This window comes from Photobacterium sp. 270122K (genome assembly GCF_059941365.1).
The window spans coordinates 115344-173014 of sequence record NZ_JBPOEN010000006.1; the positions used below are offsets into that span (position 1 = coordinate 115344).

50 protein-coding genes and 4 tRNA genes (2 of these 54 cut by a window edge) are annotated in these 57671 nt (G+C 48.7%); 14 read left to right on the forward strand and 40 right to left on the reverse strand.

All coding sequences use genetic code 11. From position 1 onward, the window contains the following. The 10 genes from ptsG to ACSF8W_RS12490 form a co-directional block, all read right to left on the reverse strand. Window positions 1–1010, reverse strand: partial view of a glucose-specific PTS transporter subunit IIBC gene (ptsG, locus tag ACSF8W_RS12445; protein ID WP_500847646.1) — the 5' portion only. The gene continues 457 nt to the left of window position 1, outside the view; only the first 1010 of its 1467 coding nucleotides appear in the window; the start codon lies at window positions 1008–1010; the stop codon falls past the left edge of the window. Window positions 1011–1065: 55 nt separating this feature from the next. Then, the gene (xylB, locus tag ACSF8W_RS12450; protein ID WP_500847647.1) at window positions 1066–2508 is read right to left on the reverse strand and encodes a xylulokinase; all 1443 of its coding nucleotides are present in this window, start codon (window positions 2506–2508) and stop codon (window positions 1066–1068) included. Between the two features lie 2 nt (window positions 2509–2510). Next, the gene (locus tag ACSF8W_RS12455) at window positions 2511–3023 is read right to left on the reverse strand and encodes a D-lyxose/D-mannose family sugar isomerase (protein WP_500847648.1); all 513 of its coding nucleotides are present in this window, start codon (window positions 3021–3023) and stop codon (window positions 2511–2513) included. After that, a complete protein-coding gene (locus tag ACSF8W_RS12460; RefSeq protein ID WP_500847649.1) occupies window positions 3017–4036 on the reverse strand; it encodes an aldose 1-epimerase family protein in 1020 nt (339 codons plus the stop codon). Before ACSF8W_RS12460 ends, ACSF8W_RS12455 begins: the two co-directional genes overlap by 7 nt. A gap of 6 nt (window positions 4037–4042) precedes the next feature. Next, window positions 4043–4894 (reverse strand): class II fructose-bisphosphate aldolase, encoded by an 852-nt coding sequence (locus ACSF8W_RS12465; protein ID WP_500847650.1) that lies wholly within the window; start codon window positions 4892–4894, stop codon window positions 4043–4045. Window positions 4895–5383: 489 nt separating this feature from the next. Further along, window positions 5384–5902 (reverse strand): DUF6985 domain-containing protein, encoded by a 519-nt coding sequence (locus ACSF8W_RS12470; protein WP_500847651.1) that lies wholly within the window; start codon window positions 5900–5902, stop codon window positions 5384–5386. A 212-nt stretch (window positions 5903–6114) separates the two neighbouring features. Then, entirely contained in the window at window positions 6115–6753 is a 639-nt protein-coding gene (locus ACSF8W_RS12475) for an imm11 family protein (RefSeq protein WP_500847652.1), read from the reverse strand. Window positions 6754–7098: 345 nt separating this feature from the next. Further along, complete coding sequence (locus tag ACSF8W_RS12480) at window positions 7099–8442, reverse strand: hypothetical protein (RefSeq protein WP_500847653.1); 1344 nt, start codon at window positions 8440–8442, stop codon at window positions 7099–7101. Between the two features lie 555 nt (window positions 8443–8997). Further along, window positions 8998–9074, reverse strand: a tRNA-Asp gene (locus tag ACSF8W_RS12485). A 40-nt stretch (window positions 9075–9114) separates the two neighbouring features. Then, window positions 9115–9205: transfer RNA gene (locus ACSF8W_RS12490), tRNA-Ser, on the reverse strand. A gap of 391 nt (window positions 9206–9596) precedes the next feature. On the opposite strand from ACSF8W_RS12490, the gene ACSF8W_RS12495 reads away from it, so the two are divergent. Next, entirely contained in the window at window positions 9597–10721 is a 1125-nt protein-coding gene (locus tag ACSF8W_RS12495) for a M14 family metallopeptidase (protein ID WP_500847654.1), read from the forward strand. 116 nt (window positions 10722–10837) lie between these two features. Here the strand turns inward: ACSF8W_RS12495 and ACSF8W_RS12500 are convergent, their stop codons facing one another. The 3 genes from ACSF8W_RS12500 to ACSF8W_RS12510 all read right to left on the reverse strand — a co-directional run bounded on the left by ACSF8W_RS12500 (window position 10838) and on the right by ACSF8W_RS12510 (window position 14515). After that, window positions 10838–11824 carry an HAD family hydrolase gene (locus ACSF8W_RS12500; RefSeq protein WP_500847655.1) on the reverse strand — a complete coding sequence of 329 codons (987 nt, stop codon included), beginning with the start codon at window positions 11822–11824 and terminating at the stop codon, window positions 10838–10840. 210 nt (window positions 11825–12034) lie between these two features. After that, complete coding sequence (locus ACSF8W_RS12505; protein ID WP_500847656.1) at window positions 12035–13072, reverse strand: FUSC family protein; 1038 nt, start codon at window positions 13070–13072, stop codon at window positions 12035–12037. A gap of 186 nt (window positions 13073–13258) precedes the next feature. Beyond that, the gene (locus ACSF8W_RS12510) at window positions 13259–14515 is read right to left on the reverse strand and encodes an adenylosuccinate synthase (RefSeq protein WP_500847657.1); all 1257 of its coding nucleotides are present in this window, start codon (window positions 14513–14515) and stop codon (window positions 13259–13261) included. A gap of 169 nt (window positions 14516–14684) precedes the next feature. Between ACSF8W_RS12510 and ACSF8W_RS12515 the strand changes: the two genes are divergently transcribed. Further along, the gene (locus ACSF8W_RS12515; RefSeq protein ID WP_500847658.1) at window positions 14685–15614 is read left to right on the forward strand and encodes a LysR family transcriptional regulator; all 930 of its coding nucleotides are present in this window, start codon (window positions 14685–14687) and stop codon (window positions 15612–15614) included. Between the two features lie 87 nt (window positions 15615–15701). Here the strand turns inward: ACSF8W_RS12515 and ACSF8W_RS12520 are convergent, their stop codons facing one another. Together ACSF8W_RS12520 and ACSF8W_RS12525 are read right to left on the reverse strand one after the other, a co-directional pair. Next, a complete protein-coding gene (locus ACSF8W_RS12520; RefSeq protein WP_500847659.1) occupies window positions 15702–16382 on the reverse strand; it encodes a DedA family protein in 681 nt (226 codons plus the stop codon). A gap of 57 nt (window positions 16383–16439) precedes the next feature. Further along, complete coding sequence (locus ACSF8W_RS12525) at window positions 16440–16862, reverse strand: hypothetical protein (protein ID WP_500847660.1); 423 nt, start codon at window positions 16860–16862, stop codon at window positions 16440–16442. Window positions 16863–17298: 436 nt separating this feature from the next. On the opposite strand from ACSF8W_RS12525, the gene ACSF8W_RS12530 reads away from it, so the two are divergent. Continuing rightward, window positions 17299–18309 (forward strand): manganese-dependent inorganic pyrophosphatase, encoded by a 1011-nt coding sequence (locus ACSF8W_RS12530; protein WP_500847661.1) that lies wholly within the window; start codon window positions 17299–17301, stop codon window positions 18307–18309. Between the two features lie 88 nt (window positions 18310–18397). Here ACSF8W_RS12530 and ACSF8W_RS12535 read toward each other — a convergent pair whose 3' ends face one another. The 4 genes from ACSF8W_RS12535 to ACSF8W_RS12550 form a co-directional block, all read right to left on the reverse strand. Then, window positions 18398–18931, reverse strand: coding sequence for a GNAT family N-acetyltransferase (locus ACSF8W_RS12535; RefSeq protein WP_500847662.1), 534 nt, complete (start codon window positions 18929–18931; stop codon window positions 18398–18400). 52 nt (window positions 18932–18983) lie between these two features. Further along, window positions 18984–19457 carry a hypothetical protein gene (locus tag ACSF8W_RS12540; RefSeq protein ID WP_500847663.1) on the reverse strand — a complete coding sequence of 158 codons (474 nt, stop codon included), beginning with the start codon at window positions 19455–19457 and terminating at the stop codon, window positions 18984–18986. A 188-nt stretch (window positions 19458–19645) separates the two neighbouring features. Further along, entirely contained in the window at window positions 19646–20155 is a 510-nt protein-coding gene (locus tag ACSF8W_RS12545; RefSeq protein ID WP_500847664.1) for a hypothetical protein, read from the reverse strand. A gap of 225 nt (window positions 20156–20380) precedes the next feature. Further along, on the reverse strand, window positions 20381–20836 hold the full coding sequence (locus tag ACSF8W_RS12550; protein ID WP_500847665.1) for a hypothetical protein: 456 nt from the start codon (window positions 20834–20836) through the stop codon (window positions 20381–20383). Between the two features lie 280 nt (window positions 20837–21116). On the opposite strand from ACSF8W_RS12550, the gene ACSF8W_RS12555 reads away from it, so the two are divergent. Beyond that, complete coding sequence (locus tag ACSF8W_RS12555; RefSeq protein WP_500847666.1) at window positions 21117–21458, forward strand: thiamine-binding protein; 342 nt, start codon at window positions 21117–21119, stop codon at window positions 21456–21458. A 56-nt stretch (window positions 21459–21514) separates the two neighbouring features. On the opposite strand, the gene ACSF8W_RS12560 is transcribed toward ACSF8W_RS12555, so the two are convergent. Then, complete coding sequence (locus ACSF8W_RS12560; protein ID WP_500847667.1) at window positions 21515–21856, reverse strand: hypothetical protein; 342 nt, start codon at window positions 21854–21856, stop codon at window positions 21515–21517. 76 nt (window positions 21857–21932) lie between these two features. Continuing rightward, window positions 21933–22304, reverse strand: a complete 372-nt coding sequence (locus ACSF8W_RS12565; protein WP_500847668.1) for a VOC family protein — start codon at window positions 22302–22304, stop codon at window positions 21933–21935. A 208-nt stretch (window positions 22305–22512) separates the two neighbouring features. On the opposite strand from ACSF8W_RS12565, the gene ACSF8W_RS12570 reads away from it, so the two are divergent. Then, on the forward strand, window positions 22513–23142 hold the full coding sequence (locus ACSF8W_RS12570) for a LysE family translocator (RefSeq protein WP_500847669.1): 630 nt from the start codon (window positions 22513–22515) through the stop codon (window positions 23140–23142). A 50-nt stretch (window positions 23143–23192) separates the two neighbouring features. Here the strand turns inward: ACSF8W_RS12570 and ACSF8W_RS12575 are convergent, their stop codons facing one another. The 8 genes from ACSF8W_RS12575 to ACSF8W_RS12610 form a co-directional block, all read right to left on the reverse strand. Beyond that, a complete protein-coding gene (locus ACSF8W_RS12575; protein ID WP_500847670.1) occupies window positions 23193–23570 on the reverse strand; it encodes a VOC family protein in 378 nt (125 codons plus the stop codon). Window positions 23571–23969: 399 nt separating this feature from the next. Next, a complete protein-coding gene (locus ACSF8W_RS12580; RefSeq protein WP_500847671.1) occupies window positions 23970–24146 on the reverse strand; it encodes a hypothetical protein in 177 nt (58 codons plus the stop codon). 203 nt (window positions 24147–24349) lie between these two features. Next, on the reverse strand, window positions 24350–25339 hold the full coding sequence (locus ACSF8W_RS12585; RefSeq protein WP_500847672.1) for a transposase: 990 nt from the start codon (window positions 25337–25339) through the stop codon (window positions 24350–24352). Between the two features lie 339 nt (window positions 25340–25678). After that, window positions 25679–25755: transfer RNA gene (locus ACSF8W_RS12590), tRNA-Asp, on the reverse strand. A gap of 39 nt (window positions 25756–25794) precedes the next feature. Next, window positions 25795–25885 (reverse strand) — tRNA-Ser (locus tag ACSF8W_RS12595). A 133-nt stretch (window positions 25886–26018) separates the two neighbouring features. After that, window positions 26019–26714 (reverse strand): DUF4336 domain-containing protein, encoded by a 696-nt coding sequence (locus tag ACSF8W_RS12600; RefSeq protein WP_500847673.1) that lies wholly within the window; start codon window positions 26712–26714, stop codon window positions 26019–26021. A gap of 96 nt (window positions 26715–26810) precedes the next feature. Then, window positions 26811–27281, reverse strand: coding sequence for a DM13 domain-containing protein (locus tag ACSF8W_RS12605; protein ID WP_500847674.1), 471 nt, complete (start codon window positions 27279–27281; stop codon window positions 26811–26813). A gap of 90 nt (window positions 27282–27371) precedes the next feature. Next, a complete protein-coding gene (locus tag ACSF8W_RS12610) occupies window positions 27372–28262 on the reverse strand; it encodes a LysR family transcriptional regulator (RefSeq protein ID WP_500847675.1) in 891 nt (296 codons plus the stop codon). A gap of 140 nt (window positions 28263–28402) precedes the next feature. Here ACSF8W_RS12610 and ACSF8W_RS12615 point away from each other — a divergent pair, with 140 nt between their 5' ends. Beyond that, on the forward strand, window positions 28403–28843 hold the full coding sequence (locus ACSF8W_RS12615) for a PACE efflux transporter (protein ID WP_500847676.1): 441 nt from the start codon (window positions 28403–28405) through the stop codon (window positions 28841–28843). Between the two features lie 56 nt (window positions 28844–28899). Continuing rightward, on the forward strand, window positions 28900–30087 hold the full coding sequence (gene tyrS / locus ACSF8W_RS12620) for a tyrosine--tRNA ligase (RefSeq protein ID WP_500847677.1): 1188 nt from the start codon (window positions 28900–28902) through the stop codon (window positions 30085–30087). A 194-nt stretch (window positions 30088–30281) separates the two neighbouring features. Here the strand turns inward: tyrS and ACSF8W_RS12625 are convergent, their stop codons facing one another. From ACSF8W_RS12625 to ACSF8W_RS12665, 9 genes are all read right to left on the reverse strand, one after another. After that, window positions 30282–31751: a DUF3943 domain-containing protein gene (locus ACSF8W_RS12625; RefSeq protein WP_500847678.1), complete on the reverse strand. Its 1470-nt coding sequence runs from the start codon at window positions 31749–31751 to the stop codon at window positions 30282–30284. A gap of 222 nt (window positions 31752–31973) precedes the next feature. Then, the gene (locus tag ACSF8W_RS12630; protein ID WP_500847679.1) at window positions 31974–33227 is read right to left on the reverse strand and encodes a diguanylate cyclase; all 1254 of its coding nucleotides are present in this window, start codon (window positions 33225–33227) and stop codon (window positions 31974–31976) included. 269 nt (window positions 33228–33496) lie between these two features. Further along, window positions 33497–33691, reverse strand: a complete 195-nt coding sequence (locus tag ACSF8W_RS12635) for a hypothetical protein (RefSeq protein ID WP_500847680.1) — start codon at window positions 33689–33691, stop codon at window positions 33497–33499. Between the two features lie 241 nt (window positions 33692–33932). Beyond that, window positions 33933–34820 carry a DnaJ C-terminal domain-containing protein gene (locus ACSF8W_RS12640; RefSeq protein WP_500847681.1) on the reverse strand — a complete coding sequence of 296 codons (888 nt, stop codon included), beginning with the start codon at window positions 34818–34820 and terminating at the stop codon, window positions 33933–33935. Window positions 34821–35126: 306 nt separating this feature from the next. Beyond that, entirely contained in the window at window positions 35127–35549 is a 423-nt protein-coding gene (locus ACSF8W_RS12645) for an Hsp20 family protein (RefSeq protein ID WP_500847682.1), read from the reverse strand. A gap of 404 nt (window positions 35550–35953) precedes the next feature. Next, window positions 35954–41128 carry a C39 family peptidase gene (locus ACSF8W_RS12650; protein WP_500847683.1) on the reverse strand — a complete coding sequence of 1725 codons (5175 nt, stop codon included), beginning with the start codon at window positions 41126–41128 and terminating at the stop codon, window positions 35954–35956. A 225-nt stretch (window positions 41129–41353) separates the two neighbouring features. Continuing rightward, window positions 41354–42157, reverse strand: a complete 804-nt coding sequence (locus ACSF8W_RS12655; RefSeq protein ID WP_500847684.1) for an SDR family NAD(P)-dependent oxidoreductase — start codon at window positions 42155–42157, stop codon at window positions 41354–41356. A gap of 145 nt (window positions 42158–42302) precedes the next feature. Beyond that, window positions 42303–43133 carry an arylamine N-acetyltransferase family protein gene (locus ACSF8W_RS12660; RefSeq protein WP_500847685.1) on the reverse strand — a complete coding sequence of 277 codons (831 nt, stop codon included), beginning with the start codon at window positions 43131–43133 and terminating at the stop codon, window positions 42303–42305. A 319-nt stretch (window positions 43134–43452) separates the two neighbouring features. Continuing rightward, complete coding sequence (locus ACSF8W_RS12665; RefSeq protein WP_500847686.1) at window positions 43453–44559, reverse strand: OmpA family protein; 1107 nt, start codon at window positions 44557–44559, stop codon at window positions 43453–43455. Window positions 44560–45159: 600 nt separating this feature from the next. On the opposite strand from ACSF8W_RS12665, the gene ACSF8W_RS12670 reads away from it, so the two are divergent. Further along, window positions 45160–45312 carry a hypothetical protein gene (locus ACSF8W_RS12670; protein WP_428478717.1) on the forward strand — a complete coding sequence of 51 codons (153 nt, stop codon included), beginning with the start codon at window positions 45160–45162 and terminating at the stop codon, window positions 45310–45312. Between the two features lie 233 nt (window positions 45313–45545). Then, the gene (locus tag ACSF8W_RS12675; protein ID WP_500847687.1) at window positions 45546–45797 is read left to right on the forward strand and encodes a hypothetical protein; all 252 of its coding nucleotides are present in this window, start codon (window positions 45546–45548) and stop codon (window positions 45795–45797) included. A gap of 117 nt (window positions 45798–45914) precedes the next feature. Here ACSF8W_RS12675 and pulA read toward each other — a convergent pair whose 3' ends face one another. Together pulA and ACSF8W_RS12685 are read right to left on the reverse strand one after the other, a co-directional pair. Continuing rightward, entirely contained in the window at window positions 45915–49247 is a 3333-nt protein-coding gene (gene pulA, locus ACSF8W_RS12680; RefSeq protein ID WP_500847688.1) for a pullulanase-type alpha-1,6-glucosidase, read from the reverse strand. A 280-nt stretch (window positions 49248–49527) separates the two neighbouring features. Further along, the gene (locus ACSF8W_RS12685) at window positions 49528–50448 is read right to left on the reverse strand and encodes an AraC family transcriptional regulator (protein ID WP_500847689.1); all 921 of its coding nucleotides are present in this window, start codon (window positions 50446–50448) and stop codon (window positions 49528–49530) included. A gap of 168 nt (window positions 50449–50616) precedes the next feature. Between ACSF8W_RS12685 and ACSF8W_RS12690 the strand changes: the two genes are divergently transcribed. The 5 genes from ACSF8W_RS12690 to ACSF8W_RS12710 form a co-directional block, all read left to right on the forward strand. Continuing rightward, window positions 50617–51831, forward strand: coding sequence for an MFS transporter (locus ACSF8W_RS12690; protein WP_500847690.1), 1215 nt, complete (start codon window positions 50617–50619; stop codon window positions 51829–51831). A 109-nt stretch (window positions 51832–51940) separates the two neighbouring features. Next, window positions 51941–52465 (forward strand): phosphoribosyltransferase, encoded by a 525-nt coding sequence (locus ACSF8W_RS12695; protein WP_428478722.1) that lies wholly within the window; start codon window positions 51941–51943, stop codon window positions 52463–52465. Between the two features lie 309 nt (window positions 52466–52774). After that, complete coding sequence (locus tag ACSF8W_RS12700; RefSeq protein ID WP_428478723.1) at window positions 52775–53374, forward strand: DUF1449 domain-containing protein; 600 nt, start codon at window positions 52775–52777, stop codon at window positions 53372–53374. 77 nt (window positions 53375–53451) lie between these two features. Next, the gene (locus ACSF8W_RS12705) at window positions 53452–55584 is read left to right on the forward strand and encodes a flotillin family protein (RefSeq protein ID WP_500847691.1); all 2133 of its coding nucleotides are present in this window, start codon (window positions 53452–53454) and stop codon (window positions 55582–55584) included. A gap of 76 nt (window positions 55585–55660) precedes the next feature. Next, window positions 55661–57671, forward strand: partial view of a DNA repair ATPase gene (locus ACSF8W_RS12710; RefSeq protein ID WP_500847692.1) — the 5' portion only. It continues 2963 nt past the right edge of the window; only the first 2011 of its 4974 coding nucleotides appear in the window; the start codon lies at window positions 55661–55663; the stop codon falls past the right edge of the window.

Below are 57671 nucleotides of genomic sequence, written 5' to 3' on the forward strand. Positions count from 1 at the left end.
TCCAACATCGCCATCAACCAGAAGCTCAGTGCACACATCACGACATGCATGGCATACAACACCGGAGCGATGAACAAGAACGCGAACTCCAACGGCTCTGTCACCCCGGTTAGTGCGCATGTAAAAGCGGCACCGAACATCAATCCACCCACATATTTCTTATTCTTTGGTTTCGCTTCATGGTAAATCGCTAATGCCGCCGCTGGTAACCCAAAGATCATAAAGGGGAAACGTCCTGCCATGAAAGTACCAGCGGTAATTTCCACCCCATCTTGCAACTGTGCAAGAAAGATAGGAATATCACCTTTAATCACTTCACCAGCTTGTGTCGTGTAAGTACCAAACTCCCAATAGAATGGAACATTCCATAAGTGGTGCAGGCCAAAAGGTACAAGCGCACGTTCAATCAACCCATACAAGAAAGCAGCCGCTTCAACGTTAGAGTGACTGGCCCACACCGACATCACCTCTAATCCCCCCTGAATCGGTAACCAAATGAACGGTAAAATAAGGCCTACGAGGAAACCAACGACCCCCGAAATAATAGGTACAAAGCGCCGCCCCCCAAAGAAAGCCAAGTATTGCGGCAACTCGATATCTTTAAATCGGTTACACATAACGGCCCCGATCACCCCCGCCACCAAACCACCAAACACACCCGTTTGCAAAGTAGGAATGCCCAACACCATGGCATAGGCGCCACCGGCTTTTGCCATTTCAGGCGTAATGCCAACCACGTTAGACATGGTAATACACATAACCAGCATAGCAATGGTCGCCGCTAACGAGGCAATGCCCTCATTTTTACTTAACCCCATTGAAACCCCGACCGCAAAGATCAAGGGCAGGTTAGTCAAAATGATGCCGCCAACATCACGCAAGGTCGCAACATCCAAGTGTGCGCCGATGGCCAGAAAGAGCCCCGCAGCAGGCAATATTGCCACGGGGGTCATCAGTGCTCGACCGATCATTTGCAGACGATCAAACGAGAGGTAATTTCGTTTTTTCATACCAAACTCCATGTTTAGTGTGTCCGTTGTGTAGGGTATTTAAGGACTCTGTGGATTAATCAAAAGTCGCTTTTATATGTTGTAATTTTTGATTGAATTGATCCGATCGTACTTGAAGCAATTCAATGTCTCTCGTGATAGGTGTAATAATCCTCCCTTGCGGGACATAGGTTTTAGTGGCCTCTTGGAAAGTTGAGAATTCCCCTGCGCCCACTGCTGCCGTGATCGCCGCGCCTAATGCAGGAGAACAAGATTCCGGCATCACTTCTATCTGTCGGTTTAAGACGGTAGCAAAAATTTCAGGGCAAATACTTCGCGTGATCGGACTGCCCGTCAGTTTTACCTTGTCCGGACTTCCCATCATTTGCCAAAGGCTCTTCATGCTAAAGCTCACGCCCTCAATCACGCCTCTCGTCAATTCCCCAACGGTCGTCGTCGCATCCAACCCACAAAATGCACCTTTTGCATTAGGGTTATAAAAAGGGTTCCTTTCCCCAGAAAGATACGGATAAAAAAGTGGCGTGGTAACAGGATTTGCCTTACTCAACTCAACATTGAGTTGCTCATAATTAAGACTAACGATACTTTTTATCCACTGGTAGCTTTTCGCTGCACTCAGCATGACCCCCATCTGGTGGTATTGACCGGTACCATCACAGAAAGTGTGCTGATAACCATCCCCAGGATTTGGATATTCACGCTTTGGCGCAAAGATCACGCCAGATGTTCCAATGGATGCCGTTGCCATCCCTTCTTCTACCACGCCACAAGCTATCGCCCCCATGGCATTGTCACCACCGCCAATAACCACTTTCGGCGAGCACCCAAGAGCAAGTTGCTTCGCCACAGAACGCGAGACTGTTCCAATAACAGTGCGACTCGAATAGGCATCGGGTAACACCGAACGATCAATCTCGAGCGTATCGAGTACATGCTCAGACCACTGCTTATCACGTACGTTAAACAACATCGTGCCTGATGCATCGGAAAAGTCCGTCGCAACCACACCTGTTAAGCGATAAGCGATATAGTCCTTTGGCATCATTAGTTTATGGATTTGTTTCGCTTTTTTGGGGTGGTGTTCCCTTAACCATAAAACTTTTGATGCGGTAAAACCGGCCATACTGACATTAGCAGTGTGTTGGATGATGCCGCTCTGCCCAACACGGTCATTGATATAATCAGACTGTTTAGCAGAGCGGCCATCACACCAGAGGATCGCGGGATATATTGGCTCTCCCATCACATTGATCATTACAGCAGTGTGCATTTGCCCTGTCAGGCCAATAGCATCAATCTGTCCATAATGGTTAGAGGCGATGCAACGAATGGCGTCAGAGGTTGTTTCCCACCAATCGCGGGGATACTGCTCATACCAACTATCACAAGGTGAGTGGGTCGCGTAGGCTCTCGATTCCGTGCAAAGCACTTTGCCATCTTCAATGAGCACCACTTTAACGGACGATGTGCCTACATCAATGCCAATATATTTCCCCATGATTACCTCGTAATTGCTGAATCAGTAAAGACGTCGTTTTCATCACTGGATGTAGACGAAAACTCTGAAACGATGGCGCCTTCCGGTCCCGCCTGAAACCAATGCTTGGTGTTATGCGGAATCGTGTATTGCTCACCAGGGTGTAAAACTATTTGGTGAAATACGGTGTAGGTCTGCTCTCGTCCTTTCGGCAACGTCGCTGCAATAACAGAGGTTGGCTCTCCTTCCACATACAGATAGACCAAACCCTTACGACAACGGAACGTTTCCATCTTGCCATCATGACCATTGATCGGCGGATGACGATGCTCTGGGCATGTTTGTCCAGCATCTAAATAAAGCTCTTTGGCACAGTAACGGTGATTGTTCTCATAGGTATAGAGATACAAACCGGTTGACTCAAATTCATCGAGACCAAAATCAGCAATCTCAATGTTTTTTGCTTCTGCCGGGGTAAGAAACAAACCACTATTACTTAGCATTTGATGCATGTGATCTTGTCTTTCACTTAGCATGCTAGTTCCTCAACCTTAAACTTTAATTTGAGTGTTTTTGACTCAAACGGTGCCAACACCAAGATTGGATACGCTGGGATTGGATCCGTTTCCCCTGCCGGGAAAGCGGTACCACATTCCAGTCCCAACACGTAGTCGCCTGCACCAAATTGATTCCATTGCGTAATACACGGCAAACTGTCGTCTTCATACTGATAGGTAAACTTCAGCCCTAAGTCTGGGTTAACGACCCCCATTTCCACCAACGGCCCATCATCCGCACGATGGAAATACACCTGCTCTTGATAACCACCTTCCGGCAGGGTCACTTGCCCAGAAAACGCGGCGTTTTGCTGAGCGACCTCATCTCGCGGTACCGCCAGAGTTTTAGGCATGATCATTTCACTGCATGTATCCAGTAACGGAAAACCGAAGTTAATGTGGTACAACAGCTGTATTTCCTGCGGATGGAAAGCAAGATTGGTAACCTCATCTTCCACCTCGATCCAATCCGCCAAATGATTCAGCGAAATAGTCCGTTTCAATTCGATATTTTCACCAAACATGGACGCTTGCTTGATTGTCCCTGAAACAGTCATTGTGAAAAGATCACCTTGCCACCCTTGCTCAACCGACACATTTTTTGCCCGTGTATTAGAAGCAAAGCCGTGCAACCCCCTGTCTGCCTTCGGTGGGCCCACATGGTCCAAACCACAGGTCGTCAACAGACCGCAATAGAAATTGCGTAACCAGTTAAAACCTTGTGAATCATAAGATTCTGGGTTTTTCAGACCAGTTTTGGAGATAGGTGAAAGAGGTACTCCTTTAAAGGAAATATCAAAAATATCCATACAACGGTCAGGTAACACCGTAAAGCGTAGCCCGCTCGCCGTTTTCACATCACAGATCCTTACTCCATACCCTTCACCATCATGAATCGTACTCTGAGTAATACCCGCAACCTGGCTAATGTCGCCAATGCGCGCCATCAGCTCTTTACGTGTTAAACGATCAAAATCAAAACTGGTCATCATGGTTTCCTACATCTTATTGTTTGAGCCACACATGTTGATGGCATTCACGATAGCTTTGATCATGCCTTTGTTACCGGCGTTAAAGATGTCCATCACCATGAGATCATCTGGGTTTTCATTCAGGTAGGCTTTCATGTCATCGATGAAGCACTTACGCAAAATGGTTGAGAAGTTAATTTTGGCCACACCCAAAGAAATGGCTTTTTTGATGTCCGCTTCTGGTACGCCTGTACCACCGTGCATAACAATTGGTAGACCTGTCAGTTCAGACAATGCTGCGATGCGCTCAAAGTCGAGGTTAGGGTCAGATTTGTAGAGACCATGTGCTGTGCCAAACGAGGCTGCTAAGCAGTCGATACCTGTGCGCGCACAGAATTCTTTTGCTTCCACAGGATCAGTCAGTGTTGCAGGCCCTGTGCTTTCACCAAACTCCGTGTTACCAATAGCGCCCAATTCCCCTTCCACAGTCACACCTACAGCATGTGCCATTTGTACCACTTGCTTGGTAATTTCGATGTTTTCTTCAAATGGCAGTGATGAGCCGTCATACATCACCGAAGAGAAGCCAATACGTACACACTTGGTTGCTTCTTCAAAAGAAGCACCGTGGTCTAGGTGAATAGCAAAATCAATTTCACGGTACTGATCACCAAGAGAAATAATCGCATCAACCAAAGGTTGACCTTTACTATATACAACTTCTGAACCATGAAGCTGAATAATGACAGGAGATTGTGTTTGACGAGCTGACTCAAATACACAAATTGCATTTTCCAAATTACACGCATTAAATGCACCAACTGCGTAACGACCTACTTTTGCTTTTTCAAGCAGTGATTTCATAGTAACTAAAGCCATGATGTACTCCTAATATTGAGTGGTTTGTTGTTGTTGGAATTAATATCGGACATTTCATGAATTGATACTTACCAAGTAATCACATAAAACACTGTTAGCGAATAACAGCGTTTAAAATCAACACGTTAACGCATTAAAATTCTTTATAAAAAACAAACACTCTAATATCAAGAAGTTAATGATCTTCTTTTCACTTAAGGGATGAGATGATTTTAGGTGCGGGTAAGAAGTAGTATGTGGAAAATCTCACATCATGCTAAATGACCGTATCGTAAAACAAATAATAACAATTGAAGTTCAGTCTTATTTCCACTGGCTTATATTGTACACATGATATATTTAGACAAAATTAACCATAAAAATCAGTCATAAAAATACGGCTATCACTCACTACATCATCCAATCAACATTCATAGCAGGTATATAATATTAACCAATACAATGAATAAAACAGGAGGATATATAAGATATCGATACTCACTTAACAGATTAAGCCGGATACATCACCTCTTCCAAACTGGGATCACCCAAAGCATCGGCATGGCTTACATGCCCGCTGACAGGGCCAATCATATTGATGGTTTTTCCATGCTTGAACACCATTTGTAAACCGTGCTCTTCTTCCCATGCACACCACGCGGTCAGTAACAGATAAATACCTTTCTCACCGTAAGGTCGACGCATCACGGTAATCCTGTCTCCCCATTCAATGTGCGCCCACACATCACTGGCCTGTGGAATATCTACATACCACTCATCGTCAGGCTCAAAATACGCATTTATTTTCTGGTAATAGGCAAAAATGGCCGCTTCCGCTTGCTGTAACGCAGACGGTTCCAGTGCCATGAAGTGATGAATGGCCTGATGGAAAGCATCACTATCGTTGTCACCCTCATACTGACTCAGTTCAAAGGTGAATGCTTGCCTAAACAACGCTACGAAAACAGGCTCGCTGATATAGGAACCCGCATTGTCACTTTCCATATGACCTAAATGTGGTTCCTTCATTCCCGTTACCTCAATTCATGCTGTTTTCAATCAACGAATTGTTATCGACCGCATGTGGTAGGTAAAGCGCGTTAATGATGAGTTCGGAGGTAATTCAAATTTTAATGTGTGCTTTGCCTCAGAGGTAAATCTCTTACGATCTAACCTGACAATAACTGAGAAAACCTTTATCACAGTCAACTCTGATCCAGTGTAATGAGGGTAATTAATAACTACATCTCAGATCCAATGGTCCAAGTGGACATCTGAATGAAACCGATATCAAGCGGTGGGTGTTTTTCTATTATTTCTTTAACTTCTCTGCTCACAAACACTCTGTCACTCAAGTACTTAACTTTAAAAATATTCAAATACTTTGGGTTTACCTCACTAATTTTACTCGGTGAAAACACAATTTTTCTAATTCGATTTGGAATTTTATTTAACATTAGATTACCGTCTGAATCAAATGCTCTATGGCTATATTCAGATTGCTCGATATCTAATATATCAATAAAACCAAACGTGTTTACTGCATAATAGTTTTCAACATATTTATCATCCCCCCCCCTGATCACAGCAGGTATAAACTTGGTCGTGTAATACTCTAGACCACGCAGCTCTTTGTATATTTCACGACTGAAAATGGGTACGCTAGAAGCTTCATGCGCATTGGTGTAGCGATGGACGATGTGTTTTTTCTTGTCTTCTTCATGAAACATGTTCTTAAAAATAACTGGGCGGCCATCAAAGGGGATGAGATCTGTAGATACATCGAGTCCATAAGGGTCCAACGTGCGTGATAACACAAGGTTACTATCATCATTTACAGTTTGAACTATCAGAAAAAAGTCTTCAGTGGTTAAGTTCATTGATTATGCTCCTATTTTGGGTACCCAGCCACCAGACCAACTGATGGTCTTAGCTTCTTTTCGATTAGTGATAGTTTCACCGAGGTGGTTTCTATTTTCACAGGCCGTTCGATTAACTTTGCGAGCCGGCCCAATATTTTTAACATTACCCCCTATCCACCTGGTATAACATAATCGTGAATATAAGTGAGGCGCAGTTAAAATGAACTTTTACAATGACACCCATGATAAAAACCCGGAGGAAGTTCAAATTTTGAGAAGATAGCATCAATCAATATTCGCTCGGATAGGGGAAAATGTAAATCCGCATCTGTCCATTCGGTAAATGGATAAACTCCAGCAATATTATTCACAATAATTCGGGCTGTTTCTGTCATCTGGATCTTTAACTTGCATAATGAAATCAGCAGAAAGGTTATACCGGTTAAGTACCTTCGTGACAGCCTTTGAGGTAGCTGCCCTGCCAAAATCGTTAAAAATGGATGTAGGATCCTTTTTTTTATTCCAAATCACATATGCTTCATTCGCTAATGCTCTTGCATCCTCCCAACCACCAGTACTCATGCCTCGATAATCAAAATATTCCCAAGCTCTCACATGCTCAATAGAAACATCATCACTTGAAACCAGGAAAGACATTTCAATTTTCTTATACCAGGGGAAAACAGTAATATCGACCGCCCTTAACTGACAACCATCAAAATCATTGGCTATCTGACTCAATCTTATCGCTATTACCTTTTCTATCTCACTAACAAAATCAGAATTAAATTCCCATTCATTCAAACTATTATTTATATCATCAACATCAACATCAACATCAACATCACGTTCTATCAGTGTTTCATGCCTTGGATACTGATTATTAAACTTTTCACGTAAAACTTGATAATAATGTTCATCAAAATAATTTTCTTTTTTATCGATATCAATAATTAATTCTATATGATTACTCGAAAACGTTTTTAGCTCATTAAAGACCGCCATTACTTGCTCAACAGGAAAATGTAACACTTCTCCGCAAATGTCTTCACGAACACCCTTAGGTTTATCATGAATACAACTAATCCCATATTCTATCACTCTCAATTTATCCTGAGAATAACTCAATTGAAGTGCAACGATAGAATCGAACGGAATAACAGTATACGTTTTCGCACCAAACATCATATAAACCACCAATCCTTTAAAACAAAAAATCAAAGAAATCAGTGATAACACCCATTCGCCAAAAATAAAACCAGCAAACACACAGACAACTGAAATAACAATTCCAATGCCAGATATAAATTGCCCTACATAATGCGGTGATTTTTCATAGGATTTTATTGCCAAGTATTCCTTATCAAAACGATAACAGTCTACCCTGTCACAATTTACCCACCACATAGCATAACTAAGCATCAATGCAGTTATTAATAACACTATGAATATATTACTGTCGAAACCAAAAAGCAGCCATATGACAAAATTAATCACTATTGGAAAAAATGAAAGTTTAATTCTATTTTCCAGTTGTGCTGTCGCATATCTAACATCCCGATTTAAGCTATGTCCATTATTTTCTATCTTGTTATATAATTCAATTTTATATTGATTTATGTCATATTTTGCTGAATAACTTTCTTCCAGTAAGTGAAGATAATCTGATTTTATTTTATTTGAAAAAGAAAAACTGTCATCCATCATTTAACTTCCTTTATCTGAGTATGTTTCCATCTCATGTCAGATACGATATACCACATTTCTCCAGCTCAAATAGTTAAATGCATCAACGTGTTATTGATCATCAATGACCCGCCCTCATATCCGTTTCAAAGAAAAATGAATGCCTCTCTCAGTACCGCGCAGGTATCGACATAGCTATAAATTCCTCTTAGCTATCACTTTTCACTAAATACTGGACATCTATCATATCGATACAGTTATGCTTCTACGCTCAATAGAATTTGAGAGTCAACTCAGCAAATTGTTATTGAATCCATTCATTCAGTAAAGAGCATTATCGGCGAGTTCAGAGGGATATCTATGTTTGATGAAAATGGTGAGGTAAACAGGTGCAGGACGAACAGCTAAATCCAACGCATACAAAAAAGCCCCAGCATTTCTGCTGAGGCTTCGTTGTGTTGGCGGAGCGGATGGGACTCAACGCGCACTGCCAGTGCCGCGCCCAAAAGACCGAAGGGCTTTCAGGAGCGTTAGATACAAAAAAGGCCCAGTCTTTCGACTGAGCCTTCGTTGTGTTGGCGGAGCGGACGGGACTCGAACCCGCGACCCCCGGCGTGACAGGCCGGTATTCTAACCAACTGAACTACCGCTCCAATTCTTTATGAAACCCAGTTAAACCCGATTTCTAGAATGTGGCGGAGAGATAGGGATTTGAACCCTAGGTGGGCTATAAACCCACGCCGGTTTTCAAGACCGGTGCTTTAAACCACTCAGCCATCTCTCCTGAGTGCGGCGATAATACGAAACAACAGCGGTGATGTAAAGTACAGAAAGTTCAACTGCTTATAATATCAGCAATTTTGGTGTGATTTTACACGCTTTCTACCCTTCCCTAACAAAAACCACGAGAATTCGCGCTTTTAGACAGAATAATCACGCCAAATACAGGCGCTTTTTCGCCTCAAATACCGCTCGTCATAACAAGAATGAGGACAGGCTGAGTCATGTGTGTTCACTGTCGCTCCCAGAGGAAGCATTCACGCTATGCTTATGATCAACCGCAGATAAATGATCACGTATTTATAACGGGATCATAGTAAGCACTTTTAGTGCTCGCTGACGTCAGCATATTGCGCTAGCGTAATCATCAATAACGTACTGACAGAAAGGCCATTATGAAAATTTTCAGCAATTTTGAAAGCGGCAATATCCACATTGTGCATGCCGACAGCCCAGATGATATTCAACTGACCATTCCGGCCGACAACCAGTCCGATTTTGCCCAATGGTTCCATTTCCGCCTTGAAAGCCAACCGGATGTCTCTCACCACTTTTCCCTGTTGAATCTGTCCACCTCGGCTTATCCGGAAGGCTGGAAAGATTACGATGTGGTGGCGTCTTATGATCGTGAAGAATGGTTCCGCATTCCGGCCAAGTTTGATGGTGATACCCTGACCTTCACCGTGATCCCGGAATTCGGGTCGATGTATTTCGCCTACTTTGCCCCCTACCCGTACGACCGTCATTTAGACTTGCTGCATCAGGCGCAGACCCATTTTCATTGCCAATTGGAAACGCTGGGCGCCACACTGGATAACCACGACATCAGCCTGCTGACCATTGGTGAGCCCGCTGACGGCAAGAAAAATATCTGGATCATCGGCCGTCAGCACCCAGGGGAAACCATGGCGGAATGGTGCATTGAAGGCCTGTTACAACGCCTGCTGGATGCGACAGATACCGTTGGCCGTGCGCTGCTGGATAAAGCCGTGTTCCACATTGTGCCGAACATGAACCCAGACGGCAGTATTCGTGGTCACCTGCGCACCAATGCCATTGGGGTGAACCTTAACCGCGAATGGCAAAGTCCGTCGTTAGAGCGCAGCCCTGAAGTCTTTTTCGTCCGTGAACGCATGTTGCAGACCGGCGTGGATATGTTCCTCGATATTCATGGTGATGAAGCAATCCCATACAACTTTGTGGCGGGCAGTGAAGGTGTGCCAGCCTATGATGAGCGCATGGCAGGCTTGGAGAATGCCTTTAAGCAAGCGCTGCTGACCATTACTCCAGAGTTTCAGGATGAGCACGGTTACGAGAAAAATGTACCGGGCACGGCGAACCTGACCGTTGCGACGAATTGGGTGGCGCAGGAGTTCAAGTGCTTGTCCTACACGGTGGAGATGCCGTTTAAAGATCACATTGCCCATCCTGATGAGTTTTACGGCTGGTCGCCGGAGCGCAGTGTGGCGTACGGGCAAGATCTGCTGGCGGGCGTGTGGGCTGTGGTCGATAAAATTTAACGGTTCAGCGAAAAAAAATACACATAAAAAAACCGGAATAGTGAAGGCTATTCCGGTTTGCTTTCATGCTTTTTATCCCCGTTGTGCGCTTTCATTCCAGCGTACAACGGGGCGAATCAGAACACTTCACACCATGCATTTTTCATGTCGATCAGGTGCCAGTTATCCCGCTTGTTCGCCTCATCGAGCGCCTTGTCCAAACGGCCAACATCGGATTTGCGGTCATACTTCCACTCTCGCGCTTCATCGGTATGATGCACAATCATCGCCATCGCATTCGGTTGACTGGTTGCCCATTGCATCATCGCTTGGTCACCGTCAGAGTTCCCCACCGCCAAAATGGGCTTTTTACCAATGATGTAGGCAATGTTTTCTGGTTTTCCTGCTTTATCATCAATGGTCAGGATCTCACCCAGCTTGGTAATAGTGGGCTTGCCATTATTGAACGCATATTTGTATTTAAAGGCACTGCCGATGATCTGCTCATCGGGGATGTTGTAGGCTTGTGGCGCCCATACCCGCATGAAGTCAACACCACCACCAGACACGATGTAGGTTTTAAAGTCGTTGTCTTGCAGGAAGGCCAACATTTCTTTCATCGGTTTATACGTGAGATCGATATAAGCCTTGTTAAAGCGTGGATCTTTGGCCGCTTCCAACCACTTCGCCACCGTCTCTTGGTAGGCTTCCACCGTCATGCCCGAGTGTGTGGCCTGAATGATCGGCAATAAGGCTTTTACGCCGCCCGCAAACAAACCTTTGAGATCATCATTGAGCACATATTTAAACGGCGCTTCGGTTTTCCACTTCGGGTGATCTTTCGCCATGGCTTTGATCTGATCAAAAGCAAAGGCCAACTGAAAGTAATACGGCTTTTCAGACCACAAGGTGCCGTCGTTATCAAACACCGCAATTCTGTCTTCCACCGCCACGAAAGTCTCCGCCTCTTTATTGGTGGTCTGTTTCACAAAGTCGAGGATCGCGGTTTTACTCTCACCGTCTTTCCATGACGGTAAAACCGATGAACCACAGCCATCTGCGGCCATGCTCACAGATGAAAACCCACACAGCATCACACCAGACAGAATAGATAAACCCTTCATTGGCACTCCCCTCAAATCAACATATTGTCTTGGGTCGGTTAACGTCCCCTTTTATGCCGCCTTCCTCCATGATGCCAGCCACCGCGATATCCTTTGCTCTGTTCATCAGGCGGTAATGGAAAGTATGGCAGCAAATAAAAAAGCCAGCCCGGTTAACCGCCGGAACTGGCTTTTTCTTACGACAAAAAGAACGATCCCCTTCGCCTCTGTCTATTGCCCCTGATAGCGGAATAGCTTACATAACGTCTGGCTCAAGGTAGAAAACTGACGCGCCAATTCACGGTTCAGCCACAAGTAACCAAAATAACTGACGTCGCTGATGTCATCCTGATCATGCGGGGCGCGTTGAGGCACCAAGTGTAAAATAATGATCTCGTTTTTATGGATAGGCGTAATGGCCTTGCGGGTGATCTGCCGGCTCAGGCGCGCAAAGCGACGGGCCAACTGCTCTTTGGCTTGTGTCAGGCAGGGCATGTCACTGATTTTTTCTTGCCCCTGCTGGGTATCCCACGAGGTACTCACTAACGTGTCGATCATGGTGTACATCCGCTTTTCAATCAGCAACGTATTGATGATCACCTGCTTGTTATGGCCCGCTTCTTTAATGGCGTGCGGCAACAGCTCTTGCTGTTGATCCAGCAACTGTGCCAATGCTTGTGTTTGCAGCGGATCAAACGTGCCCCTTGAAAGGGCTTGATTATGCTGATGGTAGAACTGCCCGCTTTGGGCGAGAAACTGACTGACCAAATCAAAGAAGTGATCGGTCGCGCGGGATGGAAAGACATAGATACTACATAGAATCGCGACAATGCCCGCCCACAGCACATTCACCGTACGCCACAGCGCGGCATCGAAATCTTCCGGCCCGCCCCCTGCGACCACCACAATGGTAATGGCGACGACCAATGAGGCATACGCGTACTTCTTCTGGGTACAGTACATGGCCACCAGCGTCAGCCCTAAAAACATGCCATGGTGCAACCAGTTCCATTGCGACGGGATCAGGTACAACGACAAGCCTAAGGCCGCACCTATCACGGTACCCCATATCCGCTGTTTGGCTTTTGACAGAACGCCACCGATAAAGGGGATGGTCCCCATCACGGTCACGGCGGTGATCAACGCCCACGTCCCGTAAGGCACATTGAAGAGCCAAATGATCACCTGTATCAGGCTAAGGGCAGTAAACACCCGAAAAACATACAAAAAACGGTAATACTTCAGAGCAAAATGTTGGTAATGGCGCATGGCATGACGCTTTTTAGTGGAAAACTGCAATCATCATACAAAATGAACTGTGATTTTCATCACATTCTTACTGCAATATTGGCAAAGTAAGTTTGGGTAAATGAAAGCAAAAAAGCCAGCCCCGTTACCAAGGCTGGCTTTTTTCACTGAATACGTCAGTCAGAAGGGCGAATAGCCCGTCTGTGATTAACGCATGATCATTTGTTCACGGCCTGGACCGACAGACACCATTTTCACTGGCACGCCCATCAGCTCTTCAATACGCAGTACGTAATCTTGCGCCGCTTTTGGTAGCTCGTCAAAGTGACGGCAACCGGTAATGTCTTCGCTCCAGCCTTCCATCTTTTCATAGATAGGTGCCAAAGAGGCCGTTTGTGGCCAAATTGGGTTTTCGCTGTGATCGCCTTCATAAGCCACACAGATCTTCAGATCCGCCAAGCCGCTCAAGCAATCCACTTTGGTCAAGGCGATTTCTGTTGCTGCTTGCAGTTCCACGCCGTTCTTCGTTGCTACGGCATCGAAGTAACCCATGTCACGTGGACGACCGGTGGTGGCACCGAACTCACCCGCTAGCTCACGGAATGCATCTTGCTCTTCCATCGCAGTGATCAATGTACCGGTACCCACTGATGAGCTGAATGCTTTTGCAACAGCGATAACACGCTCTGGGCGAAGGGCTGGCAAACCACCACCAATACCTGCATACATAGAGACACAGTTAGATGACGTTGTCCAAGGGTACTCACCATAAACCAGGTCACGACCCGCACCCAACTGTGCTTCAAACAACAGGCTCTTACCTTCTGCTTGCAGGGCTTTCATTGGTAGGGTCACGTTGCAGATAGAATCACGCCAAGGAGCAGACACTTCTAGCAACCAATCTGCCATTTCTTGTGCAGTTTGCTCAAACTTGAAGGTTGGGTATAGCGCACGCAGTTGAGGCAGTTTCCAATCCAACATAAATTGAATGCGTTCTACCAATACTTCTGGTTGCTTCAACCAACCGACTAGAATGCCTTTTTTCATGACACGGTCGCCGTAGCAAGGTGCGATACCTTGACGCGTAGAACCGTAAGCGCCGTCACCCAGACGAAGCTCTTCCAGTGTATCTTCTTCTGCGTGTAGCGGTAGACACAGTGTTGCACGATCAGAAATGCACAGATTCACTTTTACGCCAGATTGCTCAACTTCGGCAATCTCCGCAGAAAGCAAAGCAGGGCTGATTACCATGCCAGGGCCTAGCACACCGATGCAATCAGGGTTGAATACGCCGCTTGGAAGTTGGTGTAACTTAAAAGTACCAAAGTCATTCACTACGGTATGACCCGCATTATTACCACCTTGGAAACGAATGCTTGCCGATGCTTGTTCGGCCAAAAAGTCTACGATACGACCTTTACCTTCATCACCCCAGTTTGCACCAACAACAACAATAGACGACATAATTTCAACTCCTTAATAGCGAAGTCCTTATCCTATGCCGCCACCGGTAATAACAAAAATTAATTATTGTTATAGGCGCGATAAGAATTTCATATAGGCAATGCACACAAAGCGAGTACAATGCGTATCACACCACCCCATTGACCACTTTTCACACAAGGGAGTCCCCATGTTAGATTTGCACTGGTTGAACACCTTTGTAACCTTGGCAAGGTTAGAACACTTTGGCAAAACCGCGGCCGAGCTGCACATGACCCAGCCCAACGTGAGTTTGCACCTCAAGCAGTTAGAGCAAACCACACGGGTGAAATTGATTGAACGTAACCCGTTTCGTCTTACCCAAGCCGGTGAGCGTTTACTGCGCAGCGCACAGCACACCCTGCAAGAGTTGCAGGTCTGTCAGGCTGATCTCAATGCGATCAATGACCTGTGCCAAGGCACCCTGTCGATTGCCGCCAGCGACATCATTTCGCGCTTATTGCTGATCAAACCGTTTCAGTCTTTCAAGCGGGAATTTCCGGGCATCGATCTGTCACTGTTCAATACCACTTCGACCCAAGCCGCTGCGTTAGTGAAAAGTGCCAAAGCGGATTTGGGCTTTGTGATCGCGCAGAAAGAAAGTCAACCGCTGCACTTTACCGAACTGCGCCAAGTACAGTGGTGTGCACTCGGCAACGGGCTGGCCGACTGGCAGGCACGCGCAGCAGCCGAGAACACCAGCACGACGACGCATAACCCACACACACAAGGCGATGAACCCACCTTGATCTTGCTGGGGCACGATACCCGCACGCGAGATTTGATTGATTTGGCGCTACCGAGTTTGAAATTGCCCCCGTACCGCGTGATGGAAGTCGGCAGTGTGGATGCACAGATTGATTGGGCAGAAGCGGGCTTTGGCGTCGCCATTGTGCCGGCGTTCTCGCTGCACCCGAAATTGAACCTCACCAGTACCATTACCCCGCTGCCGGATTTTCCGACCACCAGCCTAGGTTACATTGTGCGACAGAATCAGGTGCTGTCGCGGGCCATTAAGCAGTTGCTGCATTGGGTGAGCGAAGAGATCCCCTCATCGCCGCCTCGCCCATCATCAAAATAAAACCGATCCCGCAGAAACAAGAAAGGCGCCCTCTCGGCGCCTTTCTTGTTTATTCATCAAAAGCCTGTTGATTTATCAACAGAACCCTTACTGTGGCATTTCCGTTGACGGTGCTGATTTACGCAACGCTTTGCGAATACGCAACGTAAGGAAGCTCATTAGCGCCACACAGAAGGTGATCACCGGGGCCGCCATCAAGCCCATCGTCACCCAACGGCTCAAATGCTCAGGCAACAACGGCAGGATCATACCAAAGCCACACAGTAGCAATGTCCACATCATTGCACTTAACCATGCAAAGTAATGGAACTTGCTGACTTTATTCACACGCATGCCCATCATCAATGGTAACAATGAGCGTACCACAGGGATGAAACGGGCGCAGAACAATGCCACCAAGCCATGACGGCCTAACAAGGTATCAACCTGCTTCATGCGACGCTCAGGCACCGCATTCACCCAGCCTTGCACTTTCGGCAAACGGTTTAGCCATTTACCCTGCATGTACGCCGCCCAGCTACCGGTTGCCGCACACACCATGATCAACACCATGATCAGCACCGGATCTAACACACCAACCGCAGCCAACGTACCGGAAAGCACCACCACGCTGTCACACGGGAACGGCGCCGCAGGAATAAAACCACTCTCAAGAAAAATTAAGACACCCACGACTAAGTACACAAGGCTCGCGCTGCCTGGCGCCGATAGCGCCGCAAAGTCTTGATGCCAGAGGGACATCAACACAGAAAAAATAGAATCAAACATAAAAAACTCCGAGACATCAACCTAAACACAACCCAACAATATGCAGTCTTTACGTGTCTAGCGGGTATGGATAAAGCGATAAAGCAAGTTCGCATCGTGCCATTCGACACTATGCTGACTTGCTGTCATACGGTTGATCCGCAGCAACACCGGGATCAATACCATGGCGAGTAACAGGCTACATGCCTGTTCAAACCACAATAATACGCGCGGAGGCTCTGAAGTATTTCCCAATCGCTCAGTCACGGTCGAATTACCGCGCGGCGTATTTAAACGCGGCGTCAGCCGACTCAGTAACGCGGCTTGCTGCAGATTGGGATGAAGATACCCGAGACTTTCAAGTTGATTGGCACTAAACAACGAGGCGTACAAAGGGACATTTTGTACCGCACGAAATGCAGGCGACACGCTTCCCTGACCAAATAAAATGGCCATTACTGAAAAGAGTAAAACTACCCGAAACAGTCGGTACGTACCCACGCTGTTCATCCGATAAGATAAGATGATCCCTTTTACATCCGACCCCCTGTAATTGCAATACAAAAAGCAGGGACTTTGTTTCAATAGATCAATAGAACGAACCTACCGATTAATTATTCATCGTTTTGTCAGCAAACCGTCACGTTCAGCCGCCATTCTCCCCCTGCTTTCTCCGGTTTCATCATCGGGTGTACGGTATATGAACAACAATTGATTACTCTATCAACAACTCTTCGAGGGGTAAGTCAAATAGGTCATATTTTTCATATTCTTAACATCGATATTTCAACGATGACTCGCAAAATATGGCAATGACATTAGGCGTAATCGCGTTGCTCTTTCACTATGTCGGCCGTTTGTAACAACACTTTTCAAACCATAACAATTTGATTCTTTTTCATTCATTGAATGAATGAACAGCAAATACGGAACTGCTATGAAACTTTCTCATATCGCTTTGCTTGTTTCAGTGTTCAGCGCACCTGCGCTGGCTTTTGAACTGTCTGCACCGAAAACGAACAACACGGATAACTTGGTGTGGACCGGCCACATGAGCCCAGACACTGACACCGTGACCTCTGCTATCGCAGCAGCACACATCTATGGCGGTACGGCAGCCGTGCCAGAAGCCATTAACCCAGAAAGCCAGTTTGTACTGGACTACTGTAAAGCAGCAGCACCGGTTGCACTAAGCAGCATGAAAGTGGGCGCGATTGGTTTGGTTGACTTCAACCAGAAAACCCAGCTACACGCGTCATTGAAAGAAAAAGATGTCGTGGCAATTGTTGACCACCACGCGATTGGCGGTAACCCAGTGAACCTGACACAAGTGGCCGCGATTGATATCCGTCCTTGGGGTTCAGCCGCGACCATTCTTGCTGACCGTGCAGAAAAGCTGAACGTGACACTACCGGCCAACATCGCATGTACGACACTGGGCGGTATCTTGTCGGATACCGTCGTATTTAGCTCACCAACAACGACAGATTTTGACCGTCAATACGCGGAAAAACTAGCGAAAGTCGCGGGCATTAAAGACATCAAAACCTTTGGTGAGAAGATGCTAGAAGCAAAATCTGACCTCAGCAAAGTGAGCGCAGAAGAAATCCTAACACTGGATTACAAAAACTTCGGTTACGGCGGTAAGAAAGTGGGTATCGGCGTAGCGGAAACGCTAACAGCGGATCAACTGCTTGCGCGTAAAGCTGAATTCATCAAAGCGATGAAAGCACATAAAAAAGCGAAAGGCTTGGATCACTTGTTCTTTGCAGTTATCGACACCAAGAACAAGAAAGGCAACCTACTATGGATTGACAGCGCCGATCAGAAAATTGCTCAAGCTGCATTCAAAGGCAAAAACACCGCAGAATGGTTGGTACTGGATGGCGTAACATCACGTAAGCGCCAGATTGGTCCATCTGTTCAAAAAGCAATCGAAGCAAAGTAATCACTTACTGACTTCTGACACATTAAAAAGCGCGCAGTCACCACTGCGCGCTTTTTTTTAACCGTGACAACTCTCCTAACACAGGGGGTTACCGTGCGGTCATATCATGAGAGTACAAGTGGTCGCCCTGCTCATTGACTCGCTGATACATAAACCCTAAATGGGTAAACAGGCTAATTGATGCCACATTGGCCACATCAATATCAGCCCATAGCTCTGAGATCCCCAATGTAGCAGCATGACCCATCAACACCTGTAAGGCTTCAGTCATGTACCCTTGACGCCAATAGTGCGCATTGAGCATACACCCTATTTCACACTGCGTGCGATCATCATTGAAACTGTGCAAACCACAGGTACCGATCATCTTTTCCCGCGTATCCGTCGACTTATCCGATGCTCCATCAGACACGAGAGTAATAGCCCATTCATACGACGCATCAGCACGTTCAAGGGCCGTGACGCTGGCCAACATCTGATCGGCGGTTTCTAATACTGGGAACGGCGGCTCATCCGTATACTTCATCACCTCGGCATTGCCATAGATTGCAAATAAATCCTCGCGGTCAGAAAACATGATGGGGCGTAACGTCAAACGCTTCCCCTGCAACGTCGGTATCATCGTCTATCTCCTTATTCTTCGCCTGCTTTCTTGTTCAACAGCTAATGACGCGTTAGGTCGGGCACGCGGCCATTTCCTCTACGGTGGCAACATCGGCTTTTTCAAAGGAATAAGACTGCCATTGTACTGTGCCAACGATCCCCACCAGTAAAAGCAAGATGGGTATCGCCATGCACACCCCTGCTCTCACGCGCGCAATAAAACCGTGCTGAATGACCGTGGGCTTATACACCTTCATGGTAGATGGCGGGTATTGGCCTTCTTGCCAACTGCGATTGCCGATAGGAAACAACATCACGAACAGGATGGCACTCATGGCCAAAGGAAAAGCACTCAGGATCCACATGAACAAGAACTCTGCCCCGTTCATCCCCCAATACTCATAGCAATACGGTTGTGAGGCCAATGCCTCCACAAACGGAAATACCCAGTATTCAAAAAAGAAATACGTCGCGATCATGGCTGCTGCCATTAGGCCAAGCCGGATGAATTTTTCCCTTCGCGTAAACTCGGGGGCATACGCCATCGCTCACCTCCTTATAGGTAGGGATGAGTCGTTTCACATCCCGCCAAGAAAAGAAGGTGTAGTGTCAGCAGCCCAATCCTTATGTGCAACAGGCAGGCAGCAAAAACGCTAACACACGCAGAGCTTCCGGTAACACAGTGCGATATTCAGCGCACACTGTGTGAGCGGCTCAAAGGAATACAAGATGCCTAGCGAACGAGTCGGGGGACGGGCTGATACGTATCACTACTAAAACTGGTCTCTAGGTTATCCGTCACGTGGTAAAGCATGGGGGATAACACGCCGCTTTCTAACGCGGCATTGATTCCTTGCATCGCCAGATTAATCCCCTGACCTAGCACCCCGCCCACTTGTTGGGAGAAAAAAGTTTCCGCGTTTTTATCCGGCAATAAACCCAATCGCACCACCCACTCTCCCTCAGCATTGATATACACGGCATAGACATCCTGCAGTCCAAAATCAAAGGTGGTGTAGGCCGTCATGGGCGTATTGTATAAATAGCGTTTTGCCGCCCCTTGGTGTTTTGCCACAGCCCCTCTAAATCGCGGCTGATCGACCAAACTCTCACGAATATCGGCCATGATACTGTGCGATACCCACTCCGTCGGTAACAGAGAATTGGCCAACATTTTTATTGGAAGCCAAAACATATACAACAATGGTGTCAGCACTACCGCCAACAGACACCACTTTTTCATACGGTTCCCTTACTCTTCAGCCTGCGTATTGAGCACCTGCAAAAAGAGGGCATTCAAAGCGGCCATTAATATACGCACCCCATGTTCTTTTTCGGTGCGATGCAGGCGCTCTCTCTCTTACGTGTTCTTCAATCATGTTTTTCCTCCTGAACTATACGAATTACTACTTTCATGATTCCCCCCAAGCAGTGGCCGGTGGCATAACATGAGAACGCCTTTACCTCGCTATTGGAGCAAGATATCAGACAAAAAATTTATCCTATTAATTTCTACTTTATTCTCTGAAAGCTGCAACCCTAACTCGATATGAGCTCGTCCCGTAGAAAAAGCCACAGGAACGCGATAATACGCATAAGTAATGCTGGAACGACCTACCGGAGAAAGCGTTTTAATTTTTATCAATTTTTCTTTGCCGACCATTTCTAATTGACCTAACGAAGACAACTTGATTAACAGCAAATCCCATTGTTCCGAGCTCAATTCATCAAAGGCTTTTTCTGACATGAACGTTTGATAATGTATCTTTTCCCATTCTGTTAATTTCGGAATTGCCTCTGCAAGAAAAGGTTCAACGTTTACCTCTTGTTCAATAGCGCTGGAGGAAACCCAATATAATCCTGCTAGAAGGAATATTATAATACTGCACAGCCCAAAACCCAGGTACTTAAATAGCTTTTCCACAATCGCTCCTTTTTATGTAAAACGAAAAACGTCGTTTCCTACCTTTCCCGCTACTCGCTCAATAAGTAAACCGAATAAGAACATATTCAGTATCCATCGTGAAAAGTCGCCAAACAATAGCTCCCCCCCTCTGCGTACATCGGCTTTTATCAAATTTCAGGGGTTACTCTCAGGTTCTTGCAACATGAGAACCACACACACAAATGCGCACCGCTCCCTCGTGCAGACACAAAAAAGTGATAACATGCCAACACACCGAACGTCATGAGTTTGAACACCAATGTCAGCTGAAAACCCTGTAATGAAAGATGTCTTTGTCGTGTTCCAAGTCATTCCTCGATTAAAAGAAGGGAATAACTTTGAAGTGGTTGATAAAGCGATTGAAGTCGTCAAAGCCGCTAACGTGCCTTACCAAGTGGGTGCGATGGAAACCACAATGAAAGGTGAGTTGAATCACCTGCTAGAAATCGTGAAAGCGGCGCAACAAGCCTGCTACGACGCCGGCGCGCTGGAAGTGATCACCAACATCAAAATTCACAGCAAAACCGAAGCGGCGACCGACACATTCTGCACCTACGACAGAGGCGTGACCAAAGCCAACCACATGTTTGTCGAGAAGTAGATAAACACCTCCGTCATCGTGTCAATCACGTTGACGGCAATGAATTGTTAAAGCGCTTAAAGCATGGCACTCCCAGCCAAGCTACCCCAAAACAGAATATTGACTGACCAAACCAGCACGCTCTGCACAGGAAGCATATGAAAGACTAACGGTGGATAGGCTTTTAGATCGCGAAAAGGGAAAAGCATTTGAGGCTGCACATCCCAACTGGTCGCAACACGCAGGGCGCTTTTTACGGTTGGGTGATTCACCAAGTATTGTGCATAAGATGCGTATATCGTCCATAAACCCAGTACGCCAAACAGTTCGATCAGCACAATAACCTCTAAACTGAACGGCAACAGTGAAGGCCCACCGATGAGCAAAATCGCGGCAAAAAGCCATTTTTTATTGTTCACTTAACATCCTTGTATTCCTTTTGTCATCATCCCTGATCTAGCAGCATAATGATCGTTGGCTCTGCTGAGGCGCTTGTTATGGCTCAGCCTTAAATTCAACGCGATTACCATCGGGATCATAGACCAACACGATCTTCCCCCAATCGTACTCATAATAATCAGCGTTCACCCCTTGTGAACGAAGCAGTGCCAAGACTTGACGTGCATCAGTCACATCAAACCTTATTGTTATCGGGTTTTTGTCGACACCTTTGGCGGTTGATGAATATTGACCGCCTGTTTCAACGAGAAGATAAGCATCTCCGAATGCAAGTTCAGACATAATAAAATCACCGTCGATTTTTTCAAAAACAACATTCAAACCTAAAACACGCGAATAAAATGAAAGGCAATCTTGATATCGCTCTGTTTTCAAAATGATGCCGGTTCTAACCGCTTCAAATCTCATCGCAACGCTCCTTGATAAATGAGTAAGATATATATTCAGTATCCATTTCAAAGGCATCACAAGCAACGCCTTACCCCGCAAAACGTTGATGATTTCGACGTGCCATAGATTGATAACATAAATGCCTTTTTAGTCATACATATCTCTCGATTAGACCGATTTTCTGTGTTATTTTTCGGATTCTTATCAGTCTATTTAGATAAATGAAATGTCATTTGAATCTGCGGTAACATTTTTCATTGCAATGTTTATCTTTGGCATTACCCCGGGACCGGGGATTTTCGCTATTCTTGCGCGAGCCATGGTATATGGCCCTCGAAAATGTTTCATCCTAGCAACAGGCATGATCACGAGTGATCTCATTTATCTTATGCTCGCATGTTTCGGACTCGCGACGATTGCAGATAACTGGTCACACGTATTTATCGCTATTCGCTACTTAGGGGCTGCGTATTTGATCTACCTCGGGTACAAGATGTTTCAAACGCTACCCCATGTAGAAGGCAAAGTAATATCAGAATCCGAGCAACAAAGAACGACAGCCGCATTCGCGAGCTTCACCCAAGGGTTTTTAATTTCCGCATCAAACCCGAAAGTGATTCTTTTTTACATGTCTTTCTTGCCCACGTTTATTGATCTCACCGCCTTACAAACTCAAGACATTTTCCTTGTCTCTGTACTGTCATCCATTGCCCTCATGTCCGCTGTCATGCTGGTCGCCTTTGGTGCAAGCCGAATCGCAAAGCAGCTCAAAACACCGCACGCACAGCAGCGATTAAATCAAAGTGCAGGCAGCGTTATGATTGCGGCAGGCTCATACCTTGCGATACACAGCTAATGTCACGACAATGGCGTTAAAAGTGCAACTAAACGGCATGAAAAACGCCATCAATATGTCCACTTGTCGAACATAGCTTCAATGTTATGACCATCGGGATCATGCACGAAACACGCATAATAGTTTTCTGTATAATGAGGCCGAGGTCCAGGTGCCCCATTATCTTTCCCGCCCGCTAAAAGCGCGGCGTCGTAAAATTCGTGGACCATTTGTTGGTTCGCGGCTCGAAACGCAATATGGAAGCTTGTTAAAGCGCCTTTTGTCTTAGCGCGGCATATCTCAAATAGGAAACCTTTTCCTAAGTCAAAGGCCCAGAATTTACCCTCTTCGCCAAATGCGAGTTTATATCCTAACGGACGAAAAGCGTCTTCATAAAACTGTCGGCTTCGTTCTAAATCACTGACGGCAATGGTAACGTGATCGATCATCTTCTTACCTATAAATCGAATAAACAGGAAGATTAACGGAATATCAGTGTGCTTTGAAGCACAATGCAGCATCACGACTGTTAGGAGCGCCCAGTAACGAAGATATGACCAACGAAGATATGACAGGCATTGCATTGACCCACAAAACTGTCTTTATAACGTAAAATTTGGGGATCGGTCTAAGACGCTTATAACTCCTTTATAATGACACCCACGATAAAAACCCGTTAACCGCATCCTCTATTCGACGACTATTTTTCTCACCCTTTCCCTCGTTCCATTAACATCCTGCATCCATATTTTTGAACTCAGTGCTATTTCATGGCGATTTCCATCAATTTCTTGCACGACAAAACCTAGCCAAGTGGCTAGTCGATATGAAGCAGTCAATGTGATTTATCAGGCCACGCTTAACAGCCGTCGACTGGCGCTTACCCCTTGAGTTCGTTGCTGGCCAATATGGTGATGGTACTCACGCAACATGTGTTCTTTACCGATTGCACCAGAGAAGTTTTGCTCTAAATGGCAGGCTAATTCCAACCAATTTTCTTCACTCAGGCCAAGACGAGAAATCATACTTTATAATGACACCCATGATAAAAACCCGTTAACCGCCTCCTCTTTTCGACGACTATTTTTCTCACCCTTTCCCCCTACCCTCGAACCTCTTCATCCCTATTTTTTGAACTCAGTGCTATTACATGGCGATTTCCATCAATTTTTTGCACGACAAAACCTAGCCAAATGGCTAGTCGAAATGAAGCAGTCAATGTGATTTATCAGGCCACGCTTAACAGCCGTCGACTGGCGCTTACCCCTTGAGTTCGTTGCTGGCCAATATGGTGATGGTACTCTCGCAACATATGTTCTTTACCAATCGCACCAGAGAAGTTTTGCTCTAAATGGCAGGCTAACTCCAACCAATTTTCTTCACTCAGGCCCAGACGAGAAATAACATTCAATGCGTTTTTTGATATATAGCCGTGTTTTCCATCACGAACAGCACGCCCTGTTTCATCGACAAGTAATAAATAGTCGGTAAACACAAAAGGTAAACCTTTAGGGATATTGGCTCGGGGATTACCCACAAAAGGCAGTAGGTTTTTTGGTTGATAGCTTGATTTGGCAGCATTGGCGCGCTTTTTAATACTGGTATGGGCTGAGGATTCTGGCGTTGTCGCGATACCCGCCCGAACAGGGTTAAGGTCAACGTAAGCCATACAAGCAACGAGTGCCGCTTCATCTAACAAGGCTTGAGATTTAAATCGCCCTTCCCAAAAACGTCCGGTGCAGCCGTCTTCTTTATTGGCTTGACGTGCAATGGGTTCATTCAGCAAACGCATAAACCAACTGATGTCATGCAGCCGTTTCCGCCAATCTTCGGCAATACGTTCGACCGCCTGTAACTGTGCGCGATCCATTTGGCTGCGCAGGTTTTCGTCCAGCCAGGTGTTAGACAGAAAGTTGCCCTTACACACCCGATGCCAGCGGGTGATCACCTCTTCCTGTGACCACATTTTGGCTTGTTCAGCATCCACATGCAGTACCACATGGGTGTGGTTACTCATTACTGCATAAGCACAGAGATCAATCGCAAACACCTTTGCAAGAAACAGCAATCGCTGCTCCACCCATGCTCGTCGATGTTCAAAACTCTGCCCCGTTAACGGATCTTTACCGCATAGAAAGGTTCTTCTCACACAACGCGATACACAGTGATAATACGGTGTATCGGTCAAGCTGACTTGCGTTTTCCTTGCCCTTGGCATGTTGGCTGGCTCCTTGATTCATCCATGATAAAGGAAGCCTAGAACGCAGGGCAGAAAATTACAAAAGTGTGGGTGTCTTGGTAAAGGGCACTACCGCCTCACGGTGTTCGTGCGTCAGGGTATAGTGACGACTATGCCTTATCGATGATGAACAGAAAAGTCCAACTACGGGCTGAAAGAAATGATTGTGAAGTGTGTTTAAAGGCGAAGAAAATCGGATGCAAGATCATCTCGCTATGTCGACTGAGCTATTTCGACAAGACTCATTCGACCGCAGGGCGAACTTAAATTCAACGCATACAAAAAAGCCTCAGTCTTTCGACTGAGGCTTCGTTGTGTTGGCGGAGCGGACGGGACTCGAACCCGCGACCCCCGGCGTGACAGGCCGGTATTCTAACCAACTGAACTACCGCTCCAATTCTGTATGAAACCCGGTAAACCCGATTTCTAGAATGTGGCGGAGAGATAGGGATTTGAACCCTAGGTGGGCTATAAACCCACGCCGGTTTTCAAGACCGGTGCTTTAAACCACTCAGCCATCTCTCCTGAGTGCGGCGATAATACGAAACAACGGCGGCGCTGTAAAGGACTAATTTGAAAAAGATTAATCAATCGCTCAATACGGCATCACTTTGCTAAAACGCACATCACATCAGGCCGTTTTTGCGAAAAAGTGCCGTCATTGCAGAAAACGCTGGGTAAGGTCGTGAAACACTGACTTGGCATCGTCTTCGATGATCTCACCGTGGGTCACGACTATGCGGGTGAAATCCCATGCTTGAATGCTTTCAATAAAACGCTGGAAGCCGGGTTTGTCTTTCAGGGTGAACCCCATTTTAAGCGGCGGGGCAACGCAGCAGCCTTTGAAGCCTATCGGTTCAAACACGTATTTAGTCATCATGCCGACCATGCCGTCATACCCGTCCTGTTCGGGGTAATGCTGAATAAAATCGGTGACAATCAACGACTGTGAGGGGGTGTGGAAAAATACGGTTTCATTGAACAAGGGCACTGACGGCATGGTTTCCCACGTCAGATCCGCCGCCCACACATTTTCCATCCCCTGCTGCAAAATATGGTAGTTGCTCAACGGGACTTTACACGGAATACCGGCACTGACATACACCTCCGCTTCCGGATACGCTTCACACCAGTCTTGCAGCCACTTGCAGTGGTTATTACTGGCGGCGATTATATACTGCACCTCGCCAAGGGCATCGACTTGTGCGTGCAGCTCTGCTGACAACGCCGTGGGGGAATGCACCCACAAACCGCCCTGCGATAAACGCACCACCGTCATACGCAACCCTAACGGTGCGCCTAACATGTTCATACTGTCTTCATGAACCCAAATGTTGTCATCTATTTGCCGCATCGCATCCTCGCATTACCGTTATCTCCTGCTGTTATACTGCCAGAGCAGGAAAAAATGACACTTGATCAGATCACATTCCCCGCCGTCACTTTCCCTTTACCGATATTGCGCAGACGTAATGTATTGCCCAAACGACTCACACCACACAATCACGGTGTTGTATTGGTCGATATCCACCGCAGCATTGACCGGTAGCATGAAACGATCAAACGATTGAATATTGCCAATCTGCAACATGGCGGCTTTGTTGGCGTTGAAATCGGCTTCGGTTTCCACATACACCGGAGACAGGTAGAGTTTGTAATCAGGCCCTGGGGCCAGCTCTCCCACAAAGGTGATGGCCTCATTGCCGATAGTCACTTCCCCTTCCCCCCAATGGAGGAAATCACTGTCTTGGCGATCTTTATCAAACGTGGCGGTAAACTGGGCATCTTGTGCGGTGGCACTGATCATGCTCACTGGCGGGGCGTCGGGGGCGATCAATATAGGCAGGGCATATACCCCCAAGGCGAATCCGGCCGCTAACGCGACCCCGTGGGTGGTGAGTAGTCCCAGTGTGCGTAACATGGCGATCTCCTTATCGTTTAATCCTTACTATCACTCTTTCTTAACTATATACCTTGCGCTCCTCCTCACCGAAAAAGCCGCCGATCGGGATCACAAACGGTGCTGTTCAAACGCGTCATTGAGCAATTTCAGTACGGCTTGATGCACGGGCCCGCCTGCGTGACGACGCGATTCAATCACATCAATGGTGGTCACCCATCCTTCGGGTTCATACTCGACATTCAATTCGGTTAAGCGTCCGTCAGCAAAATACGGCGCAGCCAGCCTATCAGGCACAATCGCCCAGCCGATCCCTTCGGAGGCCAAATCCAGCAGTAACTGATGGGTGTTGGCATACCAGACTTGCGTACTGATGGCGTAACTGAACCACAACTCTTGCCCGGTGGAAGAACGGTGCACGACTTGTCGGTAGGTACGTAAGTCAGTGTCTGTGACGGAGGCTTTCTGCGCCAGGGGATGGGACGGCGCCGCCAGCGTGACAAAACGGCTGTAACCCAATGAACGAAACTCGGCTTCTTCCAGCATGGTGCCATCGGCAAACACCACCCCGATGTGTGCATCGCCATCGCTGATCATGGTTTTGATATCAAAGGTCGAAGCAGACACGATTTCAATTTGGGTCATCGGAAACTGTTCACCCAATACCGCCAATCGGCTCAAGAGTTGCGGCTCTATCAGGCTTTCATCCATGGCGATGATCAGGTCGTGCTCTTCGTCGGCGTCCAACGCCATCACTTTTTGATCTAACCGAAGTTGTTGTAACAATACCGATTGCGCCATGGGCAACAAGGCGTTTCCCGCTGCCGTCAATACCGGCCAATTGCCTGAGCGATCAAACAAGGTTTGGTTAAGGGCTATTTCCAGATTGGACACCGATTGGCTCACCCCCGACTGCGCCCGTTTCAATTTGCGGGCCGCCGCCGAAAACGAACCGCATTCACACACGGTCACAAAGACTTTCAGTTGTTCAAAACTGTACATGATTTATCCTCTCGCCTGCCCGTTACCGTTATTCTCACCGCAAAAGGTATCACACTTCGTGATAGCTGCTAACTTTTCCTCGTAACTGAAATCCGTATCCTATCCCCTTTGAGCAACACCCAATTATAAGAGTCACAGTTATGTCAGTGTTTGAACGTATTTTCCACGCGGTTTTATTTGAAGCCTTAGCCATTGCCTTTTCCGTTTTAGGGTTGATGGTATTCACCGATCACCCCGTCAGCAGCCTATCAGGAACAATGATAGCTGTGGCGACGGTCGCTATGCTTTGGAACATGGTATTCAACGCCATTTTCGACCGCTTCTTTCCGGGACAACGTGAGACGCGTGGTATCGCTGTGCGAGTACTGCAAGTGACTGCTTTTGAAGGCGGCTTGTTATTGTTCACTGTGCCTTTGATGGCCTGGCTGCTGTCTGTCAGCTTGCTGGATGCCTTCATGATGGATATCGGTGTCACGTTATTTATCGCGGTGTACGCCTTCGTCTACAACTTTTGTTATGACCACATTCGTGCCGCCATTATTCGCAAACGCCACGCCCATGGCTTGCAAGCCCATTCTTGATTGTCGGCCGTCGTGATAACGGTCATGACGGAATTTCACCTTTTTTCGGAAGCATTTTGATGAACCTTGAACAGAGCCTTGCCCAAATTAAACGTGGCGTTGACAGCATTACGCCGGAAGCCGCCCTCACAGAAAAACTGGCACTCAATCGCCCGCTACGCGTGAAATTAGGGGCCGATCCTACCGCGCCTGATATTCACCTTGGCCATACGGTGATTTTGAATAAACTGCGCCAGTTTCAAGATCTCGGCCATCGCGTGATGTTCTTGATCGGCGATTTCACCGGTAAGATCGGGGATCCGTCAGGCAAGAATACAACGCGTCCGCCGCTCACGACGGAGCAAGTGGAAGCCAATGCGCGCACGTACCAAGAGCAAGTGTTTAAGATTTTAGACCCAGCCAAAACCGACATCGTGTTTAACTCACACTGGTTGTCACAGTTGGGTGCGGAAGGCATGTTGAAATTGGCCGCCAGCCAAACCGTGGCGCGTATGCTAGAGCGTGAAGATTTTAAACAGCGCTTTGCCGGTGGCCGTGCCATTGGTATTCATGAGTTCATTTACCCACTGCTGCAAGGCTACGATTCTGTCGAGCTGCAAGCGGATATCGAACTGGGTGGCACCGACCAAACCTTTAACCTGTTGATGGGACGTGAGCTGCAAAAACAACACGGCCAAACGCCACAGGTAGTGATCACCATGCCATTGCTTGTCGGCTTGGATGGCGTGAAGAAGATGTCTAAATCGGCGCACAACTACATCGGCGTGACGGAGCCTGCTAACGAGATGTACGGCAAGCTATTGTCGATCTCTGATGATTTGATGTGGAACTACTTTGAGCTACTGTCGTTCCGTCCTATGGCTGAAATTGCGCAATTCAAAGCCGAAATGGCCGCAGGCCGCAACCCGAAAGAAGTGAAGGTGTTGCTGGCGAAAGAAATTGTGGCCCGTTTCCATGACGCCGCTGCAGCAGACGCCGCTGAGCAAGCGTTCGATAGCCGCTTTAAGCATCAAGCGCTGCCAGACGATTTAGAAGCCATTGCCCTGCCACACGGTTTGGCGATTGCGAACCTGCTGAAAGAGGCTGGCTTAGTGGCTTCGACCTCTGAAGCACTGCGCCTGATCAAGCAAGGTGCGGTGAAGTGCGATGGCGAAAAAGTGGAAGATACCCATGCGGTACCGGCGGCAGGCAGCGCGATTTACCAAGTCGGTAAACGCCGTATTGCGAAAATCACCCTCGCGTAATTCGCTTTCTACCTACCGCTATTAACAGCAACGCAGTCTCTAGCTGCGATACTGTAAACCGCAATGCGCTCTGTCAGACAGCCTGACAGGGCGCGTTTTGTTTCGAGATATAAGATCCTGGTTCCTAGAGCCTAGAAACTCGATACTCGAAACCCGAGACTCGCAACTCGGCACTCGGCACTCGAAACAGTCCTTTACCGCTCTCCTCGGCCAAACCGGTACACCAACTGGCCGGCAAACAAATCATCATGGGTATCCCGCGAAGTACTGTAGTAATGCACCCAGTCGAAGGTGAGCGCCCATTTGCGATGAAACTGATAATGCAGACCAAGCCCCGCATTTAACTGAAAAGTGGTGGTGCCGCGGTCTAAATCCAACAAGGTTTCCCCGATCCCGGCCGTCACATACGGGCGTACCACGTTCTCCGTCAGCCAATAATACTGCGCATCCACACTGTAATTTTCGTACGTGACCCGTTCACCGGTTTGTTGACTGTCACTGTCGATACGGGAATAGCTCAGCCGCGTTGAAAAGGCGGGCGTAAAGTACAACCCTAAACTGGCGGTCGCCGCCCAGCGGTTTTCAATGCCCCATGCCTCATCCAAGTTGAGATACCGCGTCCCCAACGAAAAACCGACGATGCCGGTATCTACCGGATCATCAGTCATGCTCATCGGGCGGGTCATGGTGTAGCGGCGTTGCATGGCCGGTGTCGTGTCGCCTTCGCCAAACTGATAGCGCAATTGCAGGTTCACTTGGGTATCCGTGTTACCGTTTGCCAGTTCGACCTCTTGCATGCTGAGATAGCCGGTACCGGCTTTGATCACATCACGGCCAAACAGGTGGTTCACGCCGCGCCCGAGACTGTCTACCGGATCGAGCAAGAACAGGGCGGTATCTCCCACCCAATCAGATCCCCATACTTGCCCGCCACGCTGAATGATTTCCCGCTCTTTGTTAAACGCCCACTCCCCATATACCCACCCCAACACGGGGGTGACGACCAAATCCTGCACCGCAGGCACTTCGGCAAAGGCTTCGACGCCATATTCCCAATAGAAGGTCGACATCAGGAAGGAATAGACAAATGCATCCCACTGGCGATACCCCGATTTTCGGGCGATTTGGTAATACACGCCACCGAAATACGGGTGGCCGATGTAGTTGATGTACCACACATCGCGATCCCACACGGGGCCTTGGCGTACGTTGTCCCACCATTTTTCAAACAGGCGGTCATCACTGGTGTCCCAGTTAGAAATGTCCTCAGGCAGCAAGGCAATAAAGCCCGCCACACCCACGCCGTACCAGAAAATCGATTTGGTTTGCGACCACAATCGCGCCTGATCTTCGCCGTTTTCCGCGGAAAACAACGCCACGTTATACGGCGAGTCATACACGCTATCGGGGTATGCCGTCTCTTCCCAGGTAGAATTGGACCAATGCTCAGACAGTGAACTCGCAGGCAACGAAGACGATACTGCCATTGATGAAGAGGAAGAGAGAGATGACGCTAAAGAGACGGAAGATGTCGTCGGTGGCGATGCAGGCGGCGATGTCGCTTGCGCCATCACACCGCATGCGGTGAACAGTGTCACGCTGAATGAAACGGCACGTAATGGTGCCCATGAAACTCGCGTATCCTTGCGGTATTCGTTTGCCATTGCATCCCTTCTTCTTTTGCTCAACGTTCACAGCCTGTGAATCAGCGCCCCGTACCAGTAACTCACTGTATTACCTTGTGAGTATAGCTACTTTCTTCGCCTTAAGTGCCGGGTGATGATACGAAAAATCGATGCAGGGGAAAAGCGATACGGGAAAGGGTGTCTCTCTGCGGTATGAACGGGGAAAAGAAAGCCTCTTATATAAAGAGGCTTTGGGTCTGGTTATGCTTGTGCAACGGTCACCGCATTGCGCCCCTTTCGTTTCGAGACATACAAGGCGGCATCCGCCGTTTTATAGGCTTGTGAGAATGGCGTATCACGCGCATACACCCCACCGACAGAGATCGTGACGGCCATGTCAGCAATGGGTTGATCGGCAATAGCGGCACGGATCATCTCACCTTTATCGGCTAACTTACCCGGCCCCATATTGTTGAACACCAAAATGAACTCATCACCGCCCCAGCGGATCGCCACATCATCCTGACGGATCAAGCCCAAAATACGCTTGGTGCACTGGGTGATAATGTCATCCCCTTTCTTGTGCCCGTAGGTATCATTGATAGATTTGAAATGGTCGATATCAATGATTAACAGCGAAAAGTCATTTTGCTTTTTCAAACGCGGTTCGTAGTAATCACGACGATAAAAGTTCGTCATTTTATCTTTTTGCAAAGAGCGACTATTGCGCACAAATAGCAGCATGCCGACACAATACAAAAAGGCAATCAACAAAGCAGGTAACCAGGTTTTTTTCACGACATCGACAAACGCGATACCCACCTTAATGGTTCCCATATCAGAGCACGGCAACTGCAGTTTGCGGCTGTAAAGGCTGCCTGCTGCACCGCGATTGATCACCGTATATTGATCATGGTTGTACTGATCAATAATGGTGTTGATGAAGGTGTCTTTAATATCGACGACCACCACCGCATCCAACTTTTTCTGATTGTGGATCGGGTAAAAAATGGATCGAATGCGTACACCCGTCCCGTCTTCATCGTACGGCTCACTCATACGGATATTACAGCCGTAAAACTGGCGATACGTTTCATTGAGCCCTTCACGCATCACAATGCGTTCCATCACATCTTCTTTGCGGTAACGCTTAAAAGCGGCTTCATACGTTGGACGCAGCGGATCGAAGTAACCATAGGCACTTTGGTTATCAAACACCGCAATGGTCCAGATGTTATCCGCGGCACTGTTTTCCAATTGTGCGCGCAGTTTATTGATCCCATTCGACAGACACTTCACATTGGTGCCATTCTTTGACTTAATCAACAACCCCACGTTATTCAGGCTGTATTGACCCGTCTCCAACACCACACTGTCGGCATTGTCGTAGTACGAACCAAATCGGCGCACCGAGGAATAAAGGGTATTCAACTGGCTTTCAACGGTTTTCAGCAGGCGCTGTGTATGCAGGACGTTATAACTAAAATACCCCACAGACAGGAGAAAAAACGCCAAGATCCCTGCACGTAAAAACAGTGATATATGCGTCAGTTTAATATTTCTGGAAAAGGGAAATGTCATTTGCACATTTACACCAACAAAGAATTGAATTAATGGTATGACCAGTTTTGTCAGTCTGGGATGTGTAGTGTAAGGGTTTCTCTGCGGTGAGCAACAAGAAGATGTGCCCACGGAGCATAAAACACACCAAATAGACATAATTAATGTAAGGATATTAGATGCGAAGCAATTTACATTGTAAATAAAGGAAGGCGATGAGAAAACTAAATGGCAGCCTCAGTATGGTTAAGGTACTCAAGTAAGGCATTCGGAGAACACTGCTTAAGGGCAATACGTCGCAGTATATCGGCACTTTCCGCATCCCCACCTAAACACCGTTGAATCACCGCATTGATCTCTTGCTGCTCGATACCATCTAACGCTAATGATTCAATCCACCGGTATTCCACCGACGCCATGTTAAGGATGGTCTCTCAGCCAATCCGCATTTTCTCCATGATTTATTGCCATCCTTCAGCTTCACACAATACACAACCATATGTATATTCATATGCATATACATGCGCAATATATCGATCAGTGATTGGTATCGCAAAAAAGCATGATGGCTGTTTTTTTGATATAAAAAAAGCAATGGACAACCATTGCTTCTTAATACAATAAACCCACCTTTCAGAAGGCGATTACACCGTGTCCCTTTTACAGCGCAGCGAACTCTTTAAGCAAGGCTTTTTGCTGTTCACTCAGGTTACGCGGGGTTTCAATATTCACTTGAATCAGCAAGTCACCCGCCTGACCGTTTCGGTCGGTCACACCCTGACCTTTCATGCGGAATTTACCGCCTGTCTGGGTTTCTGCAGGCACTTTCAAGTTCACACGTTTACCGTCGATGGTCACCACTTCAACCTGCCCACCCAATGCGGCAGTCACGAAGTCGGTTTTCACCGCGCACAACAAGTTATTCCCTTCACGGGTAAAACGCAGATGCGGACGGATATTCACTTGAATCAGCACATCACCGGGTTGGCCGCCTTGCACACCCGGTTCGCCTTTACCCGCCAAGCGGATTTTGCCGCCATTTTCGATACCGGCAGGCACTTTGATGTTCAGCTTCTTGGTGGTTTGTACGCTCCCTTCATAAATCGGCAATTCGACCACTTTTGAGCAGCCTTGCACGATCTCTTCCAGATCGACATCCATATTGAAGATCACATCTTGACCACGGCGTGGACGCTGACCAAAGCCATTAAATTGCGAACCACCGCGAGCACGGCCAAACATATCCCCGAAGGCACCGCCAAAAATGTCGTCAAAGTCGTTGTATCCACCGTACTGCTGACGACCACCGCCCATATCAGGGCGTTCAAAGGCGCGGTGACCAAACTGATCGTAAGCCGCTTTCTTTTCTTTATCGTTAAGAATTTCGTACGCCGCTTTCACTTCTTTAAATTGATCAGCGGCAGACGGGTTATCCGGGTTCTTATCCGGATGGTACTTCATCGCTAAACGCTTATACGCTTTTTTGATCTCTTTTTCAGACGCGTTTTTAGCGAGACCTAGAATTTCATAATAATCGCGTTGTGACATAACAAACACCTCTGAAAAAAAGGGCGTAAGAGTCATACTCTAACGCCCTATGTCTCATGAAATCACAGCCTGTGGCGGGCTTTTCAGCCGCAGACACACTGCCCCTTCATGACCTTATCTTTGGCATCACTCCCATGACAGGATAAGGGATGCACTATCACCGTTGTTCAGGCGGCGTAATTGTGACCTGTTTTTCGACATTCGTCATCACTTTATACGGCGTTGAGGTCATCACGGGGTGATCAACGCCGAAAGGAGACATTTACACGCGCCTGAAATACGGTGAGCATCGCCTTCGCGATGGGATCAGGCGTGGGTACCGATGGTAATTTTACGGGGTTGCATCGCTTCAGGCTCTTCACGTTCTAATTCAATGTGCAGCAAGCCATTTTCGAGGCTTGCGCTCAACACTTTGACGTGATCAGCCAATTGGAATTTGCGTTCAAAGTTACGCTCAGCAATGCCTTGGTAAATAAAGTTTTTGTCTGCTTCCGCTTGACGGACACCGCTGACCACCAGCATGTTTTCTTTTTGTGTGATCTCAAGCTGTGCTTCAGCAAAACCGGCCACTGCCATGGTAATGCAGTAATGATGCTCGTCTTTTTGCTCGATATTGTACGGCGGGTAACCACCAGACTGGGGTTTCTTCGCACTCGCTTCCATCATGTCGAACAAACGGTCAAAACCAATGGCGTTGCGGTATAGGGGGGCAAAATCGTTATTACGCATACTACTATCCTCATAAAAAGCAATAGCTCAGTCATGACAGCAAGACAGTTTACGACACCGTAAATTCGCGATTGCGTCTACGATACTGTCTTTGCAACCCATCACTGAGTCGTGAAACCACATTCCTCTGGCCATACTGCGCGGGGACATGTGATTATTCATTGATGATTTTTTCCATCACCGTATCCCTGTTAAGGCGAAAGGCAATGGAACAGCGAACTCCGTTAGGCAGTTCGTGTAAATAATATATGCTTCCGAAACAAAACGGTCAATACACTGTGATAAAAAAATCAATAAAACCCACTTAACACTTATTTATCATGAAATTACGGGTGTACGCGTAATTTAAAACCGCATTAATGCACAATGCTGCGTCATGCGGTTTGTCTTATTGGCACCACACATCACTGACGTAAACGTGCGCGCAAACGTCGTTTGAGTCGGCTTTTTTTCCACCAACTCCCGGTGCTGTTCGCCAACAAATAACGGATATAAGCCTCACTGAGATCCATCACCCCGAAAGAACTCAACTTGAAACTGCTCGGCATCGCCGTGAGCGACTCAATGCTGGATGACGCCCCCGCATCGCGATCTGCATCAAAGCTAACCGCGCGTTGCAGGATCGCCAACATACTTTTTTCACACGACGTCAGTCCCTGCTCGGTAACTTGGCTCAAGACGTCCGGATCGATACGTTGACCCAACCGCAATTGCACATAGCAGTACCACACCAATCCGTTGTTATAACAACCATCTTTCGGTCGAGATAAAAACGGCGACATCACTTTTTCTAACAGCGCGTAATCTTTGGTGTTTGAACACACATACGCACAATGGTAAAGCGCACACCCCGGCACTGCCGGATTGTCCGCCACGCCCATTTTTGCGTAATGCGCCTTGGCTTCATAATAATGTTCCGCCTGTAACAGCACTAACCCTTTCTGGCTCGCCAGATCCATATCCGGATAAATACGCGCATCAAACCGATCCCAAAAACCCGCGGCGGGCAATGATTTCTTCTGACTGAGCGCCTCTAAATAGGCAGAACAAAATGCACGCCAAATAGCCGGTTCAACGTTTCTATCCAACAGTGCCAGCAAACTCGGCAAGCCATGCTGTTTTTTATACCACTGTGCATACACCTCTGCCGCCGCGGGCGTGAACGGGGCATCGTGCTGTAACATGGCCTGATCTAACACCTGCCACCACGCTGCAAACAGTGACGGCTGTTGCTGTTTATCCGCCCAAGCCAGCGGATAATTATACAGCCACGCGGCGTCTTCCCCTGCTGCGACAATGTGTTGATACGCCTCAATGGCGGCTTGCTGGTGCCCCTGCGCGGCATAGATTTCGCACCGCCGTGCGTCGATCCACGGCTTGGCAAAATGCGCATCCATGGCATTGGCCACATGCCTCGCCGTCACGTATTGTTTTTCTTCAAGCAGGCGATCCAAATAGGAGAACGCGATGTTGCTGTACTGTGGGCCAATCGCATAAGCACGTTCAAATAACGTCAAAACACGCCCTTGCTGCCGCGCATCACCGTATTGTTCATACACACAGCCCACTTCATACAAGGCCTCCAGATCATTGCTGGCTATCACCTCCAGTGCCTCTGCGCACGCGAGCGCTTCTGCGATTTGATCACCGCGCAGGGCACACTGCATTCGCAGTAACCAACCGGCTTCATAGCGTGGATTGCGGGTAACCATGCCGGTTAATATCACCAATGCTTGCGCATAATCGCCTCGGTCAAACAACAGCATCGGCTTTTTGATTGCCAACGACAACGGCGCGCGGCCATCCCATTTGTCGCTGTTGATCAGGGCGTACACCTCGTCCTCGCAACCCATCGCCATATAGGCTTCCATCAGATCGCGGTTTGCCTCAACATGGGTCGGAGCCAATGTGACAGCCCGCTGCAAATGCTCAAGGCGATCTGCCAATGTCTTGCTCAGTTGCGCGGCGATCAGCCAGGTATCCACATGGTTCGGGTGCGTTTGTTGTCTCGTGGTCAGCAAGGTGCGCCAGGTTTGACCATCATCCAATTGCTCGCTGAGCCGGTACAGTTTGTCCCACGCCCACGGGTAGTAAAACCGATGGGTTATCGCGTCAACAAAGGTCGTCAGGCTTTTGGCCTCCTGATGATCGTTCAGGTAACTGTCGGCAAGGTGACCTAACAACACACCGTCGTCATCATTAAATTGTCGGCAACGTTCAAGCACCGCCAGCCCTTTTTTCGGCTCAGCAATGCGCTCTAAGTGCCGGTTGTATTCCATGGCTAAAAAAGGCCAGCCCGGGGACAGTGTGATGGCATACTCAAACACCGGCGTGGCATCATCATAACGCCCCATACTCGACAACATACGCGCTTTTTCGCCGAAGATACGCGCCGTTAACGGCGATCGTTTCGCCGCCTGTGCCAAGTCGTCAATCGCACGTTCCATGTCACCGGCCTGCTCCCGCTGGTACGCACTGACTACCCAAACACACCAGTTTTGCCCGTGACGGCTGATCATTGCATCACAGAACGCCCGCAACTCATCTGCGTCCAACCAGTGACCGGCCACCTGCCAGAAATGCCATACGCCGTCGTCGGCATTAGGGATGCGTTTAAGCGCCTCACCAAATTCGCGGATCGCTGCCACTTGCTCGTCCGGCGCGGTATGCGTGCGCATCAATGCTTCAAAGGCTGCATCACTGTTCGGCGAAAAGGCAATCGCGGCTTTGGCATGGACTTTGGCTTGCGCCCACTGCTCCCGTTTCAGGCAAATTTCTGCCTGCAACAGCACGTTGTCTGCATTACGGCTGTCTTTGTCTAATAAGCGTTGGCTGATGCGTTCTGCACTATCGATGTCATCGGCGGCAAGCCGAAAATACGCCAACCGCCGTGCGCTGTGGTATTCCAATGGATACCGTTCGGTAATAATGTCTAATGCTTGAATCAACGCCTTGTCATCACGGGAGTGCTGAACCAACAAGTTCAATGTTCGCAAGCTATCGCCCTTTTGTGCCCGTTGCGTGGCCAAATAGGCATGTACCTTATCTGTCAGCCCCGCACGGTGATAGCTTTCCAACAAACAATCCACCGCGTTGTCATTGCCGGGCTGTAACGCTAACAAGGCTTCGTAGCGCTCAATGGCGAGGGCATTGTCGCCTTGCGCAAAGGCTTGTTTGGCCGATATTGCCAGCCGGTCAGCCGCAGACAACGGCGCGGCATACTGGGCATAGGCGGTGTCAAATTGTGCCCACAGGCCAAATCGCCCCAATTCCCCCAAGTAATAGGTGATCAATGCGGTGTCATCAGGCTGTATTTCGCACGCCCGTGCCAGCACCGCCAGCCCGACATGCTCTTCGTTATTCAGGCAATAGGCGCGATACAAGGAATACGCCATACTGGCAGACACCAAAATAGAGGCTTCAAAGAGTTCCTGTAAGGTGGCCAGCGCTTCATCGACTCGCCCTTGATCCAAATACGTGACGTAATAGCTGCGCAGGTAGGCTTCCTGCGAGGGCTCCAAGCATAACGCCCAGCGGTACAAACGCGCAGCGGTGTCTTTATCTCCCTCTCGCCACGCATCATGGCCTTTCAGCCAGAAGTATTCGGCACTCGTCCATATCTGAGCCCGCTTGGCGAGGGCTTCGATCGCGTCACGGCTTTCATTGCCTTCACGGTCTTTATTATCCTCACTGCCCACCGTCTCTGCGGCGGCACTATCTTCCAGCAGCAGGGTAAATACCTCCACGTTCCTCACCCGCTTAAACTGATCCGATAGCCACTGATAAGCCTCTCGGTGACCAAGACGCGTTCGCAAGCAATGGTATTTCGATATGACTAAGTAGGTCGTGTCGGGGTACTGCGCCAATAATTGATCCGTCACCCGTTCAATCTCAGCATCATCACGTTGCAGCCCCGCAAGTTTACGCTGCGCCAGCAGGGTTAAGCGGTGTGTCGGGGCTAACGCGATTAACTGCTGCACAAGGGCTTGAGCACGGGGGACATCTTGTGCCTCGACGGCGGCATCCAGTTCATGCCGAAGGGGATACAGCGCTTGGGCGGGTAATGCTAATCCACCCAATAAATGCGGCTGCGTCACCGGAACAATCGCGCGGCAATGGGGGCCATTAACCGCTTCTAACTGGCACGTTTCTTCGGTGAGGATCTTGCTTTCCATGCTCACCGACGGATCCATCAAATACAGGTACCCGGCTTCGCGATCGATGCCTTTCACGACTTGTAAGTGTGATGACATCCCTTGGGTCGTCACCAAGGTAAACGGCACTCCTCGCGCCAACAGGGTTTCGGCGGCCTCCCGGGTTAAGTCAAAATCGAGATAGCGCCAGCCGTTGTCGATCAACCATTCACGCTGCAAGGTATCTGACGTACCTTCAAAGCAGATCTGCTCCGCAATGGCATCTTCATCGGCCGGTTGCCCCCAAAAACGCACCACGGCAGCCAGCGAGGACGGCGCACAGGTCATGTTTTTTTGTGTGACATGGGGAACCGCCAGTTTAAGCACGGGTGATAAGGATTCAATGCTGCTTAATCGCGCCCGCACGATGGCGGAAAAGCCATCCTTCAGCGGGCGTAATGCCGCCTTTGCGGCCGGTAAATTACGCGTGTCGAGATACAGTTGGCTACGTAACCCGTCAGCATACGCATCGCCCTTGTCTTTTCCCATCACCTGTAACGCGTCCACCTCGCCCAAACACGCCAATGCGTCATCGTATTGCTGCAGCTGAAAGTGGGTGTTGGCCGCCTCTTGCCACAATGCAACACTCTGATAGCGCGACAGATGGGGCAACAAGGCTGCTAATGCAGCTTGAGGGCCGTCTTGGGTTTGCAGTAACCGCACAATGATTTCCAGCGTGAAGGGACACTGTGTATCGGCAAAATGGGCTTTTGCGCGTGTCAGGGCCGCTTCCCAGCGTCCTTCCTCTTCCAATGCGCGGATACACACGTTTTCCGCCCACTCTTCGGTGGCCGGTTGCTGCCTGGCAACATCAAGCAACGCATGGGCTTGGGCAAAGTCACGCACCCGGCACAGAACGATCGCTTTCGCTACTTGCCAGTCGGCGGTGTGTGCCGCATGCCAACAGGCGGTGTCTAACGCGTGCTGCGCCATGTCATAACAGGCGATCGCCCCTTTGCGCGACAGCACATACATGAAGTACCGCAGCTTGACCGAGTGGCGCCTGTCGAGGTCTTCCGTTTGCGGCACCTCGCTTAGTATCTCTTCATCTCGAGCTTCCCCCCGCGCATCCTCCCGTGGCGTCCCTGTGCGTGTAAACCAACGGCGATAACGTTTCAGCTCCAGATACGTGGCGGCACGGTGACGCCCCAATCCGCGCAACAGACGGATTAACCGCGCGATATGCGCATCATCCTGCCAATGCGAATGAGGTCCCCATGCGGCGACCGCACACTGGTACGCAGAGAGGTACTGACCTTGCTCGATCAGGGCATCAATGTGTTCTATCGGACAAGGTGGTTGGGGAGTGTGATCAGCGTTAGAAGAGAGAGAATCGCGTGATGCCTCGGCAGTCTTTGCCGGATTAAGCATACTCACTGACGTCATGAAAAATCCTTTTTACTCGACGGGGTGACAGAACGGGAAATGGCCAAGTATTGCACTCGGCGGAGACCTTGAATATGGAAAGACGACGAAGTTGAGAGACAAGACAAACTCCCCTCATCGGTGATACATCAGGGAGACAAACAGGCCGCGCGCACGGTCAAACCGGCGCACGAAAAGAGGAAACAACGAGGGTAAAGAGAAGCAGAAAGAGAAAGCTAAGGAAAATTAGCGTTGCGCTAAAACTGCGTCCAGCGTATCGATCACCTGCTGTACGCGCTGATCGTTCAAGGCGTCTGAATGCGGTGCCGCAAAGGCCTCGATATCATTATCAAAATATGCACCGTGTGCTTGGGCAAAGTCGTCTGACAACGCTGCGCGCACTAAAATATCCGCCCCAAGACGCAAATCTCCGCCAGAGATCCCGTACGCATCTTTCACCATTTTGCTGCCCAAGAAGGATTTCGGGTTCACGGCAACAATGACCGGCCCTTGGTCTTTTTGTGCTACCCCCAAGTAACGCGACCACATGGTGAGCGCCAGTTTACTTTGGGCATATGCCTCACTGTCACCCAAACTCGCCTGACCCGTTAACGCAGCAAGATTAACCGGTGCTTGTGCCGCCGAGGACAAGTTCACAATGCGGCCGGTATTATCAAACAACGGTAGCAACCCTTTCGTTAACACATACGGTGCGTAAGTATTGACGGCAAAACGGAGATCAAGGCCATCCGGTGAACGAGGATCGGGCACATGGAAAACACCGGCGTTATTGATCAACACATCCAACCGACCAAAGCGTTGTGCAATCTCCGCCACCATGTGCTCAACGGCGTCCAGACGGGATAAGTCTGCGACGATTGTTTCTATCTTACCCGCCCCCGGCAGAGCCGATAACTGAGCGCACACATCCTGCAATTTAGTCGCATTACGGCCGTGCAAAATGACATGGTGCCCTTGTGAGACCAAGCTGCGTGCCGTTTCCAAGCCAATACCGTCTGTTGCGCCGGTCAAAAGAATGATTTTCTGCATTGCCGCGTTTCCTTATTCATTCAAAGTCGGGGTTTCAAGCTCTGTTTTTCAAAGCCCATACTTCAAGCTCAGTTCATGCTTCTATCATAGAAGCGACGACGGCGATAAACTATTGGCTAGGCGCAGGAAACACTTTATAGCAAATCTACATAATCGCCGTTATCGGCCGGAATTGATCACACGTCGCATCCAATTCAATGCCAAAATGGGTCTTTAAGGCCGCGATGTAGGCGTCGCCGTCTGGCAGTTCAATGGCCTCGCTGTGTCCGTTTTCCACGCGCTTGAGGGTATGGTTCAGCAAGGTTACGATACCGTTTTCAGTCGGCAGCGCACTGATGCGAGACGTCACAAAGACGGAGGACGGCGCATTGGCACTGTAGAAATTGCCATAACGGATATCACCGGCACAGACCGCTTCCAAATCAAAGCTGTATAAGTTCGACCACGTATATTCATCGGCGGACTCATCGGTAGATTCAGCCGCAACACGCAGTTGCAACATGTAACCGAATTCCGGCGTCTGAATAAAACGGAAACACTGCATGTCCGTCATAAGCGGTTGGTTCAATACCAACGGCAAGGGCGCGCGCGGGGTCGCGGAGCCGAAACCGGCATCCACAATCCACGCTTGGTTATCGATCTCCACCAGCGTGATCAAATGCCCCCGCCCCGATGCCGTTCCCGTCAGGTGTACTCGGCCAATCAGCGCACGAGCGGTAAAGCCAACCGTTTTCAGCACTTGTTGCAACAGCCCATTCAATTCAAAGCAGTAGCCGCCGCGCGCGTGATACACCAACTTTTGCACAATCTCGTCCGGCTCCACAGACACGCCCCGCGCCAAGACCACATCAAAATTCTCAAAAGGAATCGTTCGGTGCTGCGCCCGATGCAATGCCGTCAACCCGGCCACGTTCAATGCTGGCAGGGCGTCTAACCCGATTTTCTTTAAATACGCGTGAAGATCACTACTTTGCATGCTTTACCTATTCCAATATCAATTATTGATGATTTTATTCTTAGCTGCACAGGGTATGTTTTATTCAGTGTTCTTTATTTGCTTTCTGGCACGTTATTCAATATTAACGTGCCAGAAAGCAGGCAAAACGTAAATAGACACGTGGCTTTTTTATTATGTTGCCTTCCCCTAGCACAGACTATTCACCATGAGGCAAGCACGTAAAATAGCAAATAATCCGAATAAAAAAGCCCATGAGAAAACTCATGGGCTTGTCGGCTGTTATTTTGATGCCTTTAGAACGCGATAAAATAACGCTCGGTAATGTTCATGCAGCCAATTACGCGTCGGTTTGTTCGTCCGCGACGGCTTCCGTTGTCGTGTCTGGCGTGACCTGCTGTGTCGCGTCTTCTACCTGCTCAGGAAGCTGAATTTGCTCAACCCACTCCGTGGTGATCTCTTCAATATCCATGGCCGGTGAAATGATTTCTACCCGGCGGTTTTGCGCTCGGCCTTCTTCCGTTGCGTTGCTCGCAATCGGATCGCTTTCGCCACGGCCTTCAACCACAATGCGGTTCATGTCGAGATTCAGTGTTTTACTCAAGGATTCTGCCACAACCTGTGCGCGTTTCTCTGACAACGTTTGGTTATACGCTTTGGCACCACGGCTGTCTGCGTGACCCACAACAACGACAACGGCCATGTTGTTCTCTTGCAGACGCTGAGCGATTGGCTCAAGGCTTGCACGCTCTTCTTGGGTCAATGCGGTACCGTCAAAGGCAAAAGGCACCAACACTTTCACTTCATCAAGGGTAACAATTTTCACTGTTTCCACTTCAACCATCACCGGCTCAGGTACCACAATCGGTGCTGGCTCTGGGATTGGCTCGGGTTCGATGATCACGATAGGCTCTGGGGCGCCCCAATGGTACGCAAAAGACAGGCCTGTGAAATGGATGGTCGCGCCACCCACGTTATCGTAATACTGGTATTCCAAACGGGTTGACCAGTTATCATTAATGAAGTATTCCACACCGGCACCCAAGGTCGCCGATAAGCCAGAATCATCCCCTTGTAGCGGGCCTTTGGCACTCCAGTCGTAAATATAACTACCGGCCTTCAGGAATAGGTCAACATCTTGGGCGGCCGCGTAAGAAAACTTACCGACCACATCAAACCCTTGTGCTTGATAACTGCCCGGGAAACCTTTCACATCGGTTTCACCCAAATAGGTATAGCCCGCTTCCAATGCCAACCATGGGGTGGATTGGTAACCCATAAAGAACCCGCCCGCAGGGTTGCTACCCTCTGGCTCTAAGCTGCCGCCAAGATCGCTCACATGGCTGATCCCAAGACGTGCACCGGCATACCATGGGTTATCTGTTGTCGCGTGTGCCACACCAGAAACAAGAAGAGCAATGGATACTGCTAACATCTTTACTTTCATTTGATACTCTTTCTTTATAATAAATATCCATATCGTCATATAACGACAGAGATGAATGACTGAATAATCATGCTGACAAATAAAAGCAATAAATAGCCTACCCAGCCTGTATCTGGGTAGCACTTATTTACTTGGAGAAACGGATTAACATTATTTGTTGTTAATCGCGCATTCCATTTACCGATATATTTTATTTATACAGCCATTGATGCGTCTGATGAAATTAACAAAGCTCGATTAAGATAACAGTTAGATGAATTATTTCAAACGATCACGACATAGAAGAATTTGAAGTGTGTCGAATATAACAAGACAAAAACAAGGCTTTATTGAACTGTTTCTTATTTATCGCTGACGATTCTCATCCATGTTACATAATGAAAGACGTTCATCTCTCATCGAAAAACGCCGCCCCTCTCTTTTCGTTTCTCTCCACACATAATACGCATGCGTGGAAGGTATCTTTTTTGATTTCTGTGCTGGGCCCCACTTTTTTACACATTCCCTATAGGCATTAACCATTTGTTCACATATAGTCGCTGTAAGGAAAGCGGTGACCACCATCACCCAACATGCTCACTCAATCAAAGGAGACAACAAATGGACGTAGTTGTAGAACTGGACAATGGACTTTTCGGTATCGCGGAAGATCTCGACGAATTACCGATGGAAGGCGAAATGATTGATTGCTGGGTGGATGATGGGCTCAACGTGGTTTACCAAACACAAAAAGTGCTGCGCGTACTATCCTGAAAGCCCCCCATTACCGAGAGGCCACCTTTGTCATGGCCTCTCTTTTTTATTCCTACCGGTTCACGCTATCGCTATCCTGCGCGTTATCTTTCACCCTGCTCTGCCGGCCCATCGTGGTAGGGTTCCAATCTGTGTGCGTCACCTGTAAAGTACACCCATTCCAACCCGCCCGAGAGCTGTCCCTCAAACGGCGGTGTATCAGCTATAAATCGTCGTAAAAAAGAGCAAAACACATGAATAATGAACTGGATATTATCGACAACCTCGATGAGTTGGCGCGTTTCTTAGACTCGATTGAAAAAGGCGGTCTGGGTTTACAAGATATCGAAGGGGTTGGTATGGCAACCAACAATGCTGACGGCCGTCATTTTGTTGCTGCATTCAACAACAAGCACGAAGTACTAGTGGCACGCTGGGTAACCAAAGACGTGTTTGAGCAAGGGAAAGATTTAGTGCGTGGCGTTGCACAACGCAAAATGCACTGATCACTGAACTCTGATCACCGAGCAGCGAACACCGCGTTGCTGTTCAGCTAAAAAATAAAGCCCTCTGTCGAGGGCTTTATTGTTAATAGATTGAAATACTGAAAGTAAAAGAGACCGTTACTTCGCTGTCACAGGGATCCCCGCAGCACGACCACTGGCGGCACGCGGCAGTTCAAACACCACTGGCGTCCAGGCGGGTACATGCATATTGCCCTCAACAAAGCGCGCATCGGCAGCCAGCGAACTGGTGTGCTGCGCACTGCGCTGTAATGGCGTCGCCCATGGGATCTGCTGTTCCGTATTCGTGGCATTAATTACGATCACCAAGCCATCCAGTGTCGGATCAATATCCGTCCCGCTGGTGTTACCGTTATCAATCGACATCACAATCAGACCCGGCGTTTGATCTTTACCGGTATTATGGAAATCCACACGCTTGATGACGGCTTCCCCTTTACCCAAGGTAATTAACGGGTAGGTCTGACGTAAACGCGCTAACTCTTGGTAATACGTCACCATGGTTGCCATGTCCGCCTGCGTAGGGATCGCTTTATCGCTCGTATTGGCGATCACGTTTTCAATCAACGCATAGTTTGATCCGTCTTTATCCTGACGTGGCAGCCCTTTATCCCAGTTGTTGTCCTGCAAGGTAAAGTCGACCATGTTATAGCGATCACCCGAATCGTACGAGTCACGCTGCATCGATTTCGAGCGTAGCAACTCTGACCCCATGTGGGTAAACGGCATGCCTTGACCCAACATGGCGGTCGCCAACGACACCGCTTGCATGCGAACACGGGTTTCCATCGACACGTCATAGCCAATCTTGTATTGGTTGTTATCCCACAAAGTTTGGTTATCGTGCTTAGACACGTAGTTCTGAATTTCGCTCGGATCTTCTGCGTACCCGGCCGCTTGCCCGCTGTAGTTCATCTCCTCTCCTTTGATCGCTTTACCTGTGGCATCGATCAAGGTAAAGGCTTTCAGGTTACCGGCCATGCCCAAACGAGTCAGATCCGCCAAGTGCAACGCATTGTCGAGTGTGACCTTGTTGGTCTCATTAGGCATGACGTACGCGCCATTACCGAAACCTTGGGTTTCACGCAGGGTATTACCGCCATCAAACGGGCTGCCGCCACGGACCGCATCGCGCAAGCGGTCTGAAAAACTGCCGATCCCAGTACCGCCTAAGTGCGGCTGCGTCGCTTGCACAAACAAAGCATCGTTTTGTACTTCACCGAAGTTCCAGCCTTCACCGTAGAAATACGTTTGCGGATCCACTTTCTGTACGGCTTGCAACGAGCGCTGCATTTGTGACAACGGGTGATGGCCCATTAAGTCAAAGCGGTACGCATCAATTTTATAATCACGCGACCACACCACTAGCGAGTCTGAAATCAGTTTTTCAAACATGGCGCGCTCTGGGGCGGTATTTGAACAACAGGTGGAGTTTTCCACGTTACCGGTCATCGGATTCAAACGCTGATAGTACCAAGGCACCAGTTTATCCAATACCGAGGTACGCGCCTCTGGGCCGGCGGCATTGGTGTGGTTGTACACCACATCCATCACCACGTTCATGCCGATGTCTTGTTTCACTGCCATGACGGCTTCACGCAGCTCTTTGATCCGCTGCGGGCCTTCGGCATGACGGGCATAAGACCCTTCAGGTACCGTGTAATGGAACGGATCGTAGCCCCAGTTAAAGCTGTCACTGCTCGAAACAAAACGGTTTAACGCCTGTACCGCCGGATTGTCCTTTGTGTCACCTTCTGCCACACGATCAAACACCTCAGAGATCAGTAATCCTGACTCACAGTACTGACCAAAGGGCGATGAGGCGACAGCGCTGTTCACGTCACACAACTTACTGAACGGCTCATCAATGTTCGCCACTTCGTCCGGATTTTCATTGATCGAGGCAATATCGAAAATCGGCAGTAAATGCAGGTGCGTCACGCCGTTATCACTCAGTGACTTCAAATGCTTCACCGGCACGGAATCACGCTGAGTAAAGGCCGAGAACTTACCTCGGTCAGCCACTGGCGTGGAGGCATCCAGCGCAGAGAAATCACGCACATGGGCTTCATAAATCACAAATTCCGCCGGATTAGTTTGTGCCACAGGGCGTTTCAAATCATCCCAGCCGTCCGGTTTTAATGCCGGATCATTTAAATCAATCACCTGACTGAACGTGGAGTTCATCGACAAACTCAATGAGTACGGGTCGGTCACTTGGTAATGTTCCACCTTACCTGACACGGGATGGAACACATCCACCAAGTAACGGTAGTAGGTACCACTAGGGGCTTTGTCAGTCAGCAATGACCAGACACCAGAGGCCTCGTCATACGCCATTTGCAGGCGGCCCAACTCGTTCTTGTCGTTATCAAACAGCACCGCCACCACGTTTTGTGCGGATGGCGCCCACACCGCAAACTGGGTGCCCTTGTCTTCAATCGTTGCCCCAAGCGCAATGTCTTTGGCGGCAGAAGCAAACAACTGATCAAATGCCGTCGCTGGCTGTACTTGGGTGCCATTGATCACGGTCCCTTTCTCATCGACCGCCAACACGGCCATTTGCGCCTTCACGATGGTACGCATATCGATATCGCCATCAATCGCATACGCGGTTTTGCCCGCTAAATGCGGCTGGGCAGTTTTCACACTGGCAGGCAACGCAATCGGTGTCAGTACCGCATACTCCGCATCATAGTACCCTTTATCATTCGGCTGCAGTTTCCCATCCAAAGACACATACAAGCGCACTTCATCGGCCTGATCGACACCATCCCATAGCAACAGGTGGCTGCTTACGAGGTGGGCTTCCGCATTGGCAATACCAAACAATTGCACATACGCATCACCGCGTTCGTCGTAAGCTTTCGTGCTGCCCGAAACATAAGAGGCCGTACGATCCGAGATCTCACCAAAGACGAGCTTGGCATCTGCCCCTGATAAGTTGTTGAGCTTGTCATCTCGCAGGATGAAATTCAAACAATCGGTGTTACCGTCTTTGAGTGGCAAACGCCAATACGGCCCGTGTTCATCCACACCTTCCGGTATGATCGCGGCATTGCCCCACTCACCATTGACCACACCCGCCCGATCACAGGTGCCGTTATTCCACACATGCAAGCTGTATTGCGCATAATTGGGTGTTTCAGCAAGACGTTGCTGGAAGCTATTGGCCGCCGTGCCATTTTTCGCCACCATGTAAATCACGGCTTCATTGTCTGCCGCTTTCGCTGGCTGTGGCACCGCGCCACTTTCTGGCAACGCGGCTTGTGGGCCATCCGTTTTTGGCAGCGTAATATCAATTGCGGGTGGATTGGTGGTATCAAAATAGCCATCAGGCGTATGCGTATCGTTACTGTTACAGCCAATAATCACAAAAGCAGAACACACTGGTAGCACCGCTTTGGCCACCGCAGAGAGAGTAAAATTCACCGATATATCCCTTTATACGTTTCAATTTATTAGTAGGTTTAGGTGGGGAAGTGGGTGCACCCAACCTCTGTCGGGTTTGGATGTCGTGTCTTATTTATGGCAGGCACCATACTGAAAAAAAGACGCTGCATTCTGTGAAGCAAGTCGCCAATATCGGTCTTTATGAGAGGCAGGATCACGGTGTTTGATGCGATGTCACGCTTTGTGCACACCGCCGTTACCGAGGCTTTATTCACAGAAAGCCACGGTGATCACAAACAGGCAGGTATGATATTCATCACTATGCATTACAGGTTTGACGGAACGCTTTCGGGGTTTGTCCCAAGGCTAAGCGGAATTTTTTCGTAAAATACGCAGGGCAGTTAAAGCCAACTTCATAGGCAATATCCGTGATGGGTTTGCGGGTTTCACACAATAAGGTCATCGCTTGTTGTAAGCGGTACTGCAACACATACTGGTTAGGGGAGCATTTCAGCGTCTGGCGAAACAGCCGGTAACACTCACTTTCGCTGATATTTGCCGCTTGGCTGATCGCGGCTATCGACAGGGGCTCGGCATAATGCAGGTGAATGAACTGCAACACCGTATGTACACGCCGTTCGCACACCGACGACACACGCCGCTTGGCCAGCACCGCAGGATCCTGCGTGCAGAAGGTTTGCCAAAAGGCCAATAGATGCTGGGTAACCGCCAACTCATACCCCAGTGCATCCTCGGTCTCGCCACTGATACCGGCTTGCTGACACACGGCAAACATCACCTGCAGTGCCGTGATCGCCTGTTGTTGCCAAGCCGTTTGCGGCGAAAAGACATAACACTGTAACGCCGTATTCTTGATCACGGGCGCGACATATTGGGTGTAAATCCGACTAAAGACCGCCCCGCCAATCAAACGCGGGTCAAACACCACATTCAAAATTCGGCAATCCGTATCACCCACACTGGTCAACTTATGCAGAGCCCCCGCATTGATGAAAATCACCTGCCCAGGATGCAAAATGTCGGCGCCGCCCAAGCATTCCACTTTCGTCACGCCTTCCACCACCCAGACAATTTCTATCTTATCGTGCCAGTGCCACGGCACTTCACCGGTGACGAATTCAGAAAAACGCTCATCATAAAACGCAAAGGGAAAATCATCGGATCCGTGCGGGGTGAGCTCTCTGCCATCGGGGGCGGTTTGAATATGGTAAACCTGCATGGTGTGCATTCCTTGTTTGCGCCGCGTGGCGGTATACAGCGTAGTTAGGCTGACCCGCTCAGCACTTTGGTAGGATCGTTATAGTTTTGGGCAGTATACGTCTATTTTTACCTATCAAGTGAACGTATTGTTCTGTCCACTTTCTTTTTACTTGCGATAAGACAACCCATGATCCTGCTTCTTGTTATCATTTATCTCGCCTTCATCAGCTTGGGATTGCCCGATGCGGTATTAGGTTCATCCTGGCCAGTGATGCGTCACGACTTAGGGGCCGATCTCGCCTTTGCCGGTGTCATTGCCTTCGTGACCAGTGCCGGTACGGTGATTTCCAGCTTACTCTCCACTCAACTCATCCACCGCTTTGGCCCGGGGAAAGTCGTTGCCATCAGTGTGTTGATGACCGCCCTCGCCTTGCTGGGGTTCACCGTCGCCAGCCATGCGTGGATCATTGTGCTATTAGCGATCCCGCTGGGGTTAGGCGCCGGATCTGTGGATGCCGCATTGAACAATTTCGTTGCACTGCATTACCAGTCCAAACACATGAACTACCTGCATTCGTTCTGGGGTGTCGGTGCCACGGCCGGCCCGCTGATCATGGCGATGTTCCTCAGCCAACAAGGCGGCTGGCGCGACGGGTATGCTAGCCTGTCCTACATTCAATTTGCCTTAGTGGCGGGTCTGTTTTTGTCACTGCCGCTGTGGCAGCGAGCAACGGGGTCGACACCACACGACGACGAAGCCACCGCTTCGCCGATCACTAACCGTCAGGCGTTATCCATTCGCGGCGTAAAACTGCAACTGCTGATGTTCTGCGCGTACTGTTCGCTGGAAGCCGGCACCGGTTTGTGGGCAGCAAGCTATCTAACCGTTGAAAAAGGCATGGCGCCGACAGATGCCGCGTTCTGGACAGCCATGTATTTCCTTGGGATCACTGGCGGCCGTTTTCTGTGTGGCTTTATTGCCGACCACATTCCTAGCGCCACCTTGATCCGCATCGGCTTACTGACTATTTTGGCCGGCGTCCTCGCGCTCTTGTTACCGCTCCCTGCGGCGTTTACCCCTGTCGGATTAATGTTAGTTGGCTTGGGCTGTGCGCCCATTTATCCCAATACGATCCACCTGACCCCGCAACGTTTTGGCAAAGCGGCATCACAAGCCATTATTGGGCTGTCCATGGCCTGTGCCTATGTGGGCACCACCCTGCTGCCACCGTTGATGGGCGCCACCATGACGGCGCTCTCTTTTACTCTGTTCCCACTGATTTTACTGGCGCTTTGCCTCATCATGTTGGTGACCACAGAGCGCCTGAATCGCCGACACAACACCCCGGAAGCGGCTCCTGAAACGGCCACCGCAGCTGAACCTGTTACCGAAAAGGCATAACGCGTCCTTTCCGGCCTGACTATCCTTTTATGCATCCTCCCGTGTATTGCACGGGGGGGATGCGGCTTTTCTCTTCCGTATTCTTCTTTCTCTTTTCACCGAGGTCTTTATGACACCAAACCACGCAGGTGACGTTGTACTCACCACCGCTCAGATCCAACAAGGCGTACAGACCGTCGCCCAGCAATTGAATACCGCTTTTCAAGGAGAAGAAGCCGTGGTGCTCACGGTGGTACCGGGCGGCATTCTGTTCACGGCCGATCTTGTGCGCGCCCTGACATTTCCTGTTTGTATGGATACCCTGTCCTGCCCCCATACGCCAGGTGACCGACATAACACATCAGACATTGTGTATCACCCGCACGTATCGATTACCGACAAACATGTCATTATTATTGATGATGCTATTGAATCTGGCGGGACCATGAAACGGCTGGTGGAATACGTGATGACAGGGTTTAACGTGAAGTCATTATCGGTCGCGACCTTATTTGTCAAACCGGGACGGGTGGCGATTCCTGTACCCCAATATTTCGCCTATGAGATGATCAATGACGACCTACTGATGGGCTATGGCTTACCTTGGAAACACTATTCCCGCAACTTATCCTATATTGCAAAAGTAAATAGATAAGACGCACCGTCGTAAATAACACGTCACCTGATAACCCATTACTGATAGTGATGGGTTTAACAATAATATGGCCATAAATAAACACTGGAAATAAATGTCATTATTGATAATAAAGACACTATACAATACGCGCAGTAATACTCGACATATCCCCTCGCGACACGTTTCTTCTCCATTTTAATCAGCAATGCATTACGTCTAAAATTGAGAAGTAGACTCTAAAAAAACAGACAAGCCGTTAAAAGTTACCGTTTAGTCAGATAAACTACCGGCTCACACCGCTAATATATGTAATGGAAACATAAGAATATGAGTTCTTTTTTATCCGTTTTACTGTCTTACCCCGTCGCTGTTTTTTTTATTCCATTTTGCGTGTTTGCATTACTGATGATCATTGATTTAATGCTCAATATCTCAGACACCAACAGCAGTGACATGGATGGATCATGGGCGACAACACTTTTTCTCCCCCCTGTCATCGCACAGATCCCGCTCCCTATCACCCTGTGTATCAGTACTTTTTTAGCGACCGTGATGGCGTATTACCTTGAGAGTTTGCTGCTTGGGCAGTTCTCGGGGCTGATGATTGACGGTATCACCGTTATTACACTGGTTGTGGTGCTCTACGTGGCACTGTTTTTATCTGCCCAGCTATTACGCCCCCTTGCTCCCTTGTTATGCAAAGAAAACAGCTTTGCTGTCGTGACCATTGAAGGTAAGCGCGCATTCGTACGCAGTGCCATCGTCAATAGCGAACAAGGCGAAGGCATCATTACCGAGGCCGGTAATGAAATTCAGATCGATATTTACAACAACCTCAATGAAAACATTCAATATGGTGATGAAGTCCTTATTCTCGCGCAGGACGACAACACAAAGCGGTACCTGGTATCAAAAATCACAGAATAACAAAAACCCTTTTTTATTCTTAACGCGCATACATTCAAATCACACAATACATTTCATTTAAACTGAAGGAGTCGGTAATGGAAATGGAAATCACCCCCAGCATTTTCTTTATATTAGTGGGCGTGGGGCTATTCGTCGTCATTTTGCTATTTTTAACCTCTCGTTACCGGAAGGTAAGAAATGAAGGTGAAGCGCTCATTATTAACGGAGTAGATCGCACCCGTGCCTCACTGACCGGCGCATTTGTGTGGCCGATCATTAACCGTGCTGAATACATGGATATTACCCGAAAGAAAATTTCGGTGATCCGTAGCGGCCGTAAAGACCAAGAAGGAGAAGAATACGAAGGCCTGCATTGTAAAGACAACATTCGTGCTGACCTGAAAGTGGACTTCTACATTGGCGTTAACCATGAAGAAGAAGACATTGTTCGTGTCGCCAAGCTGATCACCGCTGATGGCGCATCAAACATTGAACGTCTACAGGAGCACTTCCAGCCTAAGTTTTCTGAAGCCTTGAAAACCGCCGTTAAGCAATTTGATTTTGAAGAGCTGCTCACGAATCGCCGCACCTTCCGTGATGCTGTGGTCAATGTGATCGGCAGCGAGATGGACGGCTTCAAAATCTATGACGTGGTCATCGACAAAGTCGACCAAACAGCACTGGATGCACACGATCCAAACAACATTTTGGACGTAGAAGGTATTCGCAAAATTTCCTCTATCACGTCAGTGAAAAACACTGAAACGAACGCTATCCGTCAGGACGAGCGTACGTCTATCCGTAAGAAAGACGTTGAAGCCGAAGCGAACCGCCTGCAGCTCGACAAACAAGAGCAAGAGAGCATCGCCCGCACGCGCCGTGAAGTCGACATTATTCAAGCGCAAGAGCATGCACTGACGGAAGAAAAGCGCCAAGAGTTTGAGCGCGCGGAACGATTAGCGCAGCTAGAGACTGAAGAAGCCGTTTCTAAGCGTAAAGAAAGCGTGGATATGGAAGTCGAAATGACCCGTATCGCGAACCAGCGCCAAGTGGCGATTCAACAAGAAGAACTCAACCGTGCCGTTGAAACAGAGAAAGTACGTACTGCCTCTGAAGTGGCTCAAAAAGAGATGGAAAAAGAGACCACCGTTGAAGAAGCCATGAAGTCCGTGGCGGAAACAAAATCTCAACGTGTCGAGATCGAACGTAAGATTGCACGCGAAGAAGAAGAAACCGAAAACCTACGTGCCACCGAGCAGGTTAATCGCCTGAAGAAAGTGCGCCTGATCGAAGCCGAAGCGGAAGCCGAAGCCAAGCAAATTGATTTGTTGGTGATTGCGAAAGCCGAAAAAGAAGCCGCGAAAGAGAAAGCCGATCGCCGACTCATTGAAAATGAAACGGAACTGAAGATCCGCACCCGTGATGCTGAAAATGCACTGGCAGTGAAAACCCGTCAAGCAGAAGCCAATTACGTGGTCAGAGCGAAAGAGGCAGAAGCCGAGTTCATCGCGAACGAGAAAGCCGCAGAAGCCCAATACATCAAACAAGAGCGTGAAGCCGCCGCGAAAGAGCGTATGGCACAGGCTGAGAAAGAGCACATCAGTGCCACTGGCATGGCGGAAGTGGGCGTGGAACGTGAACGCGCGATCGCCATTAAAGAAACCGGCGAAGCACACGCTTACACCCTACAGTCAACCGGTGAAGCAGAAGCTGGCGCACTCCGTGCGAAAGGCTTGGCAGAAGCTGAAGCACAAACTGCCCGCTTTGAAGCCGCGAAACAATACGATGATGAGACCCGTGAACACGACAAGTGGGTTATGCAGCTTCAGCAGCAAAAAGATCTGGAAATGGCCCGCATCACTGCCCAGCAAGAAGTGTCAACAGAAAGTGCGAAAGCTCTGGCGAATGCACTGGCTGGCGCAGACATTAAACTGTTCGGCGGTGAAGGCATGGAACAACTGCGCCGTACTGTGATTGATTCTGCTGCTATGGATAGCCGCTTTAAGGAATCGGAAGTGTTGGCCCCGCTGGTGAAAGATTACATCAGTGGCGAGCGCAGCTTGCCGCAAGACTTGAAAGATATCCTAGAAAAAACCGATGTGAACAGTGGAGATATCAGCAATATCGCCATCGCCAATATGCTCAATAGCAAAGGGGGCGCAAACGAATTACTGGCGTCACTCAAAAAAGGCTTGTCTGGCAACAACGGCTCCTCCCTTGATAACTGATCAAGGCTGTAAACCATCACATTAAATCACCTCACACCCTCGCTTAGAGGGTGTGCTTCTCTAAGGATATGAGACAGTGACAGAAACGACTCATAATGCGATTGATGATGCCGTGAGCGAAGGAGGGGCTTACGAAGTACTCAAAGCCCGTCTTTCCCAACAAGGCGAAAACCTAAAAGACCTTTCCCAGCAATTTAACCTTAAACGCCAGCAGACCTTCGGCGGCAGTGACTTCGCGTTGATTGGGAAAGCCAACGTACAAACAGACGCTCGCTGTATTCCGGTCGATATGGCACAAGTGAACGGCCAAATTCTGTTCGGCTACCATGTCTATGTCGGGTTAAAAGCCAGCCCATCTCTGAGTGATGTCTTTGGCGTTTATACCCTGAATGAAACCGACGGTACCTACCGCCTTGACCCCGTGCAACTTGAGGCATCGTTCCTCAATGACACCCAATTCATTCATGAATTCTCCGAGCTTTTCACCTATTACAAAGACGCTCGCCTTTCCCAAATTTCCCGTCAAGAAGGGATCCTGTATATCGCGTTCCAAATCGGCATGCGATCAGAAGATCGCAAAGTCTTCCGGTTTGAAATCAGCGGCAAAGGCGTGCGCTACCTCGACAGCCTCGGCCACGTCTCGCTCAATGACGCACCGCAGCATGACTTTGAGTGGATCGCGACAGGGCGTAACGATCACATCAATGGCGAACACCCGCATGTTTCCATTGCCGATAAATTGTTTGTTGAGTGTGTCGGTGGCGATTTAACCATCAAGATCGAAAACAACACCGATGAAGGCCAAGGGATATACCGAGAGCCCGTCGAAGACGCCTATCAAAGTGTGGCAGATGCTGAAATCAGCTATGCGTTTGTCGGCGATCTTATCGTGCTTAAAGTGCTGCCTAACCGTGAAAAACAGACACGCTATTTTGTCTACAACCCGATTAATCAGCAGGTCACCCGTACCGATGCATTAAGCATCAGCGGCAAAGCCCTGCCCGAAAAACACGGCCTATTATATTCCCGCGGGTATGTTTTATCCGGTGGCGAGCACAAACACTTTGAGGGTGAGTGGCAAGGGCTGCGTTTCTTCCAAAAAATCGCCTCCCCTAACGGCGAAGATGTCCTGTACTACTTCTTTAATGTCGACAAAGGTTATTACGTCATTTATGTCTATAACCTGATTGAAAAGAACTTCTCTGCCCCCATGCATAGCCACGGTTGCAGCTTGTACCCCGATGGCCGCATGTTGATGTTCCGCGTCTCCGAAAATGCGGAAGCCTCAACCATCCATCCGCTACGGATTTGGAACACCCCGTTCATGATGCCAGAGCAATATGCTCACCATCACCAGCAACATAAACAAGGCGCCGATCCTTTCTTGGCCAACTTGGGCAACAGTGAACTCGTGCGTGCCCTCTCCTCACTGCTGACCATTTGCCAATTGGCGCAAACGGAAGAAGTGAGCCAGAACGCGTTTGAAGCCTTACTGAAAACCTGTCAGACCACCTTGGATCATTACGACTGGTTAGATAACACCGCTGCGCTGGGGCTCAACAAAGCCGTCACGGCCGTCATGGGCACGGCTGATTCTATCATTGATGAATTTGCCAAAGTCCGTCAGTTACAGCAGCATGCTGAATCTGCACTCGCTGCCAAAACCGAGGAAGTGAACGCCCTCATCGGTCGCCTTAAATTGGCGCCGCGTGATGAAGCCAGCACACTGCTTGGCCTGTTGGCAGAGTTGAAAGCCGAAGTGGGCAACGTGATGGCCTTGCGCCAATTCCGCTACATGCCCGATGCGCCCGTCGAAGCGATGCTCGACACCTTGGCCGAACAGCGTCACGCGATGAACCTGTTGCTGCTGGAACTGTTGCAAAACGAGAAGGCCTACCGCCCGTACAAACAGGCGATCAACGGCATTGAAGACAAACTGCAGACCGTGGATAAAACCGCCGAGCTCAATGCCCTGCAAACCCAAACGGAACAAGTGCGGGCTGAGTTAGCGTTGGTTACCGAAGAAGTGGCAGAGATAGAGACCGATGATCCGACGCAAGCCACGCGTATTCTCGACCTCACCACCG

Coding starts and splice junctions, on each gene's coding strand:
- ACSF8W_RS12530 (WP_500847661.1), top strand. CDS start 17,299: ATGAAACTTTCTCATATCGCTTTGCTTGTTTCAGTGTTCAGCGCACCT.
- ACSF8W_RS12660 (WP_500847685.1), bottom strand. CDS start 43,133: ATGCAAAGTAGTGATCTTCACGCGTATTTAAAGAAAATCGGGTTAGAC.
- ACSF8W_RS12700 (WP_428478723.1), top strand. CDS start 52,775: ATGAGTTCTTTTTTATCCGTTTTACTGTCTTACCCCGTCGCTGTTTTT.
- ACSF8W_RS12500 (WP_500847655.1), bottom strand. CDS start 11,824: ATGAAGGGTTTATCTATTCTGTCTGGTGTGATGCTGTGTGGGTTTTCA.
- ACSF8W_RS12685 (WP_500847689.1), bottom strand. CDS start 50,448: ATGCAGGTTTACCATATTCAAACCGCCCCCGATGGCAGAGAGCTCACC.
- ACSF8W_RS12705 (WP_500847691.1), top strand. CDS start 53,452: ATGGAAATGGAAATCACCCCCAGCATTTTCTTTATATTAGTGGGCGTG.
- ACSF8W_RS12635 (WP_500847680.1), bottom strand. CDS start 33,691: ATGGCGTCGGTGGAATACCGGTGGATTGAATCATTAGCGTTAGATGGT.
- ACSF8W_RS12645 (WP_500847682.1), bottom strand. CDS start 35,549: ATGCGTAATAACGATTTTGCCCCCCTATACCGCAACGCCATTGGTTTT.
- ACSF8W_RS12540 (WP_500847663.1), bottom strand. CDS start 19,457: ATGGCGTATGCCCCCGAGTTTACGCGAAGGGAAAAATTCATCCGGCTT.
- ACSF8W_RS12565 (WP_500847668.1), bottom strand. CDS start 22,304: ATGAGATTTGAAGCGGTTAGAACCGGCATCATTTTGAAAACAGAGCGA.
- ACSF8W_RS12570 (WP_500847669.1), top strand. CDS start 22,513: ATGTCATTTGAATCTGCGGTAACATTTTTCATTGCAATGTTTATCTTT.
- ACSF8W_RS12475 (WP_500847652.1), bottom strand. CDS start 6,753: ATGAACTTAACCACTGAAGACTTTTTTCTGATAGTTCAAACTGTAAAT.
- ACSF8W_RS12610 (WP_500847675.1), bottom strand. CDS start 28,262: ATGTACAGTTTTGAACAACTGAAAGTCTTTGTGACCGTGTGTGAATGC.
- ACSF8W_RS12615 (WP_500847676.1), top strand. CDS start 28,403: ATGTCAGTGTTTGAACGTATTTTCCACGCGGTTTTATTTGAAGCCTTA.
- ACSF8W_RS12585 (WP_500847672.1), bottom strand. CDS start 25,339: ATGCCAAGGGCAAGGAAAACGCAAGTCAGCTTGACCGATACACCGTAT.
- ACSF8W_RS12625 (WP_500847678.1), bottom strand. CDS start 31,751: ATGGCAAACGAATACCGCAAGGATACGCGAGTTTCATGGGCACCATTA.
- ACSF8W_RS12690 (WP_500847690.1), top strand. CDS start 50,617: ATGATCCTGCTTCTTGTTATCATTTATCTCGCCTTCATCAGCTTGGGA.
- ACSF8W_RS12555 (WP_500847666.1), top strand. CDS start 21,117: ATGTCAGCTGAAAACCCTGTAATGAAAGATGTCTTTGTCGTGTTCCAA.
- ACSF8W_RS12650 (WP_500847683.1), bottom strand. CDS start 41,128: ATGACGTCAGTGAGTATGCTTAATCCGGCAAAGACTGCCGAGGCATCA.
- ACSF8W_RS12470 (WP_500847651.1), bottom strand. CDS start 5,902: ATGAAGGAACCACATTTAGGTCATATGGAAAGTGACAATGCGGGTTCC.
- ACSF8W_RS12670 (WP_428478717.1), top strand. CDS start 45,160: ATGGACGTAGTTGTAGAACTGGACAATGGACTTTTCGGTATCGCGGAA.
- ACSF8W_RS12575 (WP_500847670.1), bottom strand. CDS start 23,570: ATGATCGATCACGTTACCATTGCCGTCAGTGATTTAGAACGAAGCCGA.
- ACSF8W_RS12580 (WP_500847671.1), bottom strand. CDS start 24,146: ATGATTTCTCGTCTTGGCCTGAGTGAAGAAAATTGGTTGGAATTAGCC.
- ACSF8W_RS12495 (WP_500847654.1), top strand. CDS start 9,597: ATGAAAATTTTCAGCAATTTTGAAAGCGGCAATATCCACATTGTGCAT.
- ACSF8W_RS12545 (WP_500847664.1), bottom strand. CDS start 20,155: ATGAAAAAGTGGTGTCTGTTGGCGGTAGTGCTGACACCATTGTTGTAT.
- ACSF8W_RS12460 (WP_500847649.1), bottom strand. CDS start 4,036: ATGATGACCAGTTTTGATTTTGATCGTTTAACACGTAAAGAGCTGATG.
- ACSF8W_RS12515 (WP_500847658.1), top strand. CDS start 14,685: ATGTTAGATTTGCACTGGTTGAACACCTTTGTAACCTTGGCAAGGTTA.
- ACSF8W_RS12465 (WP_500847650.1), bottom strand. CDS start 4,894: ATGGCTTTAGTTACTATGAAATCACTGCTTGAAAAAGCAAAAGTAGGT.
- ACSF8W_RS12640 (WP_500847681.1), bottom strand. CDS start 34,820: ATGTCACAACGCGATTATTATGAAATTCTAGGTCTCGCTAAAAACGCG.
- ACSF8W_RS12655 (WP_500847684.1), bottom strand. CDS start 42,157: ATGCAGAAAATCATTCTTTTGACCGGCGCAACAGACGGTATTGGCTTG.
- ACSF8W_RS12505 (WP_500847656.1), bottom strand. CDS start 13,072: ATGCGCCATTACCAACATTTTGCTCTGAAGTATTACCGTTTTTTGTAT.
- ACSF8W_RS12455 (WP_500847648.1), bottom strand. CDS start 3,023: ATGCTAAGTGAAAGACAAGATCACATGCATCAAATGCTAAGTAATAGT.
- ACSF8W_RS12695 (WP_428478722.1), top strand. CDS start 51,941: ATGACACCAAACCACGCAGGTGACGTTGTACTCACCACCGCTCAGATC.
- ACSF8W_RS12665 (WP_500847686.1), bottom strand. CDS start 44,559: ATGAAAGTAAAGATGTTAGCAGTATCCATTGCTCTTCTTGTTTCTGGT.
- ACSF8W_RS12535 (WP_500847662.1), bottom strand. CDS start 18,931: ATGATACCGACGTTGCAGGGGAAGCGTTTGACGTTACGCCCCATCATG.
- ACSF8W_RS12600 (WP_500847673.1), bottom strand. CDS start 26,714: ATGCGGCAAATAGATGACAACATTTGGGTTCATGAAGACAGTATGAAC.
- ACSF8W_RS12675 (WP_500847687.1), top strand. CDS start 45,546: ATGAATAATGAACTGGATATTATCGACAACCTCGATGAGTTGGCGCGT.
- ACSF8W_RS12520 (WP_500847659.1), bottom strand. CDS start 16,382: ATGTTTGATTCTATTTTTTCTGTGTTGATGTCCCTCTGGCATCAAGAC.
- xylB (WP_500847647.1), bottom strand. CDS start 2,508: ATGGGGAAATATATTGGCATTGATGTAGGCACATCGTCCGTTAAAGTG.
- ACSF8W_RS12480 (WP_500847653.1), bottom strand. CDS start 8,442: ATGATGGATGACAGTTTTTCTTTTTCAAATAAAATAAAATCAGATTAT.
- ACSF8W_RS12605 (WP_500847674.1), bottom strand. CDS start 27,281: ATGTTACGCACACTGGGACTACTCACCACCCACGGGGTCGCGTTAGCG.
- ACSF8W_RS12510 (WP_500847657.1), bottom strand. CDS start 14,515: ATGTCGTCTATTGTTGTTGTTGGTGCAAACTGGGGTGATGAAGGTAAA.